The sequence below is a fragment of the Lentzea kentuckyensis genome, assembly GCF_002150765.1.
Lineage (GTDB): Bacteria > Actinomycetota > Actinomycetes > Mycobacteriales > Pseudonocardiaceae > Lentzea > Lentzea kentuckyensis.
In genome coordinates this window covers 109,630-165,850 of sequence record NZ_MUYM01000005.1, presented here as the reverse complement: position 1 = coordinate 165,850, position 56,221 = coordinate 109,630, and the positions used below count along the sequence as shown (strand labels likewise).

General features: G+C 68.2%; 57 protein-coding genes (2 of these 57 running past the window's edge). 32 read left to right on the top strand and 25 right to left on the bottom strand.

Annotated elements, in window-relative coordinates:
• On the bottom strand, window positions 1-59 hold the beginning of the coding sequence (locus tag B0F77_RS04305; protein WP_342746772.1) for a sensor histidine kinase. Its footprint begins 1,117 nt before the window's first position; 59 of the gene's 1,176 nt are visible here — the first part of the coding sequence; its start codon is at window positions 57-59; the stop codon falls past the left edge of the window.
• 115 nt (window positions 60-174) lie between these two features.
• On the opposite strand from B0F77_RS04305, the gene B0F77_RS04300 reads away from it, so the two are divergent.
• Both B0F77_RS04300 and B0F77_RS04295 read left to right on the top strand, forming a co-directional pair.
• Complete coding sequence (locus tag B0F77_RS04300; RefSeq protein ID WP_086661434.1) at window positions 175-855, top strand: hypothetical protein; 681 nt, start codon at window positions 175-177, stop codon at window positions 853-855.
• Window positions 852-1,220, top strand: coding sequence for a GntR family transcriptional regulator (locus tag B0F77_RS04295; RefSeq protein ID WP_086661433.1), 369 nt, complete (start codon window positions 852-854; stop codon window positions 1,218-1,220). The genes B0F77_RS04300 and B0F77_RS04295 overlap by 4 nt, the downstream gene beginning before the upstream one ends.
• On the opposite strand, the gene B0F77_RS04290 is transcribed toward B0F77_RS04295, so the two are convergent.
• The gene (locus B0F77_RS04290) at window positions 1,205-1,642 is read right to left on the bottom strand and encodes a hypothetical protein (RefSeq protein ID WP_086661432.1); all 438 of its coding nucleotides are present in this window, start codon (window positions 1,640-1,642) and stop codon (window positions 1,205-1,207) included. The two genes, B0F77_RS04295 and B0F77_RS04290, sit on opposite strands and share 16 nt — an antisense overlap.
• Window positions 1,643-1,720: 78 nt before the next feature.
• On the opposite strand from B0F77_RS04290, the gene B0F77_RS04285 reads away from it, so the two are divergent.
• The 7 genes from B0F77_RS04285 (at window position 1,721) to B0F77_RS04255 (ending at window position 8,567) form a co-directional block, all read left to right on the top strand.
• Window positions 1,721-3,199, top strand: a complete 1,479-nt coding sequence (locus B0F77_RS04285; RefSeq protein WP_245847820.1) for a dynamin family protein — start codon at window positions 1,721-1,723, stop codon at window positions 3,197-3,199.
• On the top strand, window positions 3,196-3,561 hold the full coding sequence (grpE, locus tag B0F77_RS04280) for a nucleotide exchange factor GrpE (RefSeq protein WP_086661430.1): 366 nt from the start codon (window positions 3,196-3,198) through the stop codon (window positions 3,559-3,561). Before B0F77_RS04285 ends, grpE begins: the two co-directional genes overlap by 4 nt.
• Window positions 3,558-5,378, top strand: a complete 1,821-nt coding sequence (locus tag B0F77_RS04275) for a dynamin family protein (protein WP_086661429.1) — start codon at window positions 3,558-3,560, stop codon at window positions 5,376-5,378. The genes grpE and B0F77_RS04275 overlap by 4 nt, the downstream gene beginning before the upstream one ends.
• 227 nt (window positions 5,379-5,605) lie before the next feature.
• Window positions 5,606-6,187: a hypothetical protein gene (locus B0F77_RS04270; RefSeq protein WP_086661428.1), complete on the top strand. Its 582-nt coding sequence runs from the start codon at window positions 5,606-5,608 to the stop codon at window positions 6,185-6,187.
• Window positions 6,184-7,056, top strand: a complete 873-nt coding sequence (locus B0F77_RS04265; protein WP_086661427.1) for a copper resistance D family protein — start codon at window positions 6,184-6,186, stop codon at window positions 7,054-7,056. Before B0F77_RS04270 ends, B0F77_RS04265 begins: the two co-directional genes overlap by 4 nt.
• 21 nt (window positions 7,057-7,077) lie before the next feature.
• The gene (locus tag B0F77_RS04260; protein ID WP_086661426.1) at window positions 7,078-7,947 is read left to right on the top strand and encodes a cupredoxin domain-containing protein; all 870 of its coding nucleotides are present in this window, start codon (window positions 7,078-7,080) and stop codon (window positions 7,945-7,947) included.
• A complete protein-coding gene (locus B0F77_RS04255; RefSeq protein WP_086661425.1) occupies window positions 7,947-8,567 on the top strand; it encodes a cupredoxin domain-containing protein in 621 nt (206 codons plus the stop codon). The genes B0F77_RS04260 and B0F77_RS04255 overlap by 1 nt, the downstream gene beginning before the upstream one ends.
• On the opposite strand, the gene B0F77_RS04250 is transcribed toward B0F77_RS04255, so the two are convergent.
• Window positions 8,520-8,636 (bottom strand): DUF397 domain-containing protein, encoded by a 117-nt coding sequence (locus B0F77_RS04250; RefSeq protein ID WP_342746773.1) that lies wholly within the window; start codon window positions 8,634-8,636, stop codon window positions 8,520-8,522. The genes B0F77_RS04255 and B0F77_RS04250 overlap by 48 nt on opposite strands.
• 58 nt (window positions 8,637-8,694) lie before the next feature.
• Entirely contained in the window at window positions 8,695-9,552 is an 858-nt protein-coding gene (locus B0F77_RS04245) for a helix-turn-helix domain-containing protein (protein WP_086661468.1), read from the bottom strand.
• A 101-nt stretch (window positions 9,553-9,653) separates the two neighbouring features.
• Here B0F77_RS04245 and B0F77_RS04240 point away from each other — a divergent pair, with 101 nt between their 5' ends.
• The 4 genes from B0F77_RS04240 to B0F77_RS04225 all read left to right on the top strand — a co-directional run bounded on the left by B0F77_RS04240 (window position 9,654) and on the right by B0F77_RS04225 (window position 13,073).
• Window positions 9,654-9,890, top strand: coding sequence for a hypothetical protein (locus B0F77_RS04240; RefSeq protein ID WP_086661423.1), 237 nt, complete (start codon window positions 9,654-9,656; stop codon window positions 9,888-9,890).
• Between the two features lie 43 nt (window positions 9,891-9,933).
• Entirely contained in the window at window positions 9,934-10,620 is a 687-nt protein-coding gene (locus tag B0F77_RS04235) for a hypothetical protein (RefSeq protein ID WP_086661422.1), read from the top strand.
• 314 nt (window positions 10,621-10,934) lie between these two features.
• Window positions 10,935-12,746: a phosphoenolpyruvate carboxykinase (GTP) gene (locus B0F77_RS04230; RefSeq protein ID WP_086661421.1), complete on the top strand. Its 1,812-nt coding sequence runs from the start codon at window positions 10,935-10,937 to the stop codon at window positions 12,744-12,746.
• 114 nt (window positions 12,747-12,860) lie between these two features.
• Window positions 12,861-13,073 (top strand): hypothetical protein, encoded by a 213-nt coding sequence (locus B0F77_RS04225; protein WP_086661420.1) that lies wholly within the window; start codon window positions 12,861-12,863, stop codon window positions 13,071-13,073.
• A gap of 286 nt (window positions 13,074-13,359) precedes the next feature.
• Here the strand turns inward: B0F77_RS04225 and B0F77_RS04220 are convergent, their stop codons facing one another.
• The 5 genes from B0F77_RS04220 to B0F77_RS04200 form a co-directional block, all read right to left on the bottom strand.
• Window positions 13,360-14,205: a septum formation family protein gene (locus B0F77_RS04220; RefSeq protein ID WP_143466555.1), complete on the bottom strand. Its 846-nt coding sequence runs from the start codon at window positions 14,203-14,205 to the stop codon at window positions 13,360-13,362.
• Entirely contained in the window at window positions 14,202-15,452 is a 1,251-nt protein-coding gene (locus B0F77_RS04215; protein WP_245847819.1) for a pyroglutamyl-peptidase I, read from the bottom strand. The genes B0F77_RS04220 and B0F77_RS04215 overlap by 4 nt, the downstream gene beginning before the upstream one ends.
• Before the next feature lie 71 nt (window positions 15,453-15,523).
• Window positions 15,524-17,158, bottom strand: a complete 1,635-nt coding sequence (gene mctP, locus B0F77_RS04210) for a monocarboxylate uptake permease MctP (protein ID WP_086661466.1) — start codon at window positions 17,156-17,158, stop codon at window positions 15,524-15,526.
• The gene (locus B0F77_RS04205; protein WP_086661418.1) at window positions 17,158-17,424 is read right to left on the bottom strand and encodes a DUF3311 domain-containing protein; all 267 of its coding nucleotides are present in this window, start codon (window positions 17,422-17,424) and stop codon (window positions 17,158-17,160) included. The genes mctP and B0F77_RS04205 overlap by 1 nt, the downstream gene beginning before the upstream one ends.
• 105 nt (window positions 17,425-17,529) lie before the next feature.
• Window positions 17,530-18,216 carry a GntR family transcriptional regulator gene (locus B0F77_RS04200; RefSeq protein WP_245847818.1) on the bottom strand — a complete coding sequence of 229 codons (687 nt, stop codon included), beginning with the start codon at window positions 18,214-18,216 and terminating at the stop codon, window positions 17,530-17,532.
• A 94-nt stretch (window positions 18,217-18,310) separates the two neighbouring features.
• Between B0F77_RS04200 and B0F77_RS04195 the strand changes: the two genes are divergently transcribed.
• A complete protein-coding gene (locus B0F77_RS04195) occupies window positions 18,311-19,090 on the top strand; it encodes a LamB/YcsF family protein (protein ID WP_086661417.1) in 780 nt (259 codons plus the stop codon).
• Between the two features lie 338 nt (window positions 19,091-19,428).
• Here the strand turns inward: B0F77_RS04195 and B0F77_RS04190 are convergent, their stop codons facing one another.
• From B0F77_RS04190 to B0F77_RS04150, 9 genes are all read right to left on the bottom strand, one after another.
• Window positions 19,429-20,319 carry an ROK family protein gene (locus B0F77_RS04190; RefSeq protein WP_086661416.1) on the bottom strand — a complete coding sequence of 297 codons (891 nt, stop codon included), beginning with the start codon at window positions 20,317-20,319 and terminating at the stop codon, window positions 19,429-19,431.
• Entirely contained in the window at window positions 20,312-22,489 is a 2,178-nt protein-coding gene (locus B0F77_RS04185; protein WP_086661415.1) for an NEW3 domain-containing protein, read from the bottom strand. Before B0F77_RS04185 ends, B0F77_RS04190 begins: the two co-directional genes overlap by 8 nt.
• Window positions 22,490-22,542: 53 nt before the next feature.
• Window positions 22,543-24,651 (bottom strand): hypothetical protein, encoded by a 2,109-nt coding sequence (locus tag B0F77_RS04180; RefSeq protein ID WP_086661414.1) that lies wholly within the window; start codon window positions 24,649-24,651, stop codon window positions 22,543-22,545.
• Between the two features lie 4 nt (window positions 24,652-24,655).
• Complete coding sequence (locus tag B0F77_RS04175; RefSeq protein WP_086661413.1) at window positions 24,656-25,423, bottom strand: amino acid ABC transporter ATP-binding protein; 768 nt, start codon at window positions 25,421-25,423, stop codon at window positions 24,656-24,658.
• On the bottom strand, window positions 25,420-26,217 hold the full coding sequence (locus B0F77_RS04170) for an amino acid ABC transporter permease (protein WP_086661412.1): 798 nt from the start codon (window positions 26,215-26,217) through the stop codon (window positions 25,420-25,422). Before B0F77_RS04170 ends, B0F77_RS04175 begins: the two co-directional genes overlap by 4 nt.
• Before the next feature lie 76 nt (window positions 26,218-26,293).
• A complete protein-coding gene (locus tag B0F77_RS04165) occupies window positions 26,294-27,106 on the bottom strand; it encodes a basic amino acid ABC transporter substrate-binding protein (RefSeq protein ID WP_086661411.1) in 813 nt (270 codons plus the stop codon).
• Between the two features lie 241 nt (window positions 27,107-27,347).
• Complete coding sequence (locus tag B0F77_RS04160; protein ID WP_086661410.1) at window positions 27,348-30,002, bottom strand: MGH1-like glycoside hydrolase domain-containing protein; 2,655 nt, start codon at window positions 30,000-30,002, stop codon at window positions 27,348-27,350.
• Between the two features lie 66 nt (window positions 30,003-30,068).
• Window positions 30,069-31,727, bottom strand: a complete 1,659-nt coding sequence (locus B0F77_RS04155) for an ATP-binding protein (protein WP_211293651.1) — start codon at window positions 31,725-31,727, stop codon at window positions 30,069-30,071.
• Between the two features lie 142 nt (window positions 31,728-31,869).
• Window positions 31,870-33,288 (bottom strand): M20/M25/M40 family metallo-hydrolase, encoded by a 1,419-nt coding sequence (locus B0F77_RS04150; RefSeq protein ID WP_086661408.1) that lies wholly within the window; start codon window positions 33,286-33,288, stop codon window positions 31,870-31,872.
• A 355-nt stretch (window positions 33,289-33,643) separates the two neighbouring features.
• On the opposite strand from B0F77_RS04150, the gene pdhA reads away from it, so the two are divergent.
• The 6 genes from pdhA (at window position 33,644) to B0F77_RS04120 (ending at window position 40,205) form a co-directional block, all read left to right on the top strand.
• Window positions 33,644-34,840: a pyruvate dehydrogenase (acetyl-transferring) E1 component subunit alpha gene (pdhA, locus tag B0F77_RS04145; protein ID WP_086661407.1), complete on the top strand. Its 1,197-nt coding sequence runs from the start codon at window positions 33,644-33,646 to the stop codon at window positions 34,838-34,840.
• Window positions 34,840-35,865 (top strand): alpha-ketoacid dehydrogenase subunit beta, encoded by a 1,026-nt coding sequence (locus tag B0F77_RS04140; RefSeq protein WP_086661406.1) that lies wholly within the window; start codon window positions 34,840-34,842, stop codon window positions 35,863-35,865. Before pdhA ends, B0F77_RS04140 begins: the two co-directional genes overlap by 1 nt.
• A gap of 14 nt (window positions 35,866-35,879) precedes the next feature.
• The gene (locus B0F77_RS04135; protein WP_086661405.1) at window positions 35,880-37,274 is read left to right on the top strand and encodes a dihydrolipoamide acetyltransferase family protein; all 1,395 of its coding nucleotides are present in this window, start codon (window positions 35,880-35,882) and stop codon (window positions 37,272-37,274) included.
• Window positions 37,275-37,362: 88 nt separating this feature from the next.
• Window positions 37,363-38,841, top strand: coding sequence for a carboxylesterase/lipase family protein (locus B0F77_RS04130; RefSeq protein ID WP_245847817.1), 1,479 nt, complete (start codon window positions 37,363-37,365; stop codon window positions 38,839-38,841).
• A gap of 44 nt (window positions 38,842-38,885) precedes the next feature.
• Complete coding sequence (locus B0F77_RS04125) at window positions 38,886-39,806, top strand: helix-turn-helix domain-containing protein (RefSeq protein ID WP_086661403.1); 921 nt, start codon at window positions 38,886-38,888, stop codon at window positions 39,804-39,806.
• Window positions 39,807-39,878: 72 nt separating this feature from the next.
• A complete protein-coding gene (locus B0F77_RS04120) occupies window positions 39,879-40,205 on the top strand; it encodes a hypothetical protein (protein ID WP_086661402.1) in 327 nt (108 codons plus the stop codon).
• Window positions 40,206-40,308: 103 nt separating this feature from the next.
• Here the strand turns inward: B0F77_RS04120 and B0F77_RS04115 are convergent, their stop codons facing one another.
• A complete protein-coding gene (locus B0F77_RS04115) occupies window positions 40,309-41,016 on the bottom strand; it encodes a thermonuclease family protein (RefSeq protein WP_143466554.1) in 708 nt (235 codons plus the stop codon).
• 135 nt (window positions 41,017-41,151) lie between these two features.
• On the opposite strand from B0F77_RS04115, the gene B0F77_RS04110 reads away from it, so the two are divergent.
• Window positions 41,152-41,547 carry a hypothetical protein gene (locus tag B0F77_RS04110; RefSeq protein WP_143466553.1) on the top strand — a complete coding sequence of 132 codons (396 nt, stop codon included), beginning with the start codon at window positions 41,152-41,154 and terminating at the stop codon, window positions 41,545-41,547.
• Window positions 41,548-41,587: 40 nt separating this feature from the next.
• Here B0F77_RS04110 and B0F77_RS04105 read toward each other — a convergent pair whose 3' ends face one another.
• Both B0F77_RS04105 and B0F77_RS04100 read right to left on the bottom strand, forming a co-directional pair.
• Complete coding sequence (locus tag B0F77_RS04105) at window positions 41,588-42,802, bottom strand: acyl-CoA dehydrogenase family protein (RefSeq protein WP_086661399.1); 1,215 nt, start codon at window positions 42,800-42,802, stop codon at window positions 41,588-41,590.
• Between the two features lie 15 nt (window positions 42,803-42,817).
• The gene (locus B0F77_RS04100; protein WP_086661398.1) at window positions 42,818-43,447 is read right to left on the bottom strand and encodes an SCP2 sterol-binding domain-containing protein; all 630 of its coding nucleotides are present in this window, start codon (window positions 43,445-43,447) and stop codon (window positions 42,818-42,820) included.
• 98 nt (window positions 43,448-43,545) lie between these two features.
• Between B0F77_RS04100 and B0F77_RS04095 the strand changes: the two genes are divergently transcribed.
• Window positions 43,546-44,184, top strand: coding sequence for a TetR/AcrR family transcriptional regulator (locus tag B0F77_RS04095; protein WP_086661397.1), 639 nt, complete (start codon window positions 43,546-43,548; stop codon window positions 44,182-44,184).
• On the opposite strand, the gene B0F77_RS04090 is transcribed toward B0F77_RS04095, so the two are convergent.
• Together B0F77_RS04090 and B0F77_RS04085 are read right to left on the bottom strand one after the other, a co-directional pair.
• The gene (locus tag B0F77_RS04090; protein ID WP_086661464.1) at window positions 44,173-44,946 is read right to left on the bottom strand and encodes a MaoC family dehydratase; all 774 of its coding nucleotides are present in this window, start codon (window positions 44,944-44,946) and stop codon (window positions 44,173-44,175) included. The two genes, B0F77_RS04095 and B0F77_RS04090, sit on opposite strands and share 12 nt — an antisense overlap.
• Window positions 44,946-46,181, bottom strand: coding sequence for a 3-oxoacyl-ACP reductase (locus B0F77_RS04085; protein ID WP_086661396.1), 1,236 nt, complete (start codon window positions 46,179-46,181; stop codon window positions 44,946-44,948). The genes B0F77_RS04090 and B0F77_RS04085 overlap by 1 nt, the downstream gene beginning before the upstream one ends.
• 53 nt (window positions 46,182-46,234) lie before the next feature.
• Between B0F77_RS04085 and B0F77_RS04080 the strand changes: the two genes are divergently transcribed.
• From B0F77_RS04080 to B0F77_RS04070, 3 genes are all read left to right on the top strand, one after another.
• Window positions 46,235-47,440 carry an acetyl-CoA C-acetyltransferase gene (locus B0F77_RS04080; RefSeq protein WP_086661395.1) on the top strand — a complete coding sequence of 402 codons (1,206 nt, stop codon included), beginning with the start codon at window positions 46,235-46,237 and terminating at the stop codon, window positions 47,438-47,440.
• Window positions 47,441-47,498: 58 nt separating this feature from the next.
• A complete protein-coding gene (locus B0F77_RS04075; RefSeq protein WP_245847815.1) occupies window positions 47,499-48,479 on the top strand; it encodes a serine hydrolase domain-containing protein in 981 nt (326 codons plus the stop codon).
• 62 nt (window positions 48,480-48,541) lie between these two features.
• Window positions 48,542-48,793 carry a hypothetical protein gene (locus tag B0F77_RS04070; RefSeq protein WP_143466552.1) on the top strand — a complete coding sequence of 84 codons (252 nt, stop codon included), beginning with the start codon at window positions 48,542-48,544 and terminating at the stop codon, window positions 48,791-48,793.
• Window positions 48,794-48,802: 9 nt separating this feature from the next.
• Here the strand turns inward: B0F77_RS04070 and B0F77_RS04065 are convergent, their stop codons facing one another.
• Window positions 48,803-49,417 (bottom strand): SIMPL domain-containing protein, encoded by a 615-nt coding sequence (locus B0F77_RS04065; protein ID WP_086661463.1) that lies wholly within the window; start codon window positions 49,415-49,417, stop codon window positions 48,803-48,805.
• A 208-nt stretch (window positions 49,418-49,625) separates the two neighbouring features.
• On the opposite strand from B0F77_RS04065, the gene B0F77_RS04060 reads away from it, so the two are divergent.
• The 5 genes from B0F77_RS04060 to B0F77_RS04045 all read left to right on the top strand — a co-directional run bounded on the left by B0F77_RS04060 (window position 49,626) and on the right by B0F77_RS04045 (window position 53,986).
• Complete coding sequence (locus B0F77_RS04060) at window positions 49,626-50,819, top strand: ATP-binding protein (RefSeq protein WP_086661392.1); 1,194 nt, start codon at window positions 49,626-49,628, stop codon at window positions 50,817-50,819.
• Window positions 50,820-50,978: 159 nt separating this feature from the next.
• Window positions 50,979-51,125, top strand: a complete 147-nt coding sequence (locus tag B0F77_RS48630) for a hypothetical protein (RefSeq protein WP_167969512.1) — start codon at window positions 50,979-50,981, stop codon at window positions 51,123-51,125.
• Between the two features lie 229 nt (window positions 51,126-51,354).
• Window positions 51,355-52,206, top strand: a complete 852-nt coding sequence (locus B0F77_RS04055; RefSeq protein ID WP_211293650.1) for an NAD(P)-dependent oxidoreductase — start codon at window positions 51,355-51,357, stop codon at window positions 52,204-52,206.
• A gap of 52 nt (window positions 52,207-52,258) precedes the next feature.
• Window positions 52,259-53,626, top strand: coding sequence for a S28 family serine protease (locus tag B0F77_RS04050; protein WP_086661390.1), 1,368 nt, complete (start codon window positions 52,259-52,261; stop codon window positions 53,624-53,626).
• 15 nt (window positions 53,627-53,641) lie between these two features.
• Complete coding sequence (locus tag B0F77_RS04045) at window positions 53,642-53,986, top strand: PIN domain-containing protein (protein ID WP_086661389.1); 345 nt, start codon at window positions 53,642-53,644, stop codon at window positions 53,984-53,986.
• Here the strand turns inward: B0F77_RS04045 and B0F77_RS04040 are convergent.
• A complete protein-coding gene (locus B0F77_RS04040) occupies window positions 53,983-54,756 on the bottom strand; it encodes an HAD family hydrolase (RefSeq protein WP_211293649.1) in 774 nt (257 codons plus the stop codon). The genes B0F77_RS04045 and B0F77_RS04040 overlap by 4 nt on opposite strands.
• 90 nt (window positions 54,757-54,846) lie before the next feature.
• On the opposite strand from B0F77_RS04040, the gene B0F77_RS04035 reads away from it, so the two are divergent.
• Window positions 54,847-55,602, top strand: a complete 756-nt coding sequence (locus B0F77_RS04035; protein ID WP_086661388.1) for a hypothetical protein — start codon at window positions 54,847-54,849, stop codon at window positions 55,600-55,602.
• Window positions 55,603-55,628: 26 nt separating this feature from the next.
• On the top strand, window positions 55,629-56,221 hold the 5' portion of the coding sequence (locus tag B0F77_RS04030) for a dienelactone hydrolase family protein (RefSeq protein ID WP_086661387.1). It continues 76 nt past the right edge of the window; 593 of the gene's 669 nt are visible here — the first part of the coding sequence; it begins with the start codon at window positions 55,629-55,631; its stop codon lies off the right edge, out of view.

The window sequence follows — 56,221 nt, the reverse complement described above, 5'->3', positions numbered from 1 at the left end:
GCGATCAGGGAGTCCCCGAACGCCGGGTGAGCCTTCATCCACAGGCTGAACCTCCGCACCGTTCAAGGTTAGGTGCGGGTCGAACTTCCGCGCGTCGCGCCACGGAATGACGCTGCGTACGACTTCAGTGTGAGTTATTGTATCGAGGGGTCGATACAAAGATCGGGGGGACCCGTGTTCGAGATCAATCCGTGGATCGCCATGGCCGCGTTCGTGGCCACCGGCCTGTTGATACTGGGCATCCTGTGGCCGAACGAGGCGAACGGCGCACGCCTGTTGAAGAAGTGGGGTGTGACCGAGCCGACCGCCGCGCAGGCGCGTGAAGGGCTGCTCTATCTCAGGCGCCGCCGTTTTCTCTACCCGTGGCTCTACGCGGTGCTCTGGTTCGTGCCGAAGTGGGGCGACGACGTGGACCAGCTCGTGGTCGTCGTGCTCGCCGGCACGCTGCTCGCGGAGCTGCTGGCGCTGCGCCCGCAGCGCGATGCTCGTCGTGAGGCGCTGCTCATCCCGCGTGGGCTGTTCGACTTCGCGTCGAAGTGGGTGGTGGGCTCGTACGCCGTGTTCGTGCTGGGTGCCGCGATCTACCTCGTGATCCACCCGCGGTGGACGGCGCTCGTCTGGCTCGCGGGGTCGGTGCTCGCGGTCGGGCTGATCATCTGGGCGGCCGTCGCGCGGCCGGCCGGCGGTGACCAGGCCGTTGATCTGGCGCTGCGCACCCGCAGCGTGCACGTTGCGGCGGGGCTCGGCGTGGCGGTCGTGGGCGGCCTGGTCCATCCCTGGGTGGGCGTGCTCGGCCTGCTCGCCTGGATCTCGATGTCCAACACCACGCCGAAACACATGAAGATCAACCGATGAGTGCTCCACGAATCGTCGTCGACGTCGACAACGGCGTCGCGCCGTGGCGTCAGGTGCGTGACCAGTTGGTGCGGTTGATCAGCGGTGGGGTGTTGCCGGTCGGGTCGCGGTTGCCGACGATCCGCCAGCTCGCCGCCGACCTCGGGCTCGCCGCGGGCACCGTCGCGCGGGCGTACCGCGAGCTGGAGACCGAAGGGGTGCTCACGACAGGACGAAGGCAGGGCACCGTGGTGGCTGCCCTGCCTTCGCATGCACCGGACCCGCTCTCCGCCGCCGCGGCGGAGTACGTCGCCGTAGCTCGGTCGCTCGGCGCCAGTGAGGGGGAGGCACTGAACGCCGTGCGAGCCCACTACGTGGGTGAGTAGGGCGACTCGATCTTGGGCGCGGGTCGCGGTTCGCCGACGTGCGCGTGGCGTTCCTCGTAGATGCGGTGTTCCTCGGCCATCTGGTCCGCTAGCTGCTGCTGGAGCTGGCGATCCCGAATCCTGGCCAGGATCGCCATCGTGACGCCGTGAGCCAGTGCCAGCAGCAACAGCACCACACCCAGCTTCACGACCACGTTCTTCACCGGGTCGCCGGTCTCGACGTTGATGGTCGACACCAGCGCCAGCAGACCGAGCACGACGAGGTGGAACAGGACGGCCGTCAGCTTCATCATGGCGCCGGCCTGTTCGTCGTCGTACGCGGCGCGCTTCAAATATCCCTTGCCGCTGTGGTAGATCAGCTGGCCGTCGACCACGACCAGGACGATCCCCAGCACTAGGAACGTCACGTAGCTGTCACCCATGTGCTGTGGCTACCCGCGCACACACGCGTACAAACCGTGGCACGATCAGTGCCCGTGACGGCGTTGCAAGGACAACAAATGGCGGGACCGCTGTGCGCGGCGGTGGCCAACTTGTGTGTTGCCTTGCAACCTCAGGTCTCCCAGCAGACCGCTCTCGGTTTCCAGGAAGTGCTACGCCGTTTGCACGCGCCGTTGCAGGTCGCGGTGGCCGGGCGGATCAAGTCCGGCAAGTCGACGCTGGTCAACGCGTTGATCGGACGCCGGGTCGCGCCCACCGACATCGGTGAGTGCACACGACTCGTCACGCGCTATCAGTACGGAACGGTCGACCGCATCGAAGTCGTTCTCACGGACGGACGGCGCCAGGTGCTGCCGTTCGACGCGAACGGCTCGATCCCCGCTTCTCTTGGCGTGGAAGGCGTTTCGCACATCGAGGCGTACCTGACCAACGCCGTGCTGCGTGACTTCACCGTCATCGACACACCAGGGCTGGGTTCTCTGGACGCGGCGTCCGTCGCGCGCACCGAGGAACTGCTGGATCCCGTGTCGCGCAACGCTGTCGCCGGCGCCGAAGCGGTTCTCTACGTCGTGACGCAGGGCGTGCGCGCGGACGACCATGCGACGTTGGCTGCCTTCACCGCCGCCACCGCTTCCCGGGAAGCAGGGCCGGTCAACGCCATCGCCGCGTTGAACAAGGTCGACGCCGTGGCGCCGGAAACCGTGGAAGGCGCGGACGGTGACGTCTGGCGGGCCGCGGAGATCCTGGCCGGTAAGCAGGCACAGCTGTTGAAGCCGCGGGTGGCGGACGTGCTGCCGGTGATCAGCCTGCTCGCCGAGTCGGCCGAGACCGGGGAGTTCACCTCGGCGGACGCGGAGGCGTTGCGGCAGCTCGCGGCGTTGGACGCGGACACCCGCACGATGATGCTGATGTCCGGCGACCTCTTCACGTCGTGGGACTGCGACGTTCCGGCGGGCCTGCGGTCGCGGTTGCTGGAGAAGCTCGACCTCTACGGCATCGGACGCGCTCTCGCGGCCCTGGACGCCGAACCGTCGTTGACCACGGGTGCGCTGCGCCGGGTGCTGTTCGACGCGTCCGGGTTCGCGGCTGTTCGTGGCCGGCTGGACGCGGTGTTCCGGGCCCGCGCCGACGGCATCAAGGCGGCGGCCGCGCTGGCGTCCGTCACCTCGCTGGCCTCTGGCGATCCCGGCGAACGGCAGCGCGTGCACGACGCGATCGAGGTCCTGCTGGCCCGGCCGGAAGCACACCAGCTGCGGCTGCTGGAGGCGTTGACCCTGGTGTCGTCCGGTGCGGTCACGCTGGCCGCGGACCTGACCGAGGAGGTGCTGCGGGTCGGCAGCACGCCGGACGTGGCCGGGCAGCTCGGTCTTCGCGACCGCCCCGCTGCCGAACTGGTCGCCTACGCGCTGGAACGGGCCGGTTGGTGGCGTTCGTTCGCCTCGTTCGGTGCGACGCCGGCGCAGGCTCGAGTGGCGCACGTCGTCCATCGGGCGTATTTCCTCATCTGGCGGCAACTACGTGCTGGGGGGCACCGATGAGTGGGAACGGAACCGATCCGACCGACGTGGCGTCGGATGACGGTGTGGAGACCATTGCCGACGAGCTGCTCGACCAGGCGCTGGCCGAACGCCGCGCGCTGGTCCAGCTGTGCCTGTACGCGCTGGACCGCGCGAGTTCCGGCGTGGTCGCCCGCATCGAGGAAGGTCTGTCGTCCATAGGAGTCGTGGCCCTGCGCGCTGACGGTGAGCGCTTCGACCCGTCGCAGCACGAGGCTGCTGGCACCGTGCCGACGGACGACAAGTCGCTGCTGGGCCTGGTGGCCGAGACCGAGGTGCCGGGCTTCTGCGACCGCGGCCGGGTCCTGCGGGCTCCGATCGTGACGGTCTACACGGCGCGATGAGCAACCTCTCCCAGACGGTCCGTCAGACGCGCGAGCGTCTCACCTCTCTCGTGCGCGACCTCGACCCGTCCATGGCTGATTGGGTCTCACGCCGCGCAGCCTCGGAGGTGTCGTCGGTGGTGATCGTCGGCGAGACGAACCGCGGCAAGTCCTCGCTGGTCAACACCCTGCTCGCCACGCCGGGCCTGTCCCCGGTCGACGCGGACGTGGCCACCTCGACCTACCTGGTCTTCCAGCACGGCCCCGCCTGGGCGGCCCGCGCCTGCTACCCAGGCCTGCTCGCGCCGGTGTCGTTCCCGCTGCCCGCCCTGATCAACTGGGTCTCCGCCGCCCACGACCTGCCTCCGGGCGAGCTGCCCCCGCGTTACGTCGAGGTAGACGCCCCGATCCCGTTGCTGGAACGAATGTCCGTTGTGGACACTCCAGGCGTCGGCGGCCTCGAGTCGGTGCACGGTGAACTCGCCCTGGAAGCCGTCACCTCGGCCACCGCCCTGGTCTTCGTCGTCGACGCCTCGTCCCCGTTCACCCGCGGCGAGCTCGACTTCCTGAAGCGCGTGGGCGACCGCGTCGAAACCGTGGTCTTCGCCCTGACCAAGACCGACCAGTACCGCGGCTGGCGCCAGGTCCTCGACGCCGACCGCGCCCTGCTGACCGAACACGCCCCGCGCTTCGCCGACGCCACCTTCTACCCGGTCTCGTCGCGCATGTTCGACATGGCTGCGAGCGCCCCCAACCCGGACGCCGCCGCCATGCTCCGCGAACGCTCCGGCATCGCTCTGCTCCAGACCTCGCTGCAGGAACTGGTCGCCGGTCGCGCCGGCATGCTCGCCGAAGCCAACGCCCTGCGCGCCCTGTCGACCGTGCTGGACGAACTGGTCGTGCGCCTGGAACACGAGAAGCGCGCCCTGTCCGTGGGCGAGGACGAGGCCGCGGTGCTCCGCGCCCGCCGCGAAGAACTGCAGACCGAACGCCGCTCCTCCACCCGAGGCTGGCAGGTCCGCCTGCGCGGCGAGGTCCAACGCGCCCGCGTCGAGAACTCGCACGAGATCTCCCGCCAGATGCGCGACCTCCAGACCTGGTACCGCCAGGCCATCGACCAGGCCGACCGCACGGGGCTGGCCGCGCTTCCCCAACAGGTCGACACCGCACTGCAAGTGGTCTCGGGCCGAATCTCCACCGCGCTGTCCGTACGCCTCGCCCAGGTAACCGACGCCGTCCTGGCCACCCTGTTCAGCCCCGACGAACTGACCCTGATCCGCGGCCAGTTCGCCCGCGGTGAGCAACCCCCGGTCGTGTTGCGTCCCAAGGAAAAGCGCCCACCCACGGCCGAGGACAAACTCCTGGTCTTCATGGGCGTCTCCGGCGGCCTGGGCGCCGGCAAACTGGCCGTGATGCCCCTGGCCGGCCTCGGCATAGCCGTCCTGAACCCGATCGTCCTGCCCGTGACCATCGCCCTGGGCCTCGGCGCGGGCTGGTGGATGGCCCGCACCCGAACCCACACCGCCGAAAAGCAGCACGTCAAGCAGTGGCTCTCCGACGCCATCGCCGACGCCCGCTCCACGGTGGACCAACTGGCCGCCGAACAGCTCATCGAAGCCGAACAGGCCCTGTCCCTGGCTTTGGACGAGGCCCTGGCCAAGCGCATCGAGGCCATCGAGGCCGAACTGCGCGAGGTCGACCGCGCGCTGCGGATGGAGGCCGGGGAGCGGGGCCGCGAGCTGCAGTCCGTGACCCGGCAGCTGGCCGAGGTGGAGGCGGGGCGGGCCAAGGCGGAGGAGCTGCTGGCGCGAATTCGGTCGGTTCGCGACCGGGCCTGAAAGAACATCAACGAGCGGCCCGCACGCCAGTTACGGGCTATCTGTGAGATCGTTCAGAATTAATTGAGTGTTACTCATTTTTGCTGGTCAACGCACTGTTGTCGCGGCAACTTAATTGCGCGTTTCGGGACGTGCACTGGTACAAAACATTTGTCTCCGATACTAGTTCACCGGTTCGTCATGAATCGGGAATGCCGGTTAATTCGGCACTGATTCGCTTTTGAAGCATGAAACTGCAGCGAGACCAGGTCGTCGCGGCGGGCCTGGTGGGCACCGTGGTCGTCGTGCTCGGGTTCGCGTCGGGCATCGGCGGCGTACCGGTGGCGCAGAGCGGGCCGACACCGCCCGTTCAGCACCTGCCCGCCGCCACCACGACACCTCCGGCGCGCCCACAGCAGCCGCCACCACAGCAACAGCAGGTCGTGCCCGCGGCAGTTCCTCTCCCCGTCCCGCAGGGTCCGCACGTTCCGGCTCCCGCGGTCGAGCATCCACACCCCGCGCCGACCTCGCCGCCGTCGAAGCCGACTGTTCCGCCGACCACGACGCCACCCTCGAAGCCGTGTGAGGGCGGGGCGGTCACCGAACTGTTGAAGCTGCTCGATCTCGACGCGCTGCCAGTCGTCGGCGAACTGCTGCCCGGCACGCACGAGGTCGAACGGGAGTCCACTGTGGACCTTCCGTTGCTCGGGAAGCTCGGGGATCCGGCGAAGCTGGTCGGCGATCTCACCGGTGACCTGCTCGGTCCGGGCTGTTCGCTCGTCGCGGACGACAAGACGGGCAAGATCACCGCGCTGCTGAGCACGCCGTGACCGAGGCGGCGAAGTCGTGGTTCGTGCTGGCCAGGACGTTCGACTACGTCGGCACGGTGCTGTTCGTCGGTGGCGCCGCGTTCTTCGCGCTGCTGTGGCCGGACGGTGCGGACACGGGCCGGGCGCGGCGCCTGGTGGCGTTCGGCTGGCTGTGCGGTGTCGCGGGCACCGTCACCGGACTGTTCCTGAACGCCGCCTGGGTCGCCGGACGCCCGCCCGCGTTCAGCTGGGACGTCGTTCGCCCGCTGCTCGACGCGCCGTTCGGGCGGGTGTGGTTCGCGCGGACGTTGCTCTGGGTGCTGGCGCTGGTGGTGCTCGCCGACCTGGCCCGCCGCGGTGCCCGCGCGGCGCGTTCGTGGGCGTGGCGGGTCGGTGCGGGCGCGGTGGGCCTGGGCATCCTGCGCACCAACGGCATGACCGGCCACGCGCTCGATCTGCCTGCCTGGGGTCAGCTCGCGATCTTCGCCCACCTGCTGGTGGTGTGCCTGTGGATCGGGGGCCTCGTGATGCTGCTGTTCGTGACGCTGCCCGACCGCGCCGCGCTCACCACCGTGCTGCCGCGCTACTCCCGCCTCGCCGTGGTCTCCGTCGGCGTGCTGACCGTCGCGGGATCGCTGCTGGCGTGGCGGCTGGTCGGTTCGTTGGATGCGTTGCTGCACACCGGATACGGCCAGATCCTGCTGGTCAAGCTCTCGATCTTCGCCGGTCTCCTTCTCCTGGGCCTGGCGAGCAAGCGCTGGGTGGATCGGCGACTGCACACCGCCGACGGCACCCGCGCCCTCGTCTACTCGGTCACTGCCGAAACGGTGCTCGCCGTCGCCGTCCTCGCCGTGGCCGCACTGCTCGTCACGACCGGTCCCGGTCGCTGACCCGTCCGAAAGGAAGTCACAGTGGACAAACGAAACCGGTTGGCGGCGCTGGTGGCCGCGCTCGGCATAGTCGGTGCGGTGTTCTGTCTGAGCCAGGCGGGCTCAGGACTGGCAGCACCGGCCGTCGGACTCGCCGCCGTACAGGGCGAGGCCGCGGCGACGACCAAGGTCGAGATCATGGGCTACGCGTTCCAGCCCGCATCGCTGACCGTCGCCCCCGGCGACACGGTCGTCTGGACGAACCACGACACCGCCCCGCACAACGTCGTCGTCACCTCGGGCCCGGAGAAGTTCACCTCGCCGACCCTGCAGAAGGGCGAGTCCTACAGCTTCACCTTCACCAAGGCCGGCTCGTACTCGTACTACTGCTCGGTCCACCCGGACATGCGGGCCTCGGTGACCGTGTCCGGCGACGTCCCCACGACCCCGCCGACCACCACGCCGCCGACCACGACCCCACCGACGACCCCTCCGACAACTCCGCCGACCACGACGCCGCCGACCAGCCACCCGACTCACCCGTCACCGACCACCGCTCCACCGGCCGGCGGTGAGTGCGTGCCGAAGGCGGCGCTCGAACCGTTCGTCGCGCACGTGAAGGCGGCGCACCTGGAGACTTCGCTCCTCCAGCAGACCCAGGACGCCCTGGCACTCGACAGCTACGTCAAGGCTCACACCGTGCTGCTGGAGAAGATGCTCGATCCGGCACTCGCGAGCTCGCTGCCCCAGGACGTGCTCAAGCCGTTCATCGCGCACGTGAAGGCAGCGCACCTGGAGACGTCGCCGCTGCAGCAGGTTCAGGACGCCCTGGCGTTCGACAACTACGTCAAGGCCCACACCGTCATGCTCGAGCAGATGCTCGACCCGGCGTTCAACCAGGCGATCTGCTGATGCGGCGCGGCCTGGCCAGCGCCGTCCTGGCCGCGTTCGCCGTGCTGATCCTGTTCAGCACGGCACCGGCCACCGGCGCCGAGACGCACTCGATCCCGATCGCCCAGTACCAGTACCAGCCCGCGTCGATGACCGTGCGCGTCGGCGACGTCGTGACGTGGACCAACCAGGACCAGGCTCCGCACGACGTGGCGGCGGGCACGTTCCGCTCGCCCATGCTGTCGACCGGTCAGTCCTGGAGCTACACCTTCACCCAGCCCGGCACGTTCGACTACGTGTGCTCGATCCACCCGGACATGCGGGCGCGCATCGTCGTGCTGCCGGCCGAGACGGTGGCACCGCAGCATCCGGCGACGCACGAGCCCGCACCCCAACAGCCCGAGGCGGTGACCACCACGACGACCGAGCCCCCGACGACCACCGCACCGCCGCAGGTCACGACCGAACCCGCGGTGATCGCCGCGGCCCCGTCCGAACCGCCCTCGCTTCAGCCGATGCTGTTGCTGGCCGGACTGGTCGCCGCGGTCACGACGTTGTGCCTGCTCGTCATCGGTGCGCGTCCGGAGCAGGATTCACCGGTCAGTGATCACGCTCAGAAACGTCCGCCACCCGTCGGGTGAGACCGCGAACCGGGGTCCGTCGGGATTCTTCGAGTCCCGCACGGATACCAGCACGTTGGTGCGCAGCACCTCCACACACGCGCCGCCATCACCCGAGCTGTGGCTGCTCTTGATCCACGAGGTCAAACTACGAGCTCCTTGCCAGGAAGTTGATCAGCACTGTCCTCGAATCTCTCGGGCTCAGCGCGATGTCGGAGATTCCCTCGAAGATCTTCTGCATCCGTTCCGTGGCGGACGGTTGATCATAATAGATCGGCGGGCCGTAAAGGCTGGTGGCGTAGGCGATGGGAGCGGACGTGTCGTACTCGAGCGACACCAGTCCACCACCCAGGCCTGGATTGTCGGGAGTCCCGAGCCCGACGATGCGGATGTTGAGCGTTGGATGCTGTTCTTGCAGTTGGAGCAGATGCAGAACCTGCTCACGCATGACCGACGCGTCTCCGACGACGTGCAGAAGGGTGTCCTCGGTGAAGATGACGTCGATGAACTTCGCCTTGCCAACAGACAGCACCTGCTGCTGGAGCTGCAGTCGGAACGCGATGCGTTCCACCGTTTCTTCGTCGGGGCGCAACGATCTGCCCGCGCGGTGGACACCGGTGACGTAGCTCGCTGACTGGACCAAGCCGGGGATGATGCCCGATTCGTACCAGCTGATTCGCTGCGCCGCCGCCAGCAGGTCCATGAAGCGCACATAGGAGTCAGGCAGTGAGTCGAGGTAGCCGAGCCGAGGCTGTCTGCGCCGGCTCGCCCTCCCGAGAGCGAGCACCGTGGCGCGTTCCTCGCTCGACACCTCGTAGAAGTCGAGCAACAGCGTCAGCTCTGTAGAGCCGAGAGCGCCCTTGCCGTTCTCCACCTGACTGAGCCGGCCCGCACTGCGGCCGATGACGTCGGCCGCTTCCTGCTGCGACTTGTCCGCCGCGAGTCGCAGGCGCTGGAGCGTGAGTCCGAGCTGGAGGCGCTCCACGGTCTGCCTGGCCTGACCCACGTGGCTGCCTCCCTTCATACGCTTAGGCGAGCGACTTTAGTCTCAAGTAGGACTAAAGTTAAGTCTAATTCTGGCGGCCTGGGGTGAAGATGAGGTTGACCATGGGCGTCAAGCGCGAGTGGCTCCTTCACTGCAGCGACAGTTACGCGGACCGAGCGGTCTGCGAGGTCAGTGTGAGCGCCGGAGCGGTGGAGATCGCCGGCCCCGACGGCCCGGCGTTCACCTTCGAGGGCGCCGAGATCGCGGAGCTTCGCGCGGCCCTCGACGCCGCCATCGATCAGAGCGAGATCGACCGACGCACCCGTCACACGGTTGGCGAGGGAACCGAACCGGCATAACGTGGGTCATACCGGTACATGAGCACGTAGGAGGTGTGTCCCGGTGTACATCGACGAGAACGGTGCGGCCGACGCCGAGCTGAAGGTGACCGTCGAGGACGAGGAGTACACCGCCGACGTCACCTTCGACCTCGACCACGACGGCGTGAACGACTCCGCGGTGGTCGAGACGGACGACGGTGGTCATCTCGCGTTCACCGACAGCAACGGTGACGGTGACGCCGATCTGATGAGCACGTTCGACAAGGACGGCAATCTCCTGAGCCAGGCGAGGTTCGAGGAGAATTCCGGTGAGTGGGTTGCCGTCGACCCGAACGACTCGCACGAACAAAAGACGAATTCCTCGCCCAGTCAGACGATTGTCGTGGACACCGACGAAGGCGATCGAAACGTCGGCAAGGCGACCGAGGACACCGATGGCGACGGCAAGGCCGACACCGCTGTCGTGCGTGACGACGACGGGGACACCTGGCTGTTCACCGACAAGAACGGCGACGGACGGGCCGACGTGGCGACCGAGATCACACGATCGGGCGAGGTCACGATGTCGGAACACCGTGGTGACGACTGGGTCGAGGTCGAGCACGGGCACATCGAGTCCGACGGCCGGTACGTGACCGACTCCAAGAGCGGCATTCTGGACGACTCGGACGACTGGTTGGAGGAAGAACGGTTCGACGGCGTCGTCCGAATCGATTCCACCACCGGGCAGTGGATCAGCCCGAACTGACGTCTGAACTGAAGCGCAGGTCACAGGCCCTGGTGTGGTGAGAACCGCACCGGGGCCTCTTGTGTTTTTCCCACCTCAAGCGAGCCTTAACGCCGTCCGAGTGCTGAATCGATTCCAGAATCGGTTTTGTGAGGGAAGCGACAGGCTGGGGGTGCTTTACCTGCCATTCACCGGGCTAACCTCGGTCCATCCCCTTCCACGCACGCCCGGCCCCACCGGGCGTTGTGGAGCTATTCCCGAGGACGACGAAGTCCTGAACCGGACCCAGCTACGTCCTCGGGCAGCCGAGGCGTTCAGTCAGGAGACGAGACGAGATGACGGCAGTGACCATTCCCGGTCTCGAACACGCACCTACCAACCACGCGCGCTTGCTCGCATGGGTTCAGGAAGTCGCAGAGCTGACCTGCCCCGATGAGGTTGTTTGGGCGGACGGGTCCCAGGGTGAGTGGGACCGCCTCACGAAGAAGCTCGTCGACGCCGGCACGTTCGTGCCGCTGAAGAAGAAGCAGAACTCCTTCTGGGCCGCCTCGGACCCCAGCGACGTCGCACGCGTCGAGGAGCGCACGTACATCTGTTCGGTGCGCGAGGAGGACTCGGGCGCGACGAACAACTGGATGGACCCTTCCGAGATGAAGGCCATCATGACCGAGCTCTACCGGGGCTGCATGCGTGGCCGCACGATGTACGTGATCCCGTTCTGCATGGGCCCGCTCGACGCGGAGAAGCCGATGCTGGGCGTCGAGATCACCGACTCGGAGTACGTCGTCGTCTCCATGCACATCATGACCCGCATGGGCTCCAAGGCCCTCGCGGTCTTCGGTGAGGACGCGGACTTCGTGCCCGCGCTGCACTCGCTGGGCGCGCCGCTCGAGCCCGGCCAGCAGGACGTGCAGTGGCCGTGCAACGACACCAAGTACATCTCGCACTTCCCGGAGACCCGCGAGATCTGGAGCTTCGGCTCCGGCTACGGCGGCAACGCGCTGCTCGGCAAGAAGTGCTACTCGCTGCGCATCGCGAGCGTCATGGCGCGCGACGAGGGCTGGCTCGCCGAGCACATGCTGATCCTCAAGCTCACCTCGCCGGAGAACAAGGCGTACTACATCGCCGCCGCGTTCCCGTCGGCCTGCGGCAAGACGAACCTCGCCATGTTGGAGCCGACCATCCCCGGCTGGAAGGTCGAGACGCTCGGCGACGACATCGCCTGGATGCGCTTCGGTGAGGACGGCCGCCTCTACGCGGTGAACCCGGAGAACGGCTTCTTCGGCGTCGCGCCCGGCACCGACTACCACACCAACCCGAATGCGATGCGCACCATCGCCAAGGGCAACTCGCTGTTCACGAACGTCGCGCTGACCGACGACGGCGACATCTGGTGGGAGGGCATGGGCGAGCCCCCGGCCCACCTCACCTCGTGGAAGCACCAGGACTGGACGCCGGACAGCGAGGAACTCTCCTCGCACCCGAACTCGCGTTACTGCACGCCGATCGAGCAGTGCGACATCAAGGCGCCGGAGTGGGACGACCCCAAGGGCGTGCCGATCTCGGCGATCTTCTTCGGCGGCCGTCGCGCCACGACGATCCCGCTGATCACCGAGTCGCGCGACTGGCAGCACGGCACCTACATGGGCGCCACGCTGTCGTCGGAGACCACGGCCGCCGCGGTCGGCAAGACCGGCGTCGTGCGCCGCGATCCGATGGCGATGCTGCCGTTCATCGGCTACAACGCCGGCGACTACTTCCAGCACTGGGTCGACCTCGGCAAGCGCGCCGACGCCGACAAGCTGCCGAAGATCTTCTACGTCAACTGGTTCCGCCGCGGTGACGACAAGCGCTTCCTGTGGCCTGGATTCGGCGAGAACTCGCGCGTGCTGAAGTGGGCCATCGAGCGCCTCGAGGGCAAGGCCGCCGCCACCGAGACCCCCATCGGTCACGTCCCGACGGCCGCCGACCTGGACCTGGAGGGCCTGGACACGCCTCTTGCGGACATCGAGGCCGCGCTAGAGGTGAACGCCGACGAGTGGCGCGCCGAGATCCCGCTGGTGGAGGAATGGTTCGCCAAGATCGGCGAAAAAGTCCCAACCACGCTCCGTGACGAGCTGGCCGCTCTGAAGCAACGCCTCGGCTGACCCTGACGGCACGCGGGGACCCTACGTACTCTCAAAAGGTACGTAGGGTCCCCGCGTGCATTTCAAGCAGGTGCGGGGAGTGACTGGGTCACTTGGGTGGGGTATCACTGTCGTGTGACGCAGGACGAGGACTTCCTCGGCGGACTGAACTTCGACGGCTCGAAGCGCGATGTGGAGGTCGGCCCGACCACGGGCATCGTGCGCTACTACCCGGTGCCGCCCGCCCCGCCGGCCCGCACGCCGTGGTGGCGCTACCCGCTCGTGTTCGTCCTCGGTTTAGCCATCGGCATCGCGGCCGGTGTGGTCCTGTGCAGCAATTTCCTCTGAATCAGTGCAGCTCAACGTCCATTTGAGACGAAGTTGTCCACAGGTGTGGACGGCTCTGTGCACATGTTGTGGATAGCTGTGGACAGCCCTGGGGACTTCTCCGCAGGTGTCGAAAATGGTCTTGCTCCAGGAATGAACCTGGCCCCTTCTGGGAACGTCTTAGGTATGTGATGGCGATCACAAAGATCGTCACCGAGGGCGGAAAGGGAGGTGTGCCGTGGGGATCGCAGGAATCGCGATGCTGGTGCTGTCCCTGGCCGCCGTGCTGATGGTCGTGGTCGCGAACTCAGTTCGGGAGCGGGTTGTCGCGGATGCCGAAGAGAGTGCCGTTGAAGGCCTTGTTGGCCTCGGCGTAGCAGACCGCGTTGGTCCAACCCTCTGACCAGGCCTGGGAGCCGGGGTTCCGCCACGAGGGGAACACGTCGGCGCGCTTGGACGAACCCAGGTAGTCGTGCACGGCCTTGGTGCATTTCGCCTTGGCGATGGTGTTCATCTGCTCGGTGGACGGAGCGGGGTCGGTCGACTTGCCGAGCGACACCACACCGGCGGGCACGGCTTCGGCCAGGTGCGCGGCGGAGTTGCACGCGATGATCTTTATTTCCTGGTCCTTGGACGGCGAGCCCTGGGTGCAGTTCTGGAACGTCGTGAAGCCGTTGGCGCCGAGGATTCCCTTCACGGAACCCTTGCGCGCCAGCGGTTTCTCGTCGGGACTGACCTCCACGACGGTGCACAGCCGCCAGCGCTGGCCGTCCTTCCAGCCCTGCTCGTTCGGCCAGAACGCCCAGACCCGCAGGCGGGTCGCGTCCGCGTCGCCGCTGCCCAGGTACTCGGTGAGCGCCTGGCGGCACGGCGGCAGCGCGGCTTTGCGCAGCACCTGGCTGTCCGGGTAGACCGTCGGCAGGCCGGTGAGCTCACCGACGTTCATGACCTCGGCCTCGTGCGAGTCGGTGCACTGCAGCGCCGTCAGCTCGTAGGCGTTCATGCACTGCCCGGCTTTCGGCAGCGTGGGTGCGGAGGCGGAGGCGGTGGACGGCAGCGGTCCGGGAACCGCTTGTCCGCCAACCTGGATCGCGCACGCGGACAGCGCCCACGAGCTCAGGACGATCGCCACCGCCAGCCGCACACGAGTCACACCACAGAGACTAGGGCCTTGACCTGATCGGCGATGTCCCGACGCTGCTTTTCGAAGGCCGCGTCGGTCAACGCGGCCGGGTCGGCGGGCTGGCCGAGCACCGGCGTGTGCAGGTGTCCACCCAGGACATTCGTTGCGGCGTAACCGATTCGCAGCCGGTTCGCCCGGTACATGCTCTCGTTGGAGAGGTAGTCACCACCGCCACCGGAAGCCGCGACCCTGCCAGGAGTCGGCTCGTCCGTGCGGCACGACTGCTGGGAACCCACGACGACCCACTCGCAGAAGCTCCGGTTGAAGTTCACGGTGAACGGCCCGGTGCCCGCGTCGATCATCTTCTGGAACGGCAGTGAGGTCTCGATGAACTCGTTCGCCGGCTGCGGCCAGCCCGCGGCGTTCGGGACGCTGCCGTAGGAGCTGACGTTGTTGTTGTCCGCGAAGCCACCGCGCCAGCGCGCCGCCCACCGCTCGACGTCGAAACGGCCAGGCCGGCCCTGGCTGATCGTCACGAACGCGTCGGGCTTCTGCGCCAGCGCGTTTCCGTAGAACTGCTCGACGATCCCCTCGTCGAACCCGCCCCACAGCACCGGCAGCACCGCGGCCTGCAGCACGACCTTGCCGTTCGGCGTGGAGATCTCGCGGCCGTCGAGCTGCAACGCCGCCGCACCGGCGGGGTTGGCGCGCCGCACGTTCACGCCGGTGAGCTGGAACGGGTCGAACCCGGTCACGGCGATCCGCCGCACGCCAGGCCTCGCCGGGAACGCCGAGTCGCTCAGTCCTCGCGAGGCCCAGTCGAACCGCTGGATCAGCTTCGTGCGCTCGTTGACGGGCAAGGAGAAACGCGGCTTCCACTGGCGCAGCGCGGAGGTGAGCTGCAGGCGTGCCCAGTACAGCGGCCGGTCGTCGTAGGCGTCGTGGGCCTGGGGTGTTGTGCTCTGGGCGCGGGCGACGGCGGCCTTCCACAGCGCGTTGCCCTCGTGTTCCACGAACTGCTGGGCCTGTTTGGCCCCGGCCTGGTGGCAGAGCCTGGCGGTGAAGTCGGTGACGCGGCCGTCGAATCCGGCGAGCCGCACGAGCGCGGGGCCGACGGCCGGGCCGCCCGTCACGAGCGTGTCGTCGAGCCGCTGTTCCTCGACGGTCAGCGGGGCGGTGGCGTCGTAGCAGGTCGCGTCCTGTGCCTGCGCGGTGCCAGGGGCGACGACGACTAGAGCGAGTGCGGTCAGTCCGACGAGTCCGGCGATGGTTTTCACGTCACTGATCTCTAACGCAAAGGGCCACCCGCCGAAACCGACGGGTGGCCCCTGGCGTTAACTCTCGCGTCTCAGTGGGCGGCCACCGGCTTGACCCGAGGGCTGTCCTCGTCGACGTGGTAGTCCGACGGATCGGTCTGGTCGGTGCCGTTGAAGACCTTGGCCTTCTTGGCGATCAGCGTGACGATCACCGCGACCAGCAGGTTGACCGCCAGCGCGACGATGCCGACGTAGATCGTCATCGCCGACTGGCCGAACGGGTGCCAGCCGAAGATCGACAGCTTGCCCAGCGGCAGCGCCGAGCCGGCGAAGTGCGCCTTGTTGATGGCCGGGTTGCCGATGTTGTAGAGCAGCCACATGCCGTAGCCCATGCCCGCGATCCAGCCCGCGACCAGGCCGTAGACGTGGAACCAGCGGGTGTAGAGCGCGATCGCGACCGCCGGCAGCGTCTGCAGGATCATCACGCCGCCGATGAGCTGCAGGTCGATGGAGAACTGCGGGTCGACGAACACGATGAACGCCACCGCGCCGAACTTCACGACCAGCGACGCGAGCTTGGCCTGCTTGGCCTCCTGCGCCGGGGTGGCGTGCTTGTGGATGTACTCCTTGTAGACGTTGCGCGTCCACAGGTTCGCCGCCGCGATCGACATGATCGCCGCCGGCACCAGCGCGCCGATGCCGATGGCCGCGAACGCGATGCCCGCGAACCACGACGGGAAGTTCGCGCCGAAGAGCTCCGGCACGATCGTGTTGGTGTCGGGACGGCCGGTCGCCTGGTTGACGATCGGCTTGGTGCCCGCGCTGATCGCGACGTAGCCGAGCAGCGCCAGCAGGCCCAGCACCAGCGAGTACGCCGGCAACGCCACCATGTTGCGCTTGATGACGTTGCGGCCGCGGCTCGCCAGGATGCCGGTCAGCGAGTGCGGGTAGATGAACAGCGCGAGCGCCGATCCGAGAGCCAGCGTCGCGTACTGCAGCTGGTTGTTGCTGTTGAGCAGGATGCCGTCGGTCTTCGCCGGCGTGGCGTCGAACTTGGCCTGCGCGTCGTTGAAGATCTCGCCCCAGCCGCCGAACTTCGCCGGAAGGTAGACGATCGCCACCAGGATGACGATGTAGATCAGGATGTCCTTGACGAACGCGATCAGCGCCGGCGCCCGCAGACCCGACTGGTAGGTGTAGAGCGCGAGGATCACGAACGCGACGAACAGCGGCAGGTGACCGAGGATGCCGCTGCCGTTGAGGCCCATGCTGCGCAGCACCGCTTCGAGACCGACGAGCTGCAGGGCGATGTACGGCATGGTCGCGACGATGCCGGTGATGGCGATCAGCAGCGCCAGCCAGTGCGAGCCGTAGCGGCCCTTCACGAAGTCGGCGGGCGTCACGTAACCGTGCACGCGGCTGACCGACCACATCCGCACCAGCGGCAGGAAGACGATCGGGTAGAGGATCACCGTGTACGGCAACGCGAAGAACCCGGTCGCGCCCGCGCCGAACATCAGCGCCGGCACCGCCACGAACGTGTACGCGGTGTAGAGGTCGCCACCGACCAGGAACCACGTGATCCAGCTGCCGAACTTGCGGCCGCCCAGGCCCCACTCGTCGAGGTGGTCGAGGGTCTCGCCCTTCTGCCACCGCGCAGCCACGAAGCCCATGACCGTGACGAGCAGGAAGAGGACGCTGAAAACGATCAGCTCAGTCCACTGCATCACTTCGCTCCCTCGTCCAGGTCGTCGACGCCGAGGTTGTCCGGCTTGCCGGTGACCACCGGCTTGTCCTTGGTCTTGACGTAGACCAGGCCTACGCACAGGACGCCGAGCGGCACGAACGCGAACTGGTACCAGTAGAAGAACGGCAGCCCGAAGACGCGGGGCTCGTCCTGGTTGAACCACGGCGTGATGAGCATGAGCAGCGGAAGTATCAGCAGCAGGTTCCAGTTGCTCCAGCGCAAGCCGGTCTTGTGATCCGACGGCATGGTGGCCCTCCGTGTACGCGGTGTTGCGCGGATGTTAGGCCTGATGAGACGTGCCGTCAGCCTGGAGATCGGAATCGTTGCATTCGGCTTAACGTTCTCTTTGGACTAATCGGCCGACAGACGGCCGACAAGATCCTGTTCGGCGGCGTCGAGGTACTCGAGGAGCTGGATCCCGGCCCGGTCGATCTCGCCGTTGTTCAACAGTTCAACGATCTGACGATTCCACGGCACGTACGTCTGGTAGAAGTCGTTGATCTCCTGCGCCACCCGGAAGGCGAGCATGAGCTCGGCGAACAGCCGGTCGCACTCCTCGCTCAGCCGCGCACTGCCCGCGAGCCCGACGATGGCGCGGTGGAACTGGATGTTCGCCTGGCCGGCCCTCGTCCAGTCGTTCTTCTCGGCCCTGGCGACCGCCTGCCGGACCGGCGCCCGCAGAGCCTCGCGCTGCGCCTCGGTGACGCTGTTCCACAGCCGCAGGGCACCGCACTCGATCACGCGCCGCGCGGCGTAGAGGTCGCGCACGTCGTCGGCGCTGGGCCTGCGCACGAAGACACCGCGGCTGTGCTCGTGCACCAGCAGCCGGTCGCGGGTGAGCAGCCGGAACGCTTCCCGCAGCGTGTTGCGGCTGACCCCGAGCGCCCCGCCGATCGCCTCCTCGCTGAGCCTGAGGCCGGGCGCGAGCTCACCGTCGAGGACCCGCTCGCGCAACATGTCCGCGACCTTCTGCGCGGTGCTCGCGCGCTCCAGGTCGGCCTTGCCCTGAGCCAGCGTCGACACCCACGTCTCGGTCACCTGCCAAGTCTATTTGCAGGATCGTTCCATTGCACTATCGTAGAATCGTTCAACAATCCAACGATCCAACAAACCAGCGCGTTGGAGGACGGCCATGGACCTGAACGCAGACCTCGGAGAGGGCTTCGGCCACTGGACCTTGGGCGACGACCGCGCGCTCCTGTCCCTCGTGACCAGCGCAAACGTCGCGTGCGGCTATCACGCGGGCGACGCCGACACCATGCGCGAGGTGTGCGCGCTGGCGGCCGCGGCCGGCGTAGCGGTGGGCGCGCACGTCGGCTACCGCGACCTGGCGGGGTTCGGCCGCCGCTTCATCGACGTCGCCCCGGACACCCTGACCAACGAGGTGCTGGCACAACTGGGCGCGCTGGCGGCCTTCGCACGCGCAGCCGGAACCCGCGTCTCCTACGTGAAGCCACACGGCGCGCTCTACAACGCACTGTTCCGGCACGAGGCCCAGGCCGACGCCGTGGTGGACGCCATCCGACTGTTCGACCCGGCACTGGCCGTCCTGGGCCCACCGGGCGCCGTCTGGCTGAAGCGAGCCTCGGTAGCCGGCCTGCGCGTGTGGCACGAGGCCTTCGCCGACCGCGCTTACACGGCCGCCGGCACCTTGGTCCCGCGCGGCGAACCGGGCGCGGTCCTGCGCGACCCGGCGGAGATCGCCGCCCGCTGCGTGCAACTCGCCACCGAGGGCTGGGTGCGCAGCGTCTCCGGACGGCCGGTCCGGATCGCCGCCGACTCCATCTGCGTGCACGGCGACACCCCGAACGCCGTGGAGATCGCCCGGACGGTCCGCGCGGCCCTGGAGTCGGCGGGCGTGACGGTGGCGCGGGTGGAGTCCCCGCTGCGCCACACCCGCCAGGCGGTCTGAGGAAACCGCCGGACGCGCTCGGCCTGCGGGAATGCGGCCTGCGGGGCTGCGGGACTGCCGGACTGAGGGACTGCCGGCCTGCGGGACTGCCGGCCTGCGGGACTGCCGGCCTGCGGGACTGCCGGCCTGCGGGACTGCCGGACTGCGGGACTCCGGACTGAGGGACTGCCGGCCTGCCGGACTGAGGGACTGCCGGACTGAGGGACCCACTCAGCCTGTTGGACCTGCTCAGGATGCCGGACCCACTCGGACTGTCAGGCCGCCCGGACTGTCAGACCTACTCGGTACGTTGGGTCGCGGGGGACCCGAAACCGAAGGGGACGCCTGCGTCAGCGTGCTCAGCGCACCAGCGCCGCCGCCCCCACCAGCCCGGCCTCGCCACCCAGCTCCGCCGCCCGAACCTCCAACCCCGCCAGGTACGACAACCCGGCATAGGTCTTCAAAGCCCGCCGCACCGGCTCGAACAGCAGCTCCCCGGCCTGCGCCACCCCGCCGCCGATGACCGCCAGCTCCAGGTCGCACACCGCGGCGGCCCCGGCGATCGCCATGCCCACCGCCTGCCCAGCGCGTTCGAAGGCCTCCAGCGGGATCTCCTCGCCGGATAGCGCCGCGGCGGCCAGCAGGGCGGCGTCGGCGTGGTCCGGCGCCTGCCAGCCGGCACGCCGTGCCCAGGCCACCATCCGCGGGCCACCCGCGACGGTCTCCACACACCCGCGGCCGCCGCACGTGCAGGGGTCGCCGTCGGGTTCCACGACGATGTGGCCGATGTGCCCGGCGTTGCCCGTGCGCCCGCCGAACGCCCGCCCGTCCAGCACCAGCCCGCCGCCGACACCGGTGGACACGACCAAGCCGACCATGAACCTGCTGCCCTGGCCCGCGCCGCGCCAGTGTTCGCCCAGCGCCATGCAGACGCCGTCCCCGGCCAGTTCGACCGGCACGCCGGGGAACAACGACGAGACGGCGGAGCGCAGCGGGAAGGCGTCCCACGAGGGCACGTTGATCGGCGACACGGTGCCGTGCACGGTGTCGACCGGGCCGGCGGAGGCGATGCCCACGCCCGAGACCGCGTCGCCCTGGACCACCGCGGACACCACCGACACGACGGCGTCCCACGGATCAACAGCAGGCGTGGGCACTCGCGAGGAGCGCACCACGGCGCCGGACGGGTCCACGAGGGCAGCGGCGATCTTGGTGCCGCCGAAGTCCAGTGCCAGCACCAGATCAGTCACGGTGCGCCATGGTAACCAGGCGGATCACCGGGGTGGTCCGCACCAGCGGGCCCGCCGTCACCCGCACGACCGCCGACCACGACCCGACGGGAGACCAGGCAGGCGCGGAAACCGTGAAGTCGAGTGCCGCGCGGCCCTGAGCAGGGAGAACACCGCTCACGCAGAACGGGCCCACCAGCTCCCACGAGTCGCGGGGCGAGAGCACGCGGGCCTGCAGCGGCAGGTCGCCGTGCGCACCGGACGCCATGACCACGCGCAGCCGAGCAGACGAGCCGGGAGTCACCGCGACAACCGGCGGCGTGGAGGCGACCCACAGCACCTCGACCGGGTCTTCGGCGTCCCACTCGGGCACGGTCATCAGCGCGATGTCGTAGACCTCGAACGGCAGACCCCGCAAGGTCGCGCGGATCGGGTAGCAGCCGGGCGTGAGCGGCGGCGTCAGATGCACGTCGGCCGACACGTAACCGCCGGCGGGCAGCGACACCGGCAGCGAGTCCCAGGACGCCGACCAGCCGTCGGGCAGTGACAACCGGACGACGCCCTCGAACGCCGGACCGTCGGACACCGCGACCACGCGCAGACGGGTCGGGCTCAGCACTTCCAGGTGCACGTTCGCGGGCAGGCCGCCCAACGGCGCCGGCTCGTGCAGCCAGTACCGCGCGAACACCGGGGTGACGGTGGGCGAAACGGGGCCGAGAGGTGGCCCGGCCAGCGCCAGACGGGCGGCCACGGCAGGCAGGGTGCCGGACGACGGCGTGCGGGTGCCGAGCACGCCCACCAGCTCGGACGGACCCAGATGTCCGACCTCGTGCCACAACGCGAACGTCGTGGAGCCGACCATCTTCTCGCCGACCTCGCTGTGCCAGACCGTCACCGGGCCGGTCAGCTTGGGAGGCTGCAGCGCCGGGCCGTCGACGGCGACCAAAGAAGCGATTGGGTCGTACGACAGGACGTAGTGAGTGGACGCGATCTCCGTGCCGTAGCCGCGTTTCCAGCCGTGGTCGATGTTGTCGTCGACCAACGAGTAGGTGCGCCAACCGCAAGAAGGCACGTCACGCGCCAGGAACGTCACGGTCGACCCGTCCACCAACGTCGGCAACACCTCGCCCTCGAACTCCACGTGCACGTTCCGAACCGAAGGCAGGTGCACGGAGACGATGTCGGTGCACAGCGACCGCAGCGGGTTCCACACCACTACCGACGAGTCCACAGTGGACGTCAAAGCCGCCAATGACCGCGACACGATGTCCGAGCGCAGGTCGAAGGCTTCTCGTGGATGTGCCGCGGCGGCGCGGGCCAGAGCGGCGGCGGGGAAGGAAGCGCCCGTCAACCGGGCCGCATGTGAGGCGAACACGGCAGCCGGCGATTCATCGAGAGGAGCGGGAGGCACGGGCACGGAACCGCGCACGTAGTAGTCACGCGGCAACGAGCAGACGACGCGTGGCCACGTGTAGCGCGCGCTCCAGTCGTGGTGGATCGCGGTCACCCACGGGTTCGGAGCGGAACGTGAGGATCCGACCGGAAGCATCACGTGCGGTGCGCGCGCTCCACCACGCAACTCCAAGAACGACGAGTAGACCGCACGCTCAGCCTCGTCCAACGACGAGACAGCTAGCGACGAACCGATGGGCAACGACCAGAGAAGCGGCGCCACACCGACCACATTGGACTCGTCGCCGACGACCTCCACGCGTCCCTCGGAGATCAGCCGCAACAGCAGCGAGCGGTGCTGCGGGAACGTGTCCCAGTAAGGCTGCAGCAACTCCACCGAGGTGACCGCGAACCGGTAGGCGGGATCGGTCAGGGCCAGGTCGAGATGGGCCCGCAGCGCGGCGAACGGCGCGTCGGCGGCCACGTGCCCGACGAGGTGCACAGTCCACCCCGGTGAGCCCACCACCAGCGAGAACGTGCAGGTCTCCTCACCAGAATCAGACCGCACGACGGCCTGGGCGGGCACCACCGAACCGGGCGAGTGCGAGGAGACGTCGACACCGATCTCGTACCCGAACGGGCCCGCGACCAGCGAACCGCCGTGGCGCGGCGAGTGCAGGCCGGGACCGGAGACGTGCGCGTGCACCGGGCCCGCCGAGGTGGGCACGGTCAGCCGCACCACCTGCAGCAGCGCGGTCCGAGGTCCGACGAAGAGTTCGGTGGACTCGGCGGCGATCACTGAACGATCGCACCATCGTTCACCACCGGGCGAAATACCCCGATGGTGGCGTTCTAGCGCTTCAACATCCGGGTGAGACCGGCGGCCACGGTCGTCGCCAGGATCCAGCCCGTCACGATCAGGCCGGACGCGATCCACTGCGACGCACCCGGTGTCTGCCAGCGGTTCTTGTTGCCGAAGTCGACGATCGGCACGACCAGGTCGATCGTGTACAGCCACGCGTTCCACGGCAGGTGGTCGTCGTCGTTGATCACCACCAGCGGGCCCTTGATCTGGAACCAGATGCTGCCCACGACCCACGCCGCGATCAGCCACCCCAATGCGCGCGCCGGGCGGTAGCCGTAGCCGACCATCGAGCGCTGCAGGAAGCTCCACACCAGCACCAACGGCCCGAAGAACCGCATGCCCTCGGCGACCGCGCGGTAGCGCAACCTCTGCTTCTCGATCAGCACGGTCGAGGCGTGTTCCTCGTTGCCCGCCGCGCTCAGCATCTCGGCGAACTGGTCGTACGGGCGTGGGTGGTAGCTGCGCCGCATGGCCTGCCGCAGCCAGCGCAGCCGTTGCTGGACCTGGGCGTCGTCACGCAGGTCGATCGGGTAGGCGAGCGAGTCGTAGCGGAAGTCGTCGAGGTCGATGAAACCGGTGGCGTTCCAGAAGTTCTCGTTGTCGTCCAACGACGTGCAGCGCGCCTGCCGCAACGTCACCAGGCCTTTGGGCGGCGACACGACGTTGAGCATGAGCTCCTGGACCTGCATGCCCATGGCGTTCAACGCGTGGCTGTCGAGCTTGTAACCGAGCACCGCGCCGTTGAAGTTCGCCATGCGGCCGATCGTCGCGCGACGGCACCGCACACCGCCGTGCGCGACGAACTCCTTGTCGCCGCGTGCGCAGATGAGGTCACGGCCGATCGTCGCGCCGCCGATGTCCAGCGACGGCTTCTCGCGCGGCTGGTGGCGGTACTTGCCCGGCTTGATCAGGCGGCTGCCGCGCAGGTCGAGGTTCGCGCCCACGGTGATGCCGCGCAGCTCCAGGCCGCCGGAGATCTCGCACTCGCGCACCACGAAGTTGCTGCCGATCTGCGAACGGTTGGTCAGCAGGGCGTCCGCAGCCGGATTGTCCACAATGGCCCGTTCGATCGTGATGCTGCCGCGCACGTGCGTGTCGACCATGCGGAGCTGGCCCTTGATCCGCATACCGCGACCGACGATGTCACCGCCGATCTCCGCGCCGTCGACGTGCAGCGCGCGGCCCGAGCCGGTCGGGTCGGTGCCGACCGCGGGTGGTGACACGGCGTCCAGAACGGCGTCTGCCAGCGAGAACGTGCCACCGATGCGCGTGTTCACGGCCCGGACGGTGCCCGCGCTGGTGAAACCGCGGTCGAGCTCCAGATCGCCGGAGACGTCGGCGCGGTCCAGGATCAGCGTCACGGACGGGTCGGCGTGCGGGTCGGTGGTCTCGTCGAGCACGTCACCGCGCGAAAGCATCGCGCCGCGCAGCGACAATGCGGAGCTGATCCGCGCGTTGGCCAGGAAAATCACGCCGCGCGAGATGAACGCGCCGAGGAAGTTGCCGCCGACCTGCATGCCGTTGCCGTTCAACGTGAAGCCGTCGGGGTTCTCCAGCGTCGCGCTGCCGAGGTTGACGTTGCCGCCGATGCGCGCGCCCGCGAGCCGCACCTCGCCCTCGGTGTGGATGCCGAACCCGAGCAGCGCGCCCGCGACCGTCAGCCGATCGCCGTGCAGGCACAGGCCACCGGGCAGGCTGAAACTGCTGTCCCGCAACAGGACCGAGCCCGCGATCTCGGCGTCGGTCAGGTCGGTCAGCCCGGAGACGCGGCAGCCGAGCAACGAGACGTCGTTGCTGCTGCTGAGATTGCGCGCTTCGAGACCGGGCAGATCGCAGTCGCTGAACGAGACGCCGGCGAGGTTCGCCTGCCGCAGGTCCGGCGCCGCCTCGAACTGGCAGCGTTCGAACTCCAGCACGTACGGCACCTCGAGCGCGCGCAGGTCGAGCACATCGGTGACCACCCGGTCCACCACGCGGATGACGGGCGGGGTGCTCGGCTTGCGCCGAGGCATCCTCCACCCGCCTCCACCTGAGCTGTCGTTCTCCCCCATCAGGCCCCGCAGCAGGTGCGCCGCGGCGACCTTCCCCCTGGCCACCTGGCTACTCCGGGTCCTTCGGACCGTGGTGCGTCGGGTCGAGCACGCGGGCCAGGAACGACTGGGTGCGTTCCTCCTGCGGATTGCCGATCACGTCGGCCGCCGGTCCCTCCTCGACGATGTAGCCGCCGTCCATGAAGATCACCTTGTCGGCGACCTCGCGGGCGAACTGCATCTCGTGTGTCACGACCAGCATGGTCATGCCCTCGTCGGCGAGCTGGCGCATGACGCCCAGCACGTCGCCCACGAGCTCCGGGTCGAGCGCCGAGGTCGGCTCGTCGAACAGCATCACCTCGGGGTCCATCGACAGCGCGCGGGCGATCGCCGCACGCTGCTGCTGCCCGCCAGAGAGCTGCGCCGGCATCGAGGCGACCTTGTCCCGCAGACCAACGCGGTCGAGGTTGCGCAGCGCGACCTCGCGGGCCTCGTTCTCCGAGCGCTTGAGCACCTTGCGCTGCGCGACCATCAGGTTGTTCAACACGGTGAGATGGGAGAACAGGTTGAAGCCCTGGAAGACCATGCCGATCTTCGTCCGGGCCCGGTCGATGTCGACGTCGGGGTCGGTCAGCTCGGTGCCGTTGACGGCGATCTTGCCGCCGTTCGGCTCCTCGAGCAGGTTCACGCACCGGAGCAACGTCGACTTGCCCGAGCCGGACGGCCCGATGATGCAGACGACGTCTCCGCGGTTGACGGTCAGGTCGATGTTCTTGAGAACTTCCAGCGAGCCGAACGACTTCTTCAGCCCGGTGATCTCGACGCAGATCTCGCTCATACGACGGACACCTTCTTCCCGCCCGTGCGCTTCTCCAGGTACCGCGACAGGTAACCGAGCGGCAGCGTGATGATCAGGTAACAGAGGCCCGCGATGAGGATCGGCGTCAGCGACGGGCTGCGGCTCAGCGTCTCGCGGCCGAACTTCGTGAGCTCGTACTGCTCGCGGAACAGGCCGAGGATGTAGATGAGCGAGGAGTCCTTGGTCAGCAGGATCAGCTCGTTGGTCAGCGGCGGCAGGATGATCCGGAACGCCTGCGGGATCACGACCGTGATCATGGCGCGGCCCTGCGACATGCCGAGCGAGCGAGCGGCCTCGACCTGGCCCTTCGGCACCGCCTGGATACCGGCGCGGATCGTCTCCGCCATGTAGGCAGCACCGACACCACCCAGTGCCAGCATGACCGTGGTCAGCGGCGGGAACTGGACCTGGAACGCGATCGGCACGCCGTAGTAGATGCCGATGAAGACCAGCAGCGCGGGTACGCCGCGGAAGAACTCGATGTAGGCGGTCGCGATCCACCGGTACGGACCGACGGTCGACAGCTTCATCAGCGCGAGCACGAGGCCCAGTGCGAGGCCGAACCCGAAGCCGAGCGCGGTGTAGATGATGGTGTTCTTCAACGCCACGGTGATGACGTTGGGGAACATCGACTTCGCGATGTTCACGTTGAAGAACGCGCGCTGGATCTGACCCCAGTCGGCCAGGACGGCGACCAGGACGACCACGACGATCAAGATGCCGTACTGCGCGTAGCGGATGTACTCCGCGCGCTTGCGCTTGGACATAGCCATTGCGGCTCCTAGCGAAAGTGGTTCGGACAAGCGGCGGGGCCGGCGCGACGTGCTTGCACCGGCCCCGGAGAAGCGACTACTTGGACGTCGGCTTCTTGCCGAACCACTTCTCGTAGATCTTGTCGTACGTGCCGTCCGACTTGGCCTTCTTCAGCACGTCGTTGATCTTCGTCAGCAGGGCGGTGTTGCCCTTCTTGACGCCGATGCCGTACTTCTCGTTGGTGGGGAACTCCGTGGTGACCTCGGTGTCCGGGAACTCCTTGACGTAGTCGTAGAGCACGCCGTTGTCGTTGATCACCGCGTCGACGGCGCCGGTGCGGACGGCGGTCTCGGACAGCGGGAGGTCCTCGAACTGGACGACGGTGTAGCCGTTGGCGGCCGCGTTGTCGTTCGCGTACTTCTCACCCGTGGTGTCCTGCTGAACGCCGAGCTTCTTGCCCTTGAGGTCCGCGAGGGACTTGAGGCCGGAGCCCTTCTTGACCAGCAGCGCCTGCTCGGCGTCGAAGTACGGGTCGGAGAAGTCGATCGCCTGCTTGCGCTCGTCGGTGATCGTCATGCCCGCCGCGGCCAGGTCGCACTGGTTCGCGTTGAACGACGTGCCCGACGTGATCGTCTCGAACGGGGTGTCGAAGATCTGCTGGGTGACACCCAGGTCCTTGGCGATCAGGTCGACCAGGTCGACGTCGAAGCCGACGGTCTTGTCGCCCTCGCTGTACTGGAAGGGCTTGTAGGACAGGTGGGTGCAGGTGACGAGCTTCCCGCTCTGGACCAGCGGGACGTCGGAGCCGCCCGAACCCTGGTTCACCGGAGTCGCGCAGCCCGAAGCTGCCATCACGGCCAGCCCCACCACCGGGATCATGGCCATCAACTGCCTGGTTCGACGAGCCACTGCGTCACTCCTCGTAACTGTCGCGGACGAGTGAACGGGATCCTGCCACTCGGGTGACGTGGTGGACAGCACGTGCGTGTTACAGGCCACTGCCTTGCAACAACTTTGCGTCAAATGCCGTGGTGAGCCGCAAAATATTGCGCGAAATAGCCAAGATCACACAACGTCTTCACGTATTGCACTCGAATGATAACCATCTGCGAGCGTGTCCTTGATCAGGATTTGATCACGACGGTGCTGCTCAGCGCATGCGTTCGGTCAGCAGACCCGCCACCAGGGCGGTCCAGCCGGTCTGGTGGGTTGCGCCGAGCCCCTCGCCCGTGTCGCCGTCGAAGTACTCGCTGAACGTGACGTGGCTGCGCCAAAGCGGTGACTCCGAGGCCTCGATCCGCTTGCCGTCGGAAGGCCGGCGCCCGTCGTGATCGGGCAGGAACAGCCCGATGAGCCGGTCGGACAGCTCGTCGGCGACCTGGCCGGCGGTGACCCAGCGGCCAGAGTGCGTGGGCATCTCGACCTGGAACATGCCGTCGTGGAACGCGCACACCGTGCGGAGCGCCTCGACCAGGAGCGCGTTGGTGGGCAGCCAGATCGGGCCGCGCCAGTTGGAGTTGCCGCCGAACATCGGCGTGTGCGACTCGCCGGGCTCGTACCCCATCCGGTGGTCCTGGCCCGCGACGTTGACCTCCAGGCCCTCGCGGTGGGCGGCGCTCAGCGAGCGGATGCCGTGCGGCGAAAGGAACTCGTGCTCGTCGAGCATCCGGTGCAGCACGCGCTTGAGCTTGTGCTCGTCCAGCAACGACACGAACGCGCCGCGCTCGTAGTGGAACGTGATGAACTGCCGCAGTTCCGGCCGGCGCTTGAGCAGGTGCTCCAACCGGCTGGTGAACCCCTGCAGCTCGTTGAGCACCCACGGTTCGAGAACAGCACTCGCCAGCAACGGGATGAGGCCGACCATCGACCGAACCCGCACGGGCTCCGACTCGACGTTGCCGTCCGGGCGGCGGCGTGAGACCCGGTCGTAGCAAAAGCCGTCCTCGTCGTGCCAGATGCCACCGCCGTGCGACCCGAAGTGCGTGAACGCCTCCGCGATCGACAGGAAGTGCTCCACGAACTTCGTCGCAACGTCCTCATAGGACTCGTCGTCGCGCGCCAGCTCCAGCGCCATCTGCATGAGGTGCAGGCTGTAGGCGGCCATCCAGGACGTCGCGTCCGACTGCTCCAGCCGCCACTCGCCCAGCATCGGCTCGGACCTGTTGATCGGCCCGATGTTGTCCATGCCGAGGAACCCGCCCTCGAACAGGTAGCTGCCGTCCGCGTCCTTGCGGTTGACCCACCACGAGAAGTTCAGCAACAGCTTGTGGAAGACCTTCGCGAGGAACTGCCGGTCCCTGCTGCCGTCCGCGCGGTAGACTTGCAACGCCGCCCACGCGTGCACGGGCGGGTTGACGTCGCCGAACTCCCACTCGTAGGCGGGAATCTGGCCGTTGGGATGCATCATCCACTCACGGCAGAACAGCAGCAGCTGCTCCTTCGCGAACGCCGGGTCGACGAGCGTGAACGGGATGGTGTGGAAGGCGAGGTCCCACGCCGCGAACCACGGGTACTCCCACTCGTCCGGCATGGAGATCACGTCGGCCACGTCGAGGTGCCGCCAGTGCACGTTGCGCGCCTCGGGCGTTCTTCGGGACGAAGGCGCCTCGGGCTTGGTCGGGTCGCCGTCGAGCCAGTCGCGCGTCCGGAACCGGTAGTGCTGCTTGGTCCACATCAACCCGGCGAGCGCCCGCCGCAGCACGTGCTTCTGCTCGGGAGTGGTGTTCGGCGCGATGGCGTCGTGGAACTCGTCGGCCTCGAGCTTCCTCGCGCTCATCGTGTCCGCGAAGCTCGGCCCGAACGGGTCCACGTGCCCGTCGCCGCCGACGAGTCTGAGCCGGATGGTCACCGTCTCGCCCGGCTCCACCGGGTCGAACGAGTACCAGGCCGCGAACTTCGTGCCCGCCGCGCCGGCGTCGTCCGGCCCGACCACCTGACAGGTCGACGTGGACCCGCGCACCACGTAGTCGCAGATGCCGTCCTTGGTCCAGGGCGACGGGTTGCGCTCGGCCCCGAAGAGCGACATCTCGTTGGTCTCGTTGTCCGTCATCAGCATCGACGGCGAGTCGTCCAGGTGCAGCGTGTACCGGCCGAGGTTGCCGTGATCCGCCGTGACCTTGCGTCCGCTCGTGGTGCTGGCAACGAGCTGACACGGCCGTTGGTCCCGGCCCCACGCCCAAGTGTTGCGAAACCACAGCTGCGGCAGCAGGTGCAGTGGCGCGTCCTCAGGCCCGTGGTTGGTCGCCGTGATCTCGATGCAGATGTCGTCCGTGTCGGCCTTGGCGTAGGTGACCTGGACGTCGAAGAACCGGTTCTCGTCGAGCACCCCGGTGTCGCTCAGCTCGGGCTCGCGGTTCTCCCGGCCGGCGTTGCGCGCCATCTCCCGCAGCTGGTCGTAGGGGAATTCGCGTTGTGGATAGCGGTAGACGACCTGCATCCAGGAGTGGGTGGGCGTCCCGTCGGTCACCCACCAGTGCTCCTTGACGTCTTCACCGTGGTTGCCCTCGTCGTTGGTGAGGCCGAAGTACCGCTCCTTGAGGATCGGGTCGTTGCCGTTCCACAGCGCGACGGCGAAGTTCATGAACCCGTGCACATCGCAGATGCCGGCGATGCCGTCCTCGCCCCATCTGTACGCGCGCGCTCGGGCGTGGTCGAACGGGAAGGACGCCCACGCGTCACCCTCGGGCGAGTAGTCCTCGCGAACGGTGCCCCACTGGCGACCGGAGAGGTACGGCCCCCACAGCCGCCACGGCGAAGTCGGGTTCTCCGACTCCGCGAGACGCGCCCGTTCCGCTTGTTCGCCCATCCGTCCAGTGTGGGACACCGGATCACATGCCTGGTTGCGCCCAGGTCAGGTCTGAGTTGTTCCTCACTAAATACCGGTCCACAGGTACCTGCGTTTGGGGCTTCTGGGCGAACCTTCCGCCTTGACCAGCCCTTCCTTGATCAGTTCGTCCAACCGGGCGAGAACGGTGGGGCGCGAATACCCGGTCGCTTCGACCAGTTGTTTCGAACTGGCAGCGGTGAACTCCCGCAGCGCTTCCGCCACGAGATCTGCGGAGGCCAGCTCCTCCACCTCGGGGAACAGCGAGGGCTGTTCGGTGGCGGCCTTGGCCGTCGTGTTGAGCGAGTAGGCGGCGTACCTTCGTCCTCCGGTTCGGACCGCCAGCCCCATGGTGACCAGATCTTTGAGGACGGCGGTGGCGGTGGCCGGACTTGCGCCGAACTCTCGCAGCGTCGCGTTGCCGATCGACTGGCCGTGGAACATCGTGGCGAGAGCCAGTTCGTGCACATGTCCGAGCCCCGGCCGACGCAGCTCGTTCAGCCACCGGCGCGTGGCCGGATCGAGCAACTCCGACCTGTTGAACTCGACCTCGAAGCGGCTGGCGAAGTTGCCGAACAACGGCCGGGTCATGCCGGATACTCGGAGTTCCTTGATCATCGCGGGGATACCGGAGGCCTTGTTCTCGGCAACCAGCCGATCACTCCCCGGTAGGTAGGTGTCGGACAGCATGGCGGCGAGGAACGAGTTGCGCGACGACGTCACGCCCTCCGTGCCGAGATCTTCGAGCACCACCGGACCGAACAAGCCTCCTGGACTCCGCACGAGCAGACGATCGGGGTGTAGCTCGACCTGCACCTGGGTTCCTCGGGTCACCGGGCTGTAGTCCCGGTGGAGCACCGCGTTCACGACAGCCTCTCGCACGGCTTCGAGCGGATAGTCCAGCCGCTCATGCCGACCTGCCCCGCTGACGTAGCTGCGCACCCGCATGTGGCGACGCAGCACCGCCATGGTCTCCGCGATGAGCTCAGGCACAGCGCCGCGGATCACCGGGTTGTCCACGAACCTCGGTCCTGTCTCGTCTCCGCTGTACACGACGACCGACATGGTGAGCTGCGGGAAGTGCTGCTGGGGATACACGCCGAACGTGAGCAGCCCGGCCAACGACGGGACCAGGTTGCTGTGCTCGTCGCGTACCAGGACGTGCAACCTCTCCAACGCGATTTCCTCGTCCACGTCCCGGAACGCTCTGGAGGTCTGACGTACCCGCTCGAGGGTGCGCGCGAGTGCCGCTCGATCCAGGTCGGCGCGGTCGGACTCAGGCACAGGGTCGAGGTCATAACGCGGTTGTCCGCGATTGGCGATAGCCAACCCGATCTCTGCCTGGGTCATCCGCCGGTCACCGTCGCCTACTCGTACGTACGACCCGTTCGCGATGCCCCGGCTTTCGACGTAGCAGGGACGTTGGTCTGAGGTGAGCGGATCGACCTCGGCGACCACGAGCGCGTGGCCCTCCACCTCGATGACGTCGGTGGCGATGCGAAGTGGTGGCACCAGGCAGCTGCTTGCGGCTGAAGCGAGATCGGTGCGCAGCTTGGCCGGATCGTTGAGCGCCACGGGGGTGAATCCGCTCTGCTCGTCCAGTCCGAGCAGGAGCAAGCCGCCGTTGGTGTTGGCGAAGGCGGACAGCGTCTCGATCACGCTCTTCGGCAGCCCGCCCTGCGCCGACTTCACTTCGACATCGCTCACCTCCCCACCGACCTTCCGAAGTCGGTCGATCAAAGACGTGAGGTTGGACGTGTCCATGCGACCCGCTCTCAAACAGGCTCTGAAGCACCTTGAGAGTACTTGAGAGCTGCGCTTGAGAGTAGTTGAGAGTAACTTTAGGTGATCACCCCTGCCTGGACTGCGCCTCCAGCACCAAAGCAACCGCCTCGGTGACCCGAGTCGCGTGCGAGATGTGCAGCCACTCGTCCGGCACGTGGCAGTTCGAGTCCGGCCCGACCGCACCCGTGACCAGGAACTGCGCCTCCGGGTAGGCCTCGTGCAGCAGCCCCATGAACGGGATCGACCCACCGAGCGACACCGTCCGCCACGGCGACCCGAAGACCTCCTTGCCGGCGTCGTCCAGCGTCGCGGACAGCCACGGCGCCAGCTCCGGCGCGTTCCACCCGTCAGCGGACTCGACGCGCGAAAGCTCCACGGTCGCGCCGTAGGGCACGTCGGTCGTCAGCTTCTCCTTGACCGCCTCCAGAGCGGCCGCCGAGGAAGCCGTCGGCGGCAACCGGAACGACAGGACGAGCGAGGTGAACGGCCGCAACACGTTGCCGGCGTCGTCCGGCAGGGGCAGCCCGTCGGCGCCGGTGACGGACAGGGTCGGCCGCCACCCGGTGCCCAACGCCTGCTCGACCTCGTCGGAGGACATCGGCTGCAGGTCGCCGACCCGCGGCACCGGACCCCACAGCGCACCCGGCGCTGCCTCGACGGCCTCGCGGACCTCGGCCAGCCGGTGCGCGGGGATCTCGACGTGCATCTCCGGCACGAGGATCTCGCCCGTCAGCGAGTCTTCCAACCGGTCCAGCAGCACGCGCGCGATGCGGAACGACGACGGCACCATGCCGGACGCCATGCCCGAGTGCAGGCCGCCCTCCAGCACCCGCACGGTCATCGTGACCTGCACCAACCCGCGCAGCGACGTGGTCAGCCACATGCGCTCGTAGTCCGAGCCGCCCGAGTCCAGGCAGACGACCAGCGACACGCGGCCCAAACGCGAAGACAGGTGCTCCAAGTACGCCGGCAGGTCGGGGGAGCCGGACTCCTCGCCGGTCTCCAGCAGCACGACGCACCGGGAGTGCGAGCCGCCCGCCACGCGCACGGCCTCGATCGCGGCGATTGCGGCATATCCGGAGTAACCGTCATCGGCCGCGCCACGGCCGTAGAGACGTCCGTCACGCAGCACCGGGGTCCACGGACCGAGCCCTTCGCCCCAACCGCCCACCGGTGGCTGCTTGTCCAGGTGTCCGTAGAGCAACACCGTGTCGTCGCCGGAGTTACCGAACGCGGGGACGTCGACCACGAGAAGTGGCGTGCGTCCCGCCAGTTGGACGACTTCGAGCGTCACACCCGGGATGTTCCGCGAGGTGATCCAGGCGCGCACGTGCTCGATCGCGGCGGCCAGTTCGCCGTGTTCGGCCCAGTCGGGATCGAACGCGGGCGAGATCGCCGGCACGGCGACGAGCTGAGACAAGCTCGGGACGATGTTCTCGTCCCAAAGCGTCCGGACGGTGCTGGTCACAACGGAGCGGTCCACCTCTCGATCCTGTCACGACTCCGCCTCTGCTCGCGTCCTTAGCCTCTTACCAGGAGGCCTGCTCAGAAGTTAACGATCGGTAACCGGGACAGTCGTGTCCGGTAATCGGACGGCGTAGTCGGAGGACAAAAGGTCGAACCTCCGACTGTTGTCGCTGATCAGAACGTTGACTCGTGTGTTACGAAGTGGGACGGGTCTCACCAACACGGGTGAGGCCGTGTCAGGATGTGGTCGTAAGCCACCGTCACCGTCGACGGCTGCCTCCGGCCCCACAGGGTTGGCGGCGACCGCCGACGTCGCCGCACGAGATCGTCACGAGCGATCAGGCGGTCGGAGAAGACAGAGGAGAAGGCGCATGTCGTCCCCTGAGCAATGGACGCACCCTGAGCCGGACGCAGCGCCGGCCGCCACTGCCGCAAAACCGACAGCGGAACAGGTGATCGCAGGCTTGCGAGCGACTGACGAGGGCGGCGCCGACCTGGTGCAGCTCCTCACCCCCGAGGGTGAGCGGGTCACGCACCCCGACTTCGACATCGACATCACGCCGGAGGAGCTGCGCGGCCTGTACCGCGACATGGTCCTGATCCGCCGCGTCGACCGCGAGGCGAACGCGTTGCAGCGCAAGGGCCAGCTCGGCATCTGGGTGCCGCTGCTCGGCCAGGAGGCGGCGCAGATCGGCGCCGGCCGCGCGATGCGTGAGACCGACATGGCCTTCCCGAGCTACCGCGAGCACGGCATCGCGTGGACCCGCGGGATCAACCCGACGGAGCTGCTCGGCATCTTCCGCGGCACCGACCAGGGCACGTGGGACCCGGTCGAGAAGCGCTTCCACCCGTACACGATCGTCATCGGCAACCAGGTCCTCAACGCGGCCGGGTACGCGATGGGCCAGAAGTTCGACGGCAAGGTCGGCGACGACGAGGGAGAAGCCACCATGTGCTTCTTCGGCGACGGCGCGACCTCCCAGGGCGACGTGCACGAGGGCTTCGTGTGGGCGGCTGTCTACGACGCGCCGCTCGTCTTCTTCTGCCAGAACAACCAGTGGGCCATCTCCGAGCCCACCGAGCGCCAGTCACGGCTGCCGCTGTACCAGCGCGCCCGCGGCTACGGCTTCCCCGGCATCCGGGTCGACGGCAACGACGTCCTCGCGACGCTCGCCGTGACGAAGTGGGCGCTGGACGAGTGCCGCCACGGCAACGGCCCGATCCTGATCGAGGCGTTCACCTACCGGATGGACGCGCACACCACCTCCGACGACCCGACCCGCTACCGGCTGTCGGACGAGTTGGAGATGTGGAAGCTCAAGGACCCGATCGAGCGGGTCAAGGTCTACCTGGTCCGCCAGCAGTGGGCCGACAGCGAGTTCTTCGAGAGCGTCGAGGCCGACGCCGACAAGCTGGGCGAGGAGCTGCGGGAGTTCTGCACGAACATGCCAGACCCGCCAGCGGAACGGATCTTCAGCAACGTCTACGCCGAGGGGAACCCCAACCTCGAAGCGCAGCGCGATGAGTTCCTCGACTACGTCTCGGGTTTTGCTGGAGGTGAGCACTGATGGCTGCTCCGACGATGGATCGTTCGACCGCTGCTGCTCCGGCGACCCCGGTGCAGACGCTCACGATCTCCAAGGCGCTCAACATGGGTCTGCGGGCGGCCATGGAGGCCAACCCCAAGGTCATCATGATGGGCGAGGACATCGGCAAGCTCGGTGGCGTCTTCCGAATCACCGACGGTCTGCAGAAGGACTTCGGTGAGCAGCGCGTGCTCGACACGCCGCTCGCGGAGTCCGGCATCATCGGCACCGCCGTGGGCCTCGCGATCCGCGGCTACCGCCCGGTGTGCGAGATCCAGTTCGACGGCTTCATCTTCCCGGGCTTCGACCAGATCGTGTCGCAGGTCGCGAAGCTGCACTACCGCACGCAGGGCAAGATCAAGATGCCCATCGTGATCCGCGTGCCGTTCGGTGGCGGCATCGGTGCCGTCGAGCACCACTCGGAGTCGCCGGAGTCGTACTTCGCGCACACCGCCGGCCTCAAGGTCGTCTCGTGCTCGAACCCGGCCGACGCGTACTGGATGATCCAGCAGGCGATCGACTGCGACGACCCGGTGCTGTTCTTCGAGCCCAAGCGCCGTTACTACGAGAAGGGCGAGGTCGACACCACGACCCAGCCCGGCAAGCTGTTCGAGTCGCGCGTTCTGCGTTCGGGCACGGACGCCACGTTGGTCGCCTACGGCCCGATGGTCCGCACCTCTCTCGATGCCGCCAACGCGGCCGCTGAGGACGGCACGTCGCTGGAGGTCATCGACCTGCGCACGCTGTCGCCGCTCGACCTGGCGCCGGTGTTCGAGTCGGTGCGCCGCACCGGCCGGCTGGTCGTCGTGTCCGAGGCGCCGTCCGAGTCCTCGATCGCCAGCGAGATTGCAGCCAAGGTCCAGCAGGAGTGCTTCTACTCCTTGCAGGCGCCGGTGCTGCGGGTGACCGGTTTCGACACCCCGTACCCGCCGTCGAAGCTCGAGGAGGAGTTCCTCCCCGACCTCGACCGGGTGCTGCACGCCGTCGACCGCTCTCTCGCCTGGTAAGGGGAACAACGGAAATGCCGCAGTACAAGCAATTCCCCCTGCCCGACACGGCAGAGGGGCTGACCGAGGCCGATATCCTCACCTGGCACGTCAAGCCGGGTGACACCGTCACGGTCAACCAGATCATCGTCGAGATCGAGACGGCCAAAGCGGCCGTCGAGCTGCCGTGCCCGTGGGCCGGCGTCGTGACCGAGCTGCTCGCGGAGCCCGGCCAGACCGTCGAGGTTGGTGTCCCGATCATCACGATCGACACCGACCCCGGTGGCGCCGCCGCACCCGTCGCGCCGGCTCCGGCCGCGGCCGAGTCCAACGGCACCTCGTCCGGCAAGATCGGCGAGGAGATGCCGGGCGGGCGCATCGCGACGCTCGTCGGGTACGGCCCGAAGTCCGGTGCGGCCAAGCGTCGTGCCCGCAAGGACGCTCCGGCCGCCGCACCCGCCGCACCTGCCGCCGTCGTGGCTCCGCCCGCTCCAGCTCCCGCTCCGGTTGCGGCGCCCGTCGCTGCTCCGGCTCCGGTCCAGGCTTCCGGTGGCTATGTGCCGCTGGCCAAGCCGCCGGTCCGCAAGCTGGCCAAGGACCTCGGTGTCGACCTCTACGCGCTCACGGGCTCCGGCCCTGACGGCGTGATCACCCGCGAGGACGTCGAAAGCGCCGTCTCCGCTCCCGCCGCTCCTGCTGCTCCTTCCGCGTTGTCCTTTGTGGACAACGGCTCGCGCGAACGCCGGGTGCCGATCAAGGGCGTCCGCAAGGCGACCGCGCAGGCGATGGTGGACAGCGCGTTCACGGCACCGCACGTCACCGAGTTCCTCACGGTCGACGTGACGCCGATGATGGAACTGCGCGCGCGACTGAAGAGCCACCGTGAGTTCCACGGCGTGAAGCTGACGCCGCTCGCGTTCTGCGCCAAGGCGGTCATCCTCGCCGCGCGCCGGACGCCGGACGTCAACGCGACGTGGGACGCCGCGGCGAACGAGATCGTTTACAAGGACTACGTCCACCTGGGCATCGCGGCCGCCACGCCGCGCGGCCTGGTGGTGCCGAAGGTCCGCGACGCCGACCGCATGTCGTTGAAGGAACTCGCGGTCGCGCTGGACGAGCTCGCCACCGTCGCCAGGGACGGCAAGACCGCACCGGCCGACATGATGAACGGCACGATCACGATCACCAACGTCGGCGTCTTCGGCGTCGACACCGGCACGCCGATCCTCAACCCCGGCGAGTCCGCGATCCTCGCGCTGGGCGCGATCCGCGACATGCCGTGGGTGGTCGACGGCGAGATCAAGATTCGCAAGATCTGCCAGCTCGCGCTGTCGTTCGACCACCGCGTGGTCGACGGCCAGCAGGGCTCGCAGTTCCTGGCCGACGTCGGCGCGCTGCTGGCCGACCCCGGCTTCGCGATGACCTACTGATTTTGCGGCTTGGTATGTGAAGGGCCCGCGGATGTCCATCCGCGGGCCCTTCGTTCGACGCCTGTGCATGAACAAGCGACTTTCTCTGTTGATCGCCGCAGCTCTGCTGGCGAGCCCGATCGGGGTGGCACAGGCGTCCGAACCCGGCCTGGTGCGGACCGATGCCGGCCAGGTGCGCGGCACCGTTCTCGCTGACCGGCAGCTCTACCAGGGGATTCCGTACGCGGCACCGCCCGTGGGCGAGCTGCGGTGGCGTTCGCCGCAGCCGGTCACGCCGTGGACGACGCCTCGTGACGCCACCAAGCCCGGCCCTGTCTGTGCCCAGTCCGCGGGCGCCGGTTCGCCGAGCAGCAACGAGGACTGCCTGTACCTCAACGTCACCACGCCTTCCACCCACGGCCGCAAGCCGGTGATGGTCTACCTCCACGGCGGTGGCAACAGTTACCTGTCCGCCGACGGGTTCAACCCGCGGCGCCTGGCCGTGCAGGGCGACGTCGTGGTCGTCACGCTCAACTTCCGGCTCGGCTGGTTCGGCTTCTTCGGGCATCCGGACCTGCCGGACTCGGGTGCGTACGGCATCGAGGACCAGCAGGCCGCGCTGAAGTGGGTGCAGCGCAACGCCGCCGCGTTCGGCGGAGATCCGCGCAACGTCACGGTTTTCGGTGAGTCCGGCGGTGCGTTCGACGTGTGTGCACAGCTGACGTCGCCGCGGTCGCGTGGGCTGTTCCAGAAGGCCATCGCACAGAGCGGCGGCTGTTCCACGACGTGGGGTGCCAACGGCGTGATCCACGGCAAGCCGGCCGGCTCTCCCTGGATCACGAAGTCGGCGGCCGCTTCCGAGGCCGCGGCCATCTCGGCTCAGCTCGGCTGCTCGGACATCGCGTGCCTGCGTTCGTTGCCTCCCACGGCTTTCACCGCGATCGACCGCGGTGAGACCCCGATCGTGATCGGCAACAGCGTGCTGCCGCTGCACCCCGTGGCCGCGCTGAAGTCCGGCCGGTTCAACCGCGTGCCGGTGATCTGGGGCAACACCCGTGACGAAGGCAGGCTGACGTCCGCGACCGTGCCGGAACCGTTCGACTACAACGGGTTGCTGGTCCAGGCCTACGGTCCGGAGAAGGCGACCAAGATCGCGGCCGAGTACCCGGCGGGCGACTCCGCACGTCTTGCTCACGGTGCGGTGCTCACTGACGGCGTGTGGGCGTGCAACCAGCTCACCGACGACCGGCTGCTCTCGCGCTACACGCCGACGTACGGCTACGAGTTCGCCGACCGCACCGCGCCGGTCGGGTGGTTCAAGGACCTCTTCCCCGCGGGCTTCCCGGCCGGCGCCGCGCACTCGTTCGAGCTCGCCTACTTCTTCGACATCCCCACGTTCGACCTCGACCCGGCTCAGCAGAAGCTGGCGGCGACGATGATCCGCGACTGGACGACGTTCGCGCGTACCGGCAAGCCTGGCTGGGCGCGGTACTCGGCGGGCAACGTCCAGGAGTACTCGCTGGGGAACGTCGGCCAGATCAACGCTCTGACCAGGCACAACTGCTCGTTCTGGCACTCGATCGGTTAATCGGGTTTGACTCTCCAGTCACTGGAGGGTTCAGAGTTGTCCCCGTGACGCGCTACCAGATCGGCGAGCTGGCCAGGATGACCGGCCTCACCGTCCGAACGATCCGGTTCTACTCCGACCAGGGCCTCATCCCGCCCACCGCGAGAACGGTCGGCGGCTACCGGACGTACGACGGTGAGGCGGTCGCCAAGCTCAAACTCGTCCGCACCCTGCGAGATCTGGGTGTGGATCTGCCGACCGCCGGACGGGTGCTCGCCCGCGAGGTGACGGTGACCGACGTGGCGCGCGCCCATGCGGATGCGATCGACGCGCAGATGAAGACGTTGCGGCTGCGCCGTGCCGTCCTGCGCGCCGTCGCCAAGGGAGGGGAGATGGAACTGATGAACGAGTTGGCGCGGATGTCCGACGAGGAGCGCCAGCGCATCCTCGACGACTTCTTCGAGGATGTGTTCGGGCCGTACGAGCTGGATCCCCAGTTCGAGCAGCACATGCGGTCCGTGCGGATCGAACTGCCGGACGACCCGACGACCGAGCAGCTGGAGGCGTGGGTCGAGCTCGCGAAGCTCGTGCAGGACCCGGACTTCCGCTCGTCGATCAAGCGGATGTCCCAGCAGCACGAGGAGTTCCGCCGCAACGGCGAGGACATGGGCCCGCGGTCCAACGACCAGATGGAGGCGTTCAACTTCGCGATCGCGCAGGCCCGTGAGGCCCTCGACGCCGGCATCGCGCCGGGGTCGGACGCCGCTCGCGAGGTCGTGGCGCGCGTGAACGCCAAGTGGGCCGAGGCGATGAACCTGCCGAACGACGACCAGCTCGTCGAGCGGCTGCGTTCGTTCTCCGACTTCGCGGACCCGCGTGCCGAGCGGTACTGGGTCCTGATCGCGAAGGTCAACGGCTGGCCCGCGATGCCGGACCACTCGGCGGAGCGCACCTGGCTGCGCGAGGCCGGTCAGCCGTTCGGCTAGATCACTCCGAAGTGAACTGCGGGAACCAGCTGGGCGCCCAGCTCGTTCCTGTGGCAACGAAGGGGGATCACGATGTCCGGTCTGTTCGAGGTGCTCGGGGGCGTGCTCGCGGAGGCCTTCGCGCCCGGCGGGGACGACAACTCACGTGGCGACGGCGACGTCTTCCTGGACGGCGAATGGCAGGAGGGCGAGCTGTTCTTCGGTCCGACGAAGATCGTCTGGGCCGAGCGGATCGTCTTCAGCGACGACGAGGGCAGGGTCGAGCTGATCGTCGACCAGGATCCGCCGCAGCCGAACTTCGTGGTGCTGCACTTCCGCCGCGCTTCCGACGTCGTGCTGCTGGCCGTGCACCGCCGCGAGCTCAAGCGCGTGGGCGCGGTTCTGACGCTCCCGCTCTAGCTTCATGGTCCGGGAAGATATGTCCAACCTGGACGTTTACCGTTCCATAACCGCAAAACGAGACGGTGAGTCCGGCCCGCCGGCGCAGGGGTACGGCGGGCCATCACTTCAAGCCCTTCACGACGTTCCGCAGCTCGGCCTCCTTGCGGTACAACGTCGGCACCGCCTTGGTGACCTTCGCCAGCAACACCGTCTGGTCCACCGGCGCCACCGCGTCCCACGTCAGCCCGCCGGGCTTGGCCAGCTGATCCACCAGCCCGATCGCGGTCTTGGCCGTGTCCGCCGCCACCGTCAACTCGGTCTTGCTGGCCCGCAACGGTTGCGCCTCGACCACGGCCGCGGCCTCGGTGATCGCCTTGACCTGACCAGGCAACGTGCACGGCACATCCGGCGAATGCAGCCCCTTCAGCTTCTGGGCCGCCTCCGCGTTCGCCGCCTTGGCCTGACCGAGGAAGCGCGTCCCGTTGACCGTCGGCACCGCCAGCCCTTCCGCGATCAGCTCGGCGTTGACCAGCTTTCCGTCCTGTGTGGACAGCGCGGCCAACTGCCCTTCTTTGACCACAGTGACTGTCGTGCCCTCCGGTAGCAGCTCCTTGAGCCGCTTCGTGGATTCCTCGTGCAGACACTCGCCCGCCGCGGGCGCGGCAACGTTCACGAGCCTGATGTGCGCGACGCGATCACCCTCGCGCACCTCGACCGTCTCCGCGTCGACCACACGCACAACCTGGCTGACCGCAACCGGATGCGGGCGATCCAAGACCGTCACGACGTAGGCACTGCTCGCGGCACCGGTCAGGACCGCGGCAGCCATCACGAACACATTCGGGAGCATCACGATTCCCCCTAACGCCGATCTACAGGGCTGATCGGAGCAGCGGGACCCGGCGTTACTCCACGCGGTCGCGGATTTACCGTCGGCTAACCAACGCGATCTACGTTCACGTCCGTGCTGATCAAATTGGGAATCGTCACGACCGGCGTTGCCCTGCTCCTTGGGGGAACAGCGCAAGCAGCAGAACCGACCCCGCCGAACTGCCCGAGCGCGGTGCAGATCGGCTCGACCGGCCACGTGAAGCGCGGAGCCACGACCATGGCCACCATCACTCAGTTCGAAGGCTGTGGCGGCAAGTACGGCCACGTCCGCCTGCAAGGCGCGAACCTGTACCGAGCGTCGATCCGCCTCGTGGGCGGCGGCTCGTTCACCCCGCCGACGCAGGGCGCACGGGGCCAGCGCGACGTGTGGACGTTCAGCAAGGCGCTGAACGACAAGTGCACGGCGGCCGAGGCCACCCTGCAGACGACCGAGGAATCCCTGACCGGGCGCAGCGGCTCGTCCTGCTGAACGAACCGGGCCGGGGCGCCACGCCCCGGCCCACCTCACGTCACTTGATCTGCATCCCCGAGATCATCCGGGACACGACGAGCCGCTGGATCTCCGAGGTCCCCTCGAAGATGGTGAAGATCTTGGCGTCCCGGTGCATGCGCTCCACCGGGTGCTCCCGCGTGTAGCCGGCCCCACCGAGAATGTGGATCGCCCGCTCAGTCGCCCACACCGACACCTCGGACGCCTTGAGCTTGGACATCGACCCCTCACCCGCGGTGAACGGCACGTTGTTGCGGCCCATCCACGCCGCGCGCCACACCAGCAGCCGCGACGCGTCGATCTCCATCCGCATGTTCGCGAGGTCGAACGCGATCGACTGGTTCTCGATGATCTTGCGGCCGAACGCCTCGCGGTCCTTCGCGTACTCCAGCGCGTAGTCGTACGCGGCACGAGCGACGCCCACGGCCATCGCACCGACGGTCGGGCGCGTGGTCTCGAACGTCGCCATCGCGGCCTGGCCACCGGCCTTCAAGCCCTCACGTGCCCGAGCCAGCCGGGCCTCAAGACGTTCGCGGCCACCCAGCACGCAACGGCCGGGCACGCGCACGTCGTCCAGGAAGACGTCGGCGGTGTGGGACGCCCGCATGCCGTGCTTCTTGATCTTCCCCGGCGACGACAACCCCGGCGTGCCCGGCGGCACGATGAAGCCGGCCTGGCCGCGGGCACCCAGCGAGGAATCGACGACGGCGGTCACGACGTGCACGTTCGCGATGCCGCCGTTGGTGGCCCAGGCCTTCTGGCCGTTGAGCACCCATTCGTCGGTGGCCTCGTCGTAGCGCGCTCGCGTCCGGTAGCCGCCGACGTCCGAGCCCGCCTGGGGTTCGGAGGCGCAGAACGCCGCGAGCTTCGGGTCCGACTCGTCGCCGAAGCACTCCGGCACCCACTCGGCCAGCTGCTCGGGCTCGCCACCGGCGAAGATGCCGGCGACCGCGAGACCGGTGCCCATCAGTGAGAGCGCGATGCCCGCGTCACCCCAGAAGAGTTCCTCGGTCGCGATCGGCAACGAAAGCCCGATCGGGTCCGCGAACCAGGTCGCGAGGGCCTCGAAGCCGTAGAGGCCGATCTTCGCCGCCTCCTGGATCACCGGCCACGGCGTCTCCTCGCGCTCGTCCCACTCGGAGGCCGCCGGCCTGATCACGTCGCGAGCGAAACCGTGCACCCAGTCGCGCAGGTCGGTCTGGTCTTCGTTCAGTTCGAGCGAGAAGCCACCCACTGCAAAACCTCTCCGTCAGGCCTTCGGGATGTTGAACAGGCTCATGAACCCGGCCGCGAACCCCAGGTCGCCCTTCACCTTCAGCTTGCCCGTCATGAACAGCACGGGGGCGGAGGCGTTGCCGGTCGCTAGCTTCAGGAAATCGGCGGGCGTCAGCGTCACGATGGCGCGGGCCTCACGCGTGACACCCTTGTTGATGGTGCAGTGCGCGTCTTCAATGATGGCCTCGTACACGTCTTCCAGCACGTGGAAATGCACGACGGCACGCGTGGCGCCGGCCCGGTCCGCGCGGAAGTGGACCTCCATGCGGCGGAACACCTCGTCCAGAACCCGCGTACGCAGCGCAGGATCTGACACGACACCCTCGATCTGGTCCTTCGAGGCGCGCGAGATGATGCGGGCGAAGTTGGACGGGTCCATCTTCGAGAGGTCGAGGTCCGCGCCGGCGTCGGCGAGCCTGCCCAACGCGTTCAGCAACGCGGCGAAGTCGTCCTTGCCCAGCTTCTTCGGGTCGATGCCGCGGGCGATGACGTCGATGTCGACGTCGGCCAGAGCGGGGTCGTCCGGCGAGATCTGCTGCAAAGTGCTGATCAGCTCAGCCGGGCTGAGCTTCGCGATCGCCTCGGTGGTGAGGTCGAGCGTCATTGACACACCTCCTGGTACCTACTCACGAGTAAGACTACTGGCGAGTAGATTGGGCGGCAAGCCGATCGGATAATCTTGTTGCTCCGAACCGAGGGGTAATGATGCGCACAGAAGGTCGAGCCAAGCGCTTGCCACGCGCGGTGCGTGAGCGGCAGATCATGGACGCCGCCGTGGACGTGTTCTCGCGGCTCGGTTTCCACGCGGCGTCGATGGACGAGATCTCCGACGTCGCCGGCATCTCCAAGCCGATGCTCTACGCCTACCTCGGCTCGAAGGAGGAACTGTTCGCGACCTGCATCCGGCGTGAGGCCACCCGGATGATGGAGGCCATCGCGACCGGCGTCGAGCCCGACCAGGAACCCGACGTGCAGCTGTGGAGCGGGCTCAGAGCGTTCTTCGGGTTCGTCGGCGAGAACCGGGCGAGCTGGATGGTGCTGCACCGGCAGGCGTCGACCCAGGGCGGGCCGTTCGCGGTCGAGCTCACGGACATGCGCAGCCGGGCGGTGTCGCTGGTCGCGGCGCTGCTCACCCAGTCCACGAAGGCGCCGGCGACCAAGCTGGAGGCCGAGTCGCTGGCCGCGGCGCTGGTCGGGGCCGGCGAGTCGCTCGCGGAGTGGTGGCTCGACCACCCGGAGGAACCCGCCGGCGTCGTCGCGGCGCGCCTCATGAACCTCGTGTGGATGGGCTTCGGCGACCTGGTCGAAGGCAACGTCTGGCATCCACCGTCACGGCGTTAGATCCCGGGCCGAGCCGAGCAGGTGGGGCCCCTTGCCCCACACCGCGAACTCCCAGCCGTCCTCGACCTCGGCCGCCGAGAACTCGGCGCGGCCGGGGATCAGCAGCGGCTTCTTGAACTTCACGTCCACGGTCACGGCCTCCGGCAACCGGCCTTCCAGGGACGCGACGCAGCGCGCCTTCGTCCACATCCCGTGCGCGATCGCCCGCTTGAAGCCGAACAGCTTGGCGCTCAACGGGTACAGGTGGATCGGGTTCCGGTCGCCGGACGCGGCGCCGTACCGCCGTCCGATGTCCGCCGGCACCCGCCACACCGCCGACCCGACCGGCCGTCGCAGCTCCTCGCCCGACGACGACCCCGACCCGGTCCGCCGCAGGTAGGTCGACACGCCTTCCCAGACACCGGAAACCGAGGTCACCACGTCGACCTGGGTGCCCTGCGGATGCGGCCGCAGATCGCGCGCGGACACCGTGATCTCCAGCGGTTCGCACAGTGCCAGCGGACGCGACTGGGTGATCCGGTTCGCGATGTGCACCAGGCCGGGCAACGGGAACGGGAACCCTGAGCCGGTCATCAGCTTCATCTGCAGCGGAAAGCCCAGCACGTGCGGGTAGGTCAGCGGCAACGCGTCCCGCAACCCGAACCCGCACACCGAGTTGTAGGCCGTGAGATGCCTCAGCGACACGTCGACCGTGGCCGAAACCGGTTGGGCCGCCAGGGTTTCCCCGCGCCGGAACGACGTCAGGGCGGCACGCAGCAACATCACGCCCCCAGCAGCATCTGGCCGCACACCCGGACCACGTTGCCGTTCACACCACCGGAACCCGGCGACGCGAACCACGCCACCGTCTCCGCCACGTCCACCGGCAGACCGCCCTGCGACAGGCTGTTCATCCGCCGCCCGACCTCACGCGTCGCGAACGGCACCGCCGCGGTCATCTTGGTCTCGATGAAACCGGGTGCCACGGCGTTGATCGTCGCTCCGCGATCGGCCAGCACGGGCGCCAGTGACCGCACCATCCCGATCACGCCGGCCTTCGAGGTGGCGTAGTTGGTCTGGCCGACGTTGCCCGCGATGCCGGCGATCGACGAGACCCCGACGATCCGTCCGCCGGGGCGCAACACGTCGCCGTGCAGCAGTGCGTCGTTGATCCGCTCCTGGCACGCGAGGTTGACCTCCAGCACGGAGTCCCAGAGCGAGGAGTCCATGCGTGCCAATGTCTTGTCGCGGGTGATGCCCGCGTTGTGCACGACGACGTCCACGCCGCCGTGCCGTTCGAGCAGGTGCGAGGTCAGCTTCGCCGGATCGCCGGTGATGTCGAGCTGCAACGCCGACCCGCCGATGGCGTTCGCGACCCTCGACAGGTCCTCCCCGGCCGCAGGCACGTCCAGGCACACCGCGTGCGCGCCGTCGCGGGCGAGCGTGGCCGCGATCGCCTCACCGATGCCCCGGGAGGCACCCGTGACCAGTGCGATCTTGCCCTCCAGCGTGCCGGTGGCGGCGTTGCCGGATACGTGGATCACCTGGCCGGACACGTACGCCGACCGTCCGGACAGCAGGAATCGCAGCGTCGACTCGACCCCGTCCTCGGCGCCGTCCGCCACGTAGACGAGGTTCGCCGTGCCGCCGCGCCGCAGTTCCTTGCCGACCGACCGCACGAAGCCCTCGAGCGCCCGTTGCGCCACCGAGTCCGGCGACCGTCCGATCACGATCACCCGCCCGCACGGCCCGAGCTGCGTGATCACCGGGTGGAAGAAGTCGTGCAGCTGCCGCAGATCCGAGACAGCCGCGATCTCGGACGCGTCGAACACCAGCGCGCCGTAGGGAGCGGTGCCGGTTTCGAGCTGTTTCAGGAAGGGCAGCCGAGCAGTGCCACCGACCAGCACGGGTGTGGCCAAAGCCGCGTCACGGCGGAGTGGATACGGGTTCGGCAGGCCGAGCCTGCGCACGAGCTGGCGACCCAGCCCCGAAGAGGCGAACTTCTGGTACCTGTCCACGTCACACAACCTACTAGCTAGTAAGTCTACTCGCTAGTAGGTAGTATGGCGGCATGCGAGTAGCGATCATCGGCGGCAACCGCATCCCGTTCGCCCGATCGAACGGCCCGTACGCCACCGCGTCGAACCAGGACATGTTCACCGCGGTGCTGGACGGGCTGGTCAGCCGCTTCGGCCTGCAGGGAGAACGCCTCGGCGAGGTGGTGGCCGGCGCCGTGCTCAAGCACTCGCGCGACTTCAACCTCGTCCGCGAGTCGGTCCTGGGCAGCAAGCTCAGCCCGGAAACACCCGCGTACGACCTGCAGCAGGCGTGCGGCACCGGCCTGCAGGCGATCATCGCCGTCGCCAACAAGATCGCGCTCGGCCAGATCGAGGCGGGCATCGCGGGCGGCGTCGACACCACGAGCGACGCTCCGATCGGCGTGAACGAGAACTTCCGCAAGCTCCTGCTGGAGTTCAACCGCACCCGCAAGGTCAGCCTGCTGACCCGGCTGCGCCCCAGCCACGTCGTGCCGCACCTGCCCCGCAACGGCGAACCGCGCACCGGCATGTCGATGGGCGAGCACGCGGCCGTCACCGCGGCCAAGTACGGCGTCACGCGCGAGGACCAGGACGAGCTCACCGCCCGCAGCCACCAGAACCTCGCCCGCGCCTACGACGAGGGCTTCTTCGACGACCTGGTCACGCCCTACCTCGGCCTGACCCGCGACCAGAACCTCCGCCCGGACAGCAGCGCCGAGAAGCTCGCCAGGCTCAAGCCGGTCTTCGGCGACACGATGACCGCCGGCAACTCGACCCCGCTGTCCGACGGCGCCTCCGCGGTCCTGATGGCCACCGAGGAGTGGGCGCGTGAACGAAAGCTGCCCGTCCTCGCGTACCTGACGTTCGCCGAGACCGCCGCCGTCGATTACGTGCACGGCGAGGAGGGCCTGCTGATGGCCCCGGTGCACGCCGCGCCGCGCATGCTCGACAAGGCGGGTCTCAAGCTGCAGGAGTTCGACTTCTACGAGGTGCACGAGGCGTTCGCGTCCCAGGTGCTCGCCACGTTGAAGGCCTGGGAACCCGACCTCGGCGAGATCGACAGGACCAGGCTGAACGTCAACGGCTCGTCGCTCGCGGCGGGCCACCCGTTCGCCGCCACCGGTGCCCGAATTGTGGCGACTTTGGCGAAGTTGCTGCACCAGAAGGGCAGCGGGCGCGGGTTCGTGTCGATCTGCGCCGCCGGCGGTCAGGGCATCACGGCGATCCTGGAGCGATGAGTTTCTCCGGTACCTGAAGTCAACCCATCCGAACCCGATCAGGAGAAGGATGGCGACCATGACTCTGCAGGAAGTGCTGGAGGCTCACCGCGAGACCGTGCCCACCGCGGTCGCGCTCATCGCCAGGGGTGACGACGTCGAGTGCGCGGCGATCGGCGAGGACACCCGCGAGTCGGTCTTCCCGATCGCCTCGGTCACCAAGCCGATCGTCGCCGCCGCCGCGATGCTCCTGGTGCAGGACAACGGGATCGGTCTCGACGACCCGATCGCGAACTGGCTGCCCGAACTCGCGGACCCGGTGGTCGTCCGCACACCGGACAGCGAGATCGACGACGTCGTCCCCGCGGCCAGGCCGATCACCGTCCGGCACCTGCTGGCGTCCCGTTCCGGCTGGGGCTTCACGGCGGACTTCTCGTTGCCCGCCACCAGGAAGCTTTTCGACGAGGCGCACCTGCACGGCCGCCCGGACCTGCCCACCCCGGAGGAATGGCTCAAGGGGCTCGCCCAGGTGCCGTTGCTGCACCAGCCGGGCGACGGCTGGCTCTACAACACGTCCTACGACGTCCTCGGCGTGCTGCTGCACCGTGCCACCGGCTCGCTCCCGGACTACCTGGCCGAACACCTCTACGCGCCGGCCGGCATGACGAACACCGGCTTCATCAGCGACGTCCTCCCGTCCGGTGCCGGCGGCCTGAACTCCACTGTGGACGATGTGCTGGCGTTCAACCGGTATCTGTTGTCCAGCGACCTGGTCTCGCGACTCGCGGTCGACACCACGTCCGCCGAGGACCGCGAAGCAGGCCAGCTCTTCCTGGAAGGCCAGGGCTGGGGCTTCGGTGGCAGCGTCGACATCGCCGAGATCGACCCGTGGAACGTCCCGGGCCGCTACGGCTGGGTCGGCGGCTCCGGTACGACCTCGCACGTCGTGCCGTCACAGGACATGGTCGCCGTCCTGCTCACCCGCACGGCCATGACCAGCCCCACCCCGACCGAGATCATGCGCGACTTCTGGCGGTACGCCGCGCGTACGGCTATTTAAATTGAACGGTCAATCAGGCACACTCTCTGGACCGCGTCACAGCGGTCCTGGGGGTGGGACTGATGAACGTTGATCCCGAAAAAGACCCGGTGCTGGCCCGCGCACTCCTCGGCACCCTGCGGGACGAATGGCGGCCGGCCGCCGACGCGATGGCGTCCGCGAGGGAGTGGGAACGCCGCGCGTACATCGTCCTGACCCTGGCCGCGGCGGCCAGCCAACGCGTCGTGTGGCTGGAGAAGTGGCGCAAGGCCAGGCCGGACGACCTCGACGCGGCCGCGGTGCAGGCCGCCATGGAGACCCTGAAGGCGAGCTAGTGGCGTGGTTCAGTCGAGCAGCGACCACGCGGCCGTGCACGACGCCGACACGGTGATCTGCTGTGCCTTCAGGTTCAGCTGGTCGACCATCCCGGCAGGCCCGGCCATCTCGAACGACGCGGCGCCGCTCATCATCCGCGGCGAGTAGTGCGCACCGCCCTCGGTGTCACCGATCCGCAGCAACGGCCCGAGCCGCCGCCCCAGCGCCGACGCGTAGCCCTCGGCGCGGCGCAACGCGTCCGCCACGGCCTCCCGCTGCGCCTCGCGGATGGCCTCGGTGTCGTCGACGAGCGTCCACGACGGTCCGTTGACCCAGGACGGCTCGGCCTGCACCAGTTCCGCGAGCAGCCCGTCGAGCCGGTCGAGGTCCGAAACCCAGATCACGTACTGCTGCTGGGCGCGGCTGCCGACGCGCTGGTTGTTGTCCCAGTTGTCGTGCACGGACAGCTGCCGCGACCGCACCTCGAAGTCCTCGAGCAGCGGTTCGACGGCGGAAATGCGCTGGTTGAGCGTGCTCACCGCCTCGGAGCGTTCAGCACCGAGCGCCTCGAACGTCACGTCCACCTGGGCGCGGTCGGCGGTCCGCTCGACCTCGCCGGTCCCCTTTGTCACGACTTCAGCCACGTTCCCCAGCCAACCGGTGCCCCGGTTCATCCGCAACTATTACGTTCTATTGCTAAATCACTAGAAAGCCGAATACTCCGCTTTCGTAGAAGACACGCGGGGTCCCCGCGTGCACTCCAGGGGCACGCGAGGCCCCCGCGTGCCCCAAAACGAGGAGAGTCTGCGTTCCTCTAGGGGAAGCGCTAGAGAGAGCGATACGGTGCGAGGCATGGACCCGGTGCGCAATCCGTTCGCCCCCGGTGCAGGCCAGAGGCCTCCTGAGCTCGCCGGCCGGGACAAGGAGGTCGCCGCCTTCGAGGTGGTGCTCGAACGCGTGGCCCGCGGCCGTCCCGAACGCAGCCTCGTGCTGACGGGACTGCGCGGCGTCGGCAAGACGGTGTTGCTCGGCGAGCTGCGGTCCATGGCGGTCAAACGCGGGTGGGGTGCGGGCAAGGTCGAGGCTCGGCCCGACGCCGACCTGCGCCGACCGCTCTCGGCCGCGTTGCACCGGGCAATCCGCGATCTCGCCGTGAGGCACCGCGCGCCGGACCGGGTCGAGGCGATCCTCGGCATCCTCAAGGCGTTCGCGCTCAGGGCCGCACCGGACGGCGCCAAGCTGCGCGATCGCTGGCAGCCCGGCATCGACGTCCCGGCGGCGAGTGGGCGCGCGGACTCCGGTGACATCGAGATCGACCTGGTGGAGCTGTTCACCGACGTCGCCGAGCTCGCGCAGGACGTCGGCACGGGCGTCGCGCTGCTCATCGACGAGATGCAGGACCTCAAGCCGGACGACATCAGCGCGTTGTGCGCGGCGTGCCACGAGCTCTCGCAGCTCGGCGCGCCGCTCGTGGTCGTCGGTGCCGGCCTGCCGCACCTGCCCGCGGTTCTCAGCGCCAGCAAGTCGTACTCGGAACGGCTCTTCCGGTACGTCCGCATCGACCGGCTCAGCCGCGAGGACGCCGACCGCGCGGTGCTCGCCCCGGTCGAACGGGAGGACGCGGGCATCACCGACGAGGCGCTCGACGCGTTGTTCGACGCGTCTGGTGGTTACCCGTACTTCATCCAGGCCTACGGCAAAGCCGCCTGGGACGCCGCACCGGCCGATCCGATCAGCGCGTTGGACGTCTCCGTGGCCGCTCCGGAGGCAGACGCCGAGCTCGCTGTGGGCTTCTTCGGCTCCCGATACGAGCGTGCGACGCCCGCTGAACGCGAGTATCTCCGGTCGATGGCCGAGTTGACCGACGGAAAGGACGCGGGGGTCAACACCGCCCAGGTGGCCGACCACCTGGGTCGCAAGCCCTCCTCGCTGTCGCCCGCACGGGACTCGCTCATCAAGAAAGGCCTGGTCTACAGCGCGGAACGGGGTCAGATCGCCTTCACGGTGCCGCACTTCGGCCGGTTCCTGCTCGGCCGCGAGGAGTAACCGGAAGCACCCTGCCGTTGTCCGGCCGTTCACGTTGTCAGCCGATGATTCGTCGGCGTGTGCCCCACCTCACCGGATAATCGCGTGCTTTTGTGGGTAGGAAGGTGCATACTTAAGTCACCAACCAAACAGACCTCCGAGAGGGAAGTGCAGACCGAGATGAACTTCGCAGCGAAGCTCCGCGCCCGTCGTGCCGAGGCGCGCAACCGGAAGGCCGTGGCTCGCGCGATCGACATGGCCACCACCCCGGCCATGCGTCACGAGCTGATGGCCATCGCCCAGGCTCAGGTCACCACCCTGCGCTGACTTCTCGACCCGGCACTCGCGCGGCGCCCCGTCGCGAGTGCCTCCCCGAACGGGAACCCCTGGAGCACCTCCCGCGCTCCAGGGGTTTCATTCTGTTAAACGTGATCCGCGCCACAGTATGATGGCGTTGTAACAGCGCACGTCGGTCCGCCGATGTCACTGTTGACCTCGCGGTGCTGTCGGACCCCCGACCTGGCAGCACTGCGAGGTTTCTTGTTTGCTGGGGGACATGAAGATCGCCGTGCTCGGCACCGGCCTCATGGGTGCCCCCATCGCAGCCAACCTCGCCGCAGCCGGACACGAGGTCCGGGTCTGGAACCGCACGCGCGCCAAAGCCGAACCGCTCGCTGCTCGGGGCGCCGTCGTCGCCGACACGCCCGCTCAGGCCGTCGAGGGCGTCGAGATCGTCATGACGGTGCTCACCGACGGTCCCACGGTCACCGCGACCATGCAGGAGGCCGCCGACTCGTTGCCGCACGACGCGGTGTGGATCCAGGCGTCCACGGTCGGCGTCGACGCGATCGACGACCACATCGCGCTGGCGCGGTCGCTCGGGCTGGAGTTCGTCGACGCCCCGGTGCTGGGCAGTGTGAAGCCGGCGACCGAGGGCAAGCTCGTCGTGCTCGCCTCAGGTTCGGAAGAACTGCGCGACCGCGTGCAGCCGGTGTTCGACGTGATCGGCGCGCGCACGATGTGGGTCGGCGAGGCCGGAGCGTCGTCCCGGTTGAAGCTCGTCGCGAACAGCTGGGTGCTGGCCCTGACCGCCGCGGTGGGCGAGGCCGTGGCGCTGGCCGAGTCGTCCGGGCTCGACCCGAAGCTGTTCCTGGAAGCCGTTTCCGGCGGTGCGATGGACTGCGCGTATCTGCAGATGAAGGGCAACGCGATCATCGCTCGGGACTTCCCGCCCGCGTTCACCGTGCAGAACGCGCTGAAGGATGCTCTGTTGGTCAACGAGGCCGCGGTGCACGCCAACGTCCACCTCGACGTGGCGCAGGCGGCGAGTGCCCGGCTGAACCGCGCCATCACCAAGGGGCACGGCGACGAGGACATGGCCGCGTCTTACTACGCCAGCTACCAATAAGCCCGACGATCGGCCGGTCCGGCAGGGCGTACGGGCTCAATAGCTTGGCTGAGTGAACAGACTCGTACGCTCCCTGCTGGCGTTCGGCCTGGCATCGGCACAGGTCCTGGCTGTCGCCTCGGTCGTCTCCGCCGCCCCTGACATCAAGGATCGGATCGCCGCGCTGCCCGGCGTCCGGATCATCAGCGAAGGAACGTCCGGCACCGCGCGGACGTTCGTGCTCGGCATCCAGCAGCCCGCGGACCACCGCAGGCCGCGCGGCGTCCGGTTCGAGCAGCGCTTCTCGTTGCTGCACAAGGACGATTCCAAGCCGATGGTGCTGCACACCACCGGCTACAACCTGCCGGGCACGATCGGCGCGTCCGAACCGGCGCGGCTCGTCGACGGCAACCAGCTCAGCGTCGAGCAGCGGTTCTTCACGCCGTCGCGACCGGCGCCGGCCGACTGGGACGACCTGAACATCTGGCAGGCCGCCAACGACCACCACCGGATCGTGCTGGCGTTCAAGAAGATCTACCGGGCTCGCTGGCTCTCGACCGGCGCCAGCAAAGGCGGCATGACGTCGATCTACCACCGCCGCTTCTTCCCGCGTGACGTCGACGCGACCATCGCCTACGTCGCGCCGAACGACGTGGTGAACGACCGTGACGTCTACGGCGAGTTCATCCGCAACGTCGGCAACGACCCGACGTGCAACAAGAAACTCGAGGGCGTGCAGCGGCAGATCCTGCAGCACCGCGACGAGATCGTCACGCGCCTGGAGGCCAAGGGCTACACCTACAAGCAGTTCGGCAACGCGCACCGGGCGCTGGAGATCCTGGTGCTCGACACGCCGTTCACGTTCTGGCAGTACGGCACCCAGGAGCAGTGCGCTCTCGTGCCCGGCGCCGGTGCTTCCGTGGACGACCTCTGGACGTTCATGGACAAGACCGTCGGCTGGGACTTCTACACCGACGCGGGCGTCGCGCCCTACGCGCCGTACTACTACCAGGCCGGCACCCAACTCGGCTGGCCGGAAGCGGACGAGTCGGCCGTGCGCGACCTGCTGCGCTACCCCGGCGTCTCGGTGCCGCGCTCGATGGTGTCGCCGGAGATCAAGTTCCCGCGCTTCGACCGCTTCGCGATGCGCGACATCGACTCGTGGGTGCGCTATCAGGGCTCGCGGCTGCTGTTCGTGAACGGTCAGAACGACCCGTGGAGCGCTGAGCCGTTCCGCCTCGGTCCGGGCACGCGCGACTCGCTGGCGTTCGCGGTGCCCGGCGGCAACCACGGCTCCAACATCGCGAAGCTGCCGGAGAAGGAACGCCTGGCCGCGACCGCCGCCGTGCAGCGCTGGGCCGGTGTCTCCGGCACGGTCGTGTCACTGGCGGTCGACGACGACCCCGACTCGCTGGACGCACTGCGAGCGCGCCGGGGCTGAGGCACCCTGGGAGGCGTGAAGCCGTTGCTCGTGGTCGATGCAGCCAACGTCGTCGGATCGGTGCCCGACGGCTGGTGGCGGGACAGAGCGGCAGCGGCCGAACGCCTCCGCGACGCTTTGCAGGGGCGCGACGAGGAGGTGGTCCTCGTCGTGGAAGGCAAGGCGCGCAACGTCTCCAGCATCCCCGACGTCCGGGTGGTCTCCGCTGCCGGCGACGGTGACGACACGATCGTCGACGTGGTCCGCGCCGAGGGCCCCGGACGTCGCGTGGTCGTGGTGACCGCCGACCGGGAACTGCGCCGGCGGGTGACGGAGCTCGGTGCCGAGGTGGCAGGCCCCACCTCGGTACCGCGACGTTAGATCCCGAAGAGCCTTTCCAGCACCTGCGCCACCCCGTCCTCGGTGTTCGGCGGCGCGTGGTTGCCGCAGGCCTCCTTGACCAACGGGTGCGCGTTGCCCATCGCGTACGCCGTGCCGGCCCACCCGAGCACCGACAGGTCGTTCGGCATGTCGCCGAACGCGATCACCTCGTGCTTGCCGATTCCCCTTGTGTTGCAAAGGGATTCCAGCGTCGCCGCCTTCGACACCCCCGGCGGGCCGATCTCCAGCAGCCCGAGCCCACCGGAGTGCGTGACGGCCACGTGCTGCCCGACCGCCTGCCTGGCGATCTCCATCATGTGGTCGGCCTCGGCGTCCGGCGCCCACGCGAGCATCTGCACGACCTGGTCCGCCTCCGCGAAGACGTGGTCGAGCAGCTCCAGTGTCCGATGTGGATTGTTCGGGCTGAATCCCTTGAAAGCGGGCTCGCACAACACTTCCATCCCGGTCTCGACCGCGATGCCGACGTTCGGGATCACGTTCGCGAGCTCCTCCGACACCTTCCGCACGACGTCGAACGGCACCGTCTGGGCGTGTGTGACCACCTTTTCGGTCAGGTCGTAGATCACCGAGCCGTTGGAACAGATCGCCGTGCCCGTGAGCGCCAGGTCCTGGACGAACCGCGGCGGCCGGGCCGTGACGACCACGACGTCCGCACCGACCGCGTTCAGGGTGGCACGGGTGCGGTCGCTGAGCACTCCGCCCGGCTGCAGGAGCGTGCCGTCGAGGTCGGTCGCGATCAACCTGATCATCGGCTGATTATCGGGCAGGCCCTCCGCGCGCACGAAGACCCTTTCCCCGACCGCTGTCCGCGCGACTGCCCGCTCCGGTACAACCATGGCGTGAACGACCTGGCGATCAACCTGCTGGCGAGCCTCATCGCCGGCATCACCGTGTGGCTCGTGCAGCGCCTCCTGCGGTACCGGCGGGCGGCACGGCGGCGCGCGTTCTTCGGTCTGGTTCCCGGCGAACGAGCGCTCCTCGTCGTCGGCAAGCACCGTGCGGCGCCGGCCCCGATGAGCATCAACAAGACCGACGTCGCGGCCGTGCTGGAGTTGGCGATGCTGGCGAAGGACGCCGGGGCCGAGCCCGAGATCGCACTGCACTCCGAGGTCGTCGAGGGCGTCGGTGACCAGGTCGAGTTCTGCGTGGGCGGCCCGTTGTCGAACTCGCGCACGGCCGCGCATCTGCGCTGGCTGTTGCCGGGTGTCTCGCAGTCCACCTACCGCGAGGACCCGGAGGGACTGTCCGTGCGCGTCGGCGATCGCGTCTTCAGCCGCGAACGGGGCGGTTCCGAGTACGTGCTGGTGGCCCGCATCGTCGTCCCGGGCAGACGCCGTCCGCTGTTCCTCGTCTGCGGCCAGACCGCCATCACCAACTACGCGGCGGCGAAGTACCTGGTGGAACAGCAGGACTCCCTGCATGCCCAGTACGGCGCGCGCACGTCGTTCTGCTTGGTCCTGCGCATTGTGAACCGCGACGCGTACGGCAGCGACGTGGTCGAACTGGCCGCGGACGTGACGGAGGCGGCGGCCCAGCGGACGATCACCAAGCCCGAAGCCGGCGCCGCGATCGAGGGCGATCCGACCGGCAAGTAGGAACGCGGGTACGTCAAGATCGAGGTATGACCCATCGTGTGAACGACATGCCGTTGCCGGTTTGGCTCCCCGAGTCCGGTTCCGGCCCCGGCATCGTGCTGATCCAGGAGATCTTCGGCCTGGACGGGTACCTGCGCGAAATCGCCGAGAAGCTCGCCGCTCTCGGCTACGTCGTGGCCGTGCCCGAGCTCTTCCACCGGTTCCAGCCCGGCTGGGTCGGTGAGCACGACGAGGCCGGCATCCAGAAGTCGATGGAGGTCGTCGGGAACCTCGACTTCCCGCTCGCCGTGCAGGACGTCGTCGCGTCGGTCGAGTACCTGCGCGGTCTGCCCGAGGTCACGGGCGGCGTCGGCGTGCTCGGCTTCTGCCTCGGCGGCACCCTGGCGTACGCGGCGGCCACGGCCTCCAACCCGGACACGGCCGTGTCGTTCTACGGCTCGGGTGTGCCGGACCAGATCGGCACGCTGGACCAGGTGTCCTGCCCGATCCTGTTCCACTTCGGCACCGAGGACTCGTTCATCACCGAGTACCAGAAGGTCGTGGACGCGGTGCAGGAGCGGCCCAACGCCGAGATCCACCTGGAGGCCGCGGGCCACGCCTTCCTCAACCACCTGGCGCC

What these genes read in the sequence shown, in the direction of transcription:
- B0F77_RS04295 (WP_086661433.1), top strand. Translation starts at nt 852, where the DNA reads ATGAGTGCTCCACGAATCGTCGTCGACGTCGACAACGGCGTCGCGCCG.
- B0F77_RS48630 (WP_167969512.1), top strand. Translation starts at nt 50,979, where the DNA reads ATGAACTTCGCAGCGAAGCTCCGCGCCCGTCGTGCCGAGGCGCGCAAC.
- B0F77_RS04195 (WP_086661417.1), top strand. Translation starts at nt 18,311, where the DNA reads ATGGACCTGAACGCAGACCTCGGAGAGGGCTTCGGCCACTGGACCTTG.
- B0F77_RS04040 (WP_211293649.1), bottom strand. Translation starts at nt 54,756, where the DNA reads ATGATCAGGTTGATCGCGACCGACCTCGACGGCACGCTCCTGCAGCCG.
- B0F77_RS04205 (WP_086661418.1), bottom strand. Translation starts at nt 17,424, where the DNA reads ATGCCGTCGGATCACAAGACCGGCTTGCGCTGGAGCAACTGGAACCTG.
- B0F77_RS04290 (WP_086661432.1), bottom strand. Translation starts at nt 1,642, where the DNA reads ATGGGTGACAGCTACGTGACGTTCCTAGTGCTGGGGATCGTCCTGGTC.
- B0F77_RS04255 (WP_086661425.1), top strand. Translation starts at nt 7,947, where the DNA reads ATGCGGCGCGGCCTGGCCAGCGCCGTCCTGGCCGCGTTCGCCGTGCTG.
- B0F77_RS04120 (WP_086661402.1), top strand. Translation starts at nt 39,879, where the DNA reads ATGTCCGGTCTGTTCGAGGTGCTCGGGGGCGTGCTCGCGGAGGCCTTC.
- grpE (WP_086661430.1), top strand. Translation starts at nt 3,196, where the DNA reads ATGAGTGGGAACGGAACCGATCCGACCGACGTGGCGTCGGATGACGGT.
- B0F77_RS04230 (WP_086661421.1), top strand. Translation starts at nt 10,935, where the DNA reads ATGACGGCAGTGACCATTCCCGGTCTCGAACACGCACCTACCAACCAC.
- B0F77_RS04175 (WP_086661413.1), bottom strand. Translation starts at nt 25,423, where the DNA reads ATGAGCGAGATCTGCGTCGAGATCACCGGGCTGAAGAAGTCGTTCGGC.
- B0F77_RS04270 (WP_086661428.1), top strand. Translation starts at nt 5,606, where the DNA reads ATGAAACTGCAGCGAGACCAGGTCGTCGCGGCGGGCCTGGTGGGCACC.
- B0F77_RS04070 (WP_143466552.1), top strand. Translation starts at nt 48,542, where the DNA reads ATGAACGTTGATCCCGAAAAAGACCCGGTGCTGGCCCGCGCACTCCTC.
- B0F77_RS04055 (WP_211293650.1), top strand. Translation starts at nt 51,355, where the DNA reads ATGAAGATCGCCGTGCTCGGCACCGGCCTCATGGGTGCCCCCATCGCA.
- mctP (WP_086661466.1), bottom strand. Translation starts at nt 17,158, where the DNA reads ATGCAGTGGACTGAGCTGATCGTTTTCAGCGTCCTCTTCCTGCTCGTC.
- B0F77_RS04170 (WP_086661412.1), bottom strand. Translation starts at nt 26,217, where the DNA reads ATGGCTATGTCCAAGCGCAAGCGCGCGGAGTACATCCGCTACGCGCAG.
- B0F77_RS04240 (WP_086661423.1), top strand. Translation starts at nt 9,654, where the DNA reads ATGGGCGTCAAGCGCGAGTGGCTCCTTCACTGCAGCGACAGTTACGCG.
- B0F77_RS04100 (WP_086661398.1), bottom strand. Translation starts at nt 43,447, where the DNA reads ATGACGCTCGACCTCACCACCGAGGCGATCGCGAAGCTCAGCCCGGCT.
- B0F77_RS04090 (WP_086661464.1), bottom strand. Translation starts at nt 44,946, where the DNA reads ATGTTGCTGCGTGCCGCCCTGACGTCGTTCCGGCGCGGGGAAACCCTG.
- B0F77_RS04095 (WP_086661397.1), top strand. Translation starts at nt 43,546, where the DNA reads ATGATGCGCACAGAAGGTCGAGCCAAGCGCTTGCCACGCGCGGTGCGT.
- B0F77_RS04160 (WP_086661410.1), bottom strand. Translation starts at nt 30,002, where the DNA reads ATGGGCGAACAAGCGGAACGGGCGCGTCTCGCGGAGTCGGAGAACCCG.
- B0F77_RS04140 (WP_086661406.1), top strand. Translation starts at nt 34,840, where the DNA reads ATGGCTGCTCCGACGATGGATCGTTCGACCGCTGCTGCTCCGGCGACC.
- B0F77_RS04075 (WP_245847815.1), top strand. Translation starts at nt 47,499, where the DNA reads ATGACTCTGCAGGAAGTGCTGGAGGCTCACCGCGAGACCGTGCCCACC.
- B0F77_RS04285 (WP_245847820.1), top strand. Translation starts at nt 1,721, where the DNA reads ATGGCGGGACCGCTGTGCGCGGCGGTGGCCAACTTGTGTGTTGCCTTG.
- B0F77_RS04275 (WP_086661429.1), top strand. Translation starts at nt 3,558, where the DNA reads ATGAGCAACCTCTCCCAGACGGTCCGTCAGACGCGCGAGCGTCTCACC.
- B0F77_RS04135 (WP_086661405.1), top strand. Translation starts at nt 35,880, where the DNA reads ATGCCGCAGTACAAGCAATTCCCCCTGCCCGACACGGCAGAGGGGCTG.
- B0F77_RS04115 (WP_143466554.1), bottom strand. Translation starts at nt 41,016, where the DNA reads ATGGCTGCCGCGGTCCTGACCGGTGCCGCGAGCAGTGCCTACGTCGTG.
- pdhA (WP_086661407.1), top strand. Translation starts at nt 33,644, where the DNA reads ATGTCGTCCCCTGAGCAATGGACGCACCCTGAGCCGGACGCAGCGCCG.
- B0F77_RS04080 (WP_086661395.1), top strand. Translation starts at nt 46,235, where the DNA reads ATGCGAGTAGCGATCATCGGCGGCAACCGCATCCCGTTCGCCCGATCG.
- B0F77_RS04060 (WP_086661392.1), top strand. Translation starts at nt 49,626, where the DNA reads ATGGACCCGGTGCGCAATCCGTTCGCCCCCGGTGCAGGCCAGAGGCCT.